The organism is Catenovulum agarivorans YM01 (assembly GCF_000281085.1).
GTDB classification, from domain to species: Bacteria; Pseudomonadota; Gammaproteobacteria; order Enterobacterales; family Alteromonadaceae; genus Catenovulum; species Catenovulum agarivorans.
Genome location: NZ_JH767539.1, coordinates 35,759 through 88,802, shown reverse-complemented (window position 1 = coordinate 88,802; position 53,044 = coordinate 35,759). Strand labels below are relative to the sequence as shown.

Annotated in this window: 42 protein-coding genes; 18 read left to right on the top strand and 24 right to left on the bottom strand. The window is 39.9% G+C overall.

Annotation, left to right across the window (positions count from 1 at the left end; translation table 11 throughout):
- Window positions 1-295 precede the first annotated feature (295 nt).
- From WSC_RS0119580 to WSC_RS0119545, 8 genes are read right to left on the bottom strand one after another with little or no spacing between them, the layout of a single operon-like run.
- Window positions 296-595, bottom strand: a complete 300-nt coding sequence (locus WSC_RS0119580; RefSeq protein ID WP_016957656.1) for a YciI family protein — start codon at window positions 593-595, stop codon at window positions 296-298.
- Window positions 595-1,143 carry a septation protein A gene (locus WSC_RS0119575; RefSeq protein WP_016957655.1) on the bottom strand — a complete coding sequence of 183 codons (549 nt, stop codon included), beginning with the start codon at window positions 1,141-1,143 and terminating at the stop codon, window positions 595-597. Before WSC_RS0119575 ends, WSC_RS0119580 begins: the two co-directional genes overlap by 1 nt.
- Before the next feature lie 32 nt (window positions 1,144-1,175).
- A complete protein-coding gene (gene trpA, locus WSC_RS0119570) occupies window positions 1,176-1,988 on the bottom strand; it encodes a tryptophan synthase subunit alpha (RefSeq protein WP_016957654.1) in 813 nt (270 codons plus the stop codon).
- The gene (gene trpB / locus WSC_RS0119565; protein ID WP_016957653.1) at window positions 1,981-3,174 is read right to left on the bottom strand and encodes a tryptophan synthase subunit beta; all 1,194 of its coding nucleotides are present in this window, start codon (window positions 3,172-3,174) and stop codon (window positions 1,981-1,983) included. The genes trpA and trpB overlap by 8 nt, the downstream gene beginning before the upstream one ends.
- 13 nt (window positions 3,175-3,187) lie before the next feature.
- Window positions 3,188-4,552 carry a bifunctional indole-3-glycerol-phosphate synthase TrpC/phosphoribosylanthranilate isomerase TrpF gene (gene trpCF, locus WSC_RS0119560; RefSeq protein ID WP_016957652.1) on the bottom strand — a complete coding sequence of 455 codons (1,365 nt, stop codon included), beginning with the start codon at window positions 4,550-4,552 and terminating at the stop codon, window positions 3,188-3,190.
- Window positions 4,545-5,552 carry an anthranilate phosphoribosyltransferase gene (gene trpD / locus WSC_RS0119555; RefSeq protein WP_016957651.1) on the bottom strand — a complete coding sequence of 336 codons (1,008 nt, stop codon included), beginning with the start codon at window positions 5,550-5,552 and terminating at the stop codon, window positions 4,545-4,547. Before trpD ends, trpCF begins: the two co-directional genes overlap by 8 nt.
- A gap of 12 nt (window positions 5,553-5,564) precedes the next feature.
- Complete coding sequence (locus WSC_RS0119550; RefSeq protein WP_016957650.1) at window positions 5,565-6,158, bottom strand: aminodeoxychorismate/anthranilate synthase component II; 594 nt, start codon at window positions 6,156-6,158, stop codon at window positions 5,565-5,567.
- Between the two features lies 1 nt (window position 6,159).
- Window positions 6,160-7,695: an anthranilate synthase component 1 gene (locus WSC_RS0119545; protein ID WP_016957649.1), complete on the bottom strand. Its 1,536-nt coding sequence runs from the start codon at window positions 7,693-7,695 to the stop codon at window positions 6,160-6,162.
- Between the two features lie 420 nt (window positions 7,696-8,115).
- Here WSC_RS0119545 and WSC_RS0119540 point away from each other — a divergent pair, with 420 nt between their 5' ends.
- From WSC_RS0119540 to WSC_RS0119525, 4 genes are all read left to right on the top strand, one after another.
- On the top strand, window positions 8,116-8,982 hold the full coding sequence (locus tag WSC_RS0119540) for a PHP domain-containing protein (protein WP_016957648.1): 867 nt from the start codon (window positions 8,116-8,118) through the stop codon (window positions 8,980-8,982).
- Window positions 8,983-8,992: 10 nt separating this feature from the next.
- The gene (locus WSC_RS0119535; protein WP_016957647.1) at window positions 8,993-9,613 is read left to right on the top strand and encodes an L-threonylcarbamoyladenylate synthase; all 621 of its coding nucleotides are present in this window, start codon (window positions 8,993-8,995) and stop codon (window positions 9,611-9,613) included.
- 25 nt (window positions 9,614-9,638) lie between these two features.
- Window positions 9,639-10,445, top strand: coding sequence for a segregation and condensation protein A (locus tag WSC_RS0119530; RefSeq protein WP_016957646.1), 807 nt, complete (start codon window positions 9,639-9,641; stop codon window positions 10,443-10,445).
- Window positions 10,446-10,620: 175 nt separating this feature from the next.
- Window positions 10,621-11,577 carry a sensor domain-containing diguanylate cyclase gene (locus WSC_RS0119525; RefSeq protein WP_016957645.1) on the top strand — a complete coding sequence of 319 codons (957 nt, stop codon included), beginning with the start codon at window positions 10,621-10,623 and terminating at the stop codon, window positions 11,575-11,577.
- Here the strand turns inward: WSC_RS0119525 and WSC_RS0119520 are convergent.
- A complete protein-coding gene (locus WSC_RS0119520) occupies window positions 11,563-12,264 on the bottom strand; it encodes a substrate-binding periplasmic protein (protein WP_157447362.1) in 702 nt (233 codons plus the stop codon). The genes WSC_RS0119525 and WSC_RS0119520 overlap by 15 nt on opposite strands.
- A gap of 132 nt (window positions 12,265-12,396) precedes the next feature.
- On the opposite strand from WSC_RS0119520, the gene ydiJ reads away from it, so the two are divergent.
- A complete protein-coding gene (gene ydiJ, locus WSC_RS0119515; protein WP_026016966.1) occupies window positions 12,397-15,456 on the top strand; it encodes a D-2-hydroxyglutarate dehydrogenase YdiJ in 3,060 nt (1,019 codons plus the stop codon).
- A 168-nt stretch (window positions 15,457-15,624) separates the two neighbouring features.
- Here the strand turns inward: ydiJ and recN are convergent, their stop codons facing one another.
- Both recN and WSC_RS0119505 read right to left on the bottom strand, forming a co-directional pair.
- Window positions 15,625-17,289, bottom strand: coding sequence for a DNA repair protein RecN (gene recN, locus WSC_RS0119510; protein WP_016957642.1), 1,665 nt, complete (start codon window positions 17,287-17,289; stop codon window positions 15,625-15,627).
- Between the two features lie 99 nt (window positions 17,290-17,388).
- Window positions 17,389-17,811, bottom strand: a complete 423-nt coding sequence (locus WSC_RS0119505; protein WP_016957641.1) for a GNAT family N-acetyltransferase — start codon at window positions 17,809-17,811, stop codon at window positions 17,389-17,391.
- A gap of 203 nt (window positions 17,812-18,014) precedes the next feature.
- Here WSC_RS0119505 and WSC_RS0119500 point away from each other — a divergent pair, with 203 nt between their 5' ends.
- The 3 genes from WSC_RS0119500 to WSC_RS0119490 all read left to right on the top strand — a co-directional run bounded on the left by WSC_RS0119500 (window position 18,015) and on the right by WSC_RS0119490 (window position 21,950).
- Window positions 18,015-19,478 (top strand): RimK family protein, encoded by a 1,464-nt coding sequence (locus tag WSC_RS0119500; RefSeq protein WP_016957640.1) that lies wholly within the window; start codon window positions 18,015-18,017, stop codon window positions 19,476-19,478.
- A 4-nt stretch (window positions 19,479-19,482) separates the two neighbouring features.
- Entirely contained in the window at window positions 19,483-20,751 is a 1,269-nt protein-coding gene (locus WSC_RS0119495) for a hemolysin family protein (RefSeq protein WP_016957639.1), read from the top strand.
- A gap of 101 nt (window positions 20,752-20,852) precedes the next feature.
- Window positions 20,853-21,950 carry an SEL1-like repeat protein gene (locus WSC_RS0119490; protein WP_016957638.1) on the top strand — a complete coding sequence of 366 codons (1,098 nt, stop codon included), beginning with the start codon at window positions 20,853-20,855 and terminating at the stop codon, window positions 21,948-21,950.
- 96 nt (window positions 21,951-22,046) lie between these two features.
- Here the strand turns inward: WSC_RS0119490 and WSC_RS0119485 are convergent, their stop codons facing one another.
- On the bottom strand, window positions 22,047-23,225 hold the full coding sequence (locus tag WSC_RS0119485; protein ID WP_016957637.1) for a GNAT family N-acetyltransferase/peptidase C39 family protein: 1,179 nt from the start codon (window positions 23,223-23,225) through the stop codon (window positions 22,047-22,049).
- A 90-nt stretch (window positions 23,226-23,315) separates the two neighbouring features.
- Window positions 23,316-24,683 carry a membrane-bound lytic murein transglycosylase MltF gene (gene mltF, locus WSC_RS23465; RefSeq protein WP_272942554.1) on the bottom strand — a complete coding sequence of 456 codons (1,368 nt, stop codon included), beginning with the start codon at window positions 24,681-24,683 and terminating at the stop codon, window positions 23,316-23,318.
- 167 nt (window positions 24,684-24,850) lie between these two features.
- On the opposite strand from mltF, the gene purL reads away from it, so the two are divergent.
- The 4 genes from purL to WSC_RS24470 all read left to right on the top strand — a co-directional run bounded on the left by purL (window position 24,851) and on the right by WSC_RS24470 (window position 34,680).
- On the top strand, window positions 24,851-28,741 hold the full coding sequence (purL, locus tag WSC_RS0119475; RefSeq protein ID WP_016957635.1) for a phosphoribosylformylglycinamidine synthase: 3,891 nt from the start codon (window positions 24,851-24,853) through the stop codon (window positions 28,739-28,741).
- 281 nt (window positions 28,742-29,022) lie between these two features.
- Window positions 29,023-29,463 carry a xanthine phosphoribosyltransferase gene (gene gpt / locus WSC_RS0119470; protein WP_016957634.1) on the top strand — a complete coding sequence of 147 codons (441 nt, stop codon included), beginning with the start codon at window positions 29,023-29,025 and terminating at the stop codon, window positions 29,461-29,463.
- 170 nt (window positions 29,464-29,633) lie between these two features.
- Window positions 29,634-32,018 carry a TonB-dependent receptor gene (locus tag WSC_RS0119465; protein ID WP_016957633.1) on the top strand — a complete coding sequence of 795 codons (2,385 nt, stop codon included), beginning with the start codon at window positions 29,634-29,636 and terminating at the stop codon, window positions 32,016-32,018.
- Between the two features lie 25 nt (window positions 32,019-32,043).
- Window positions 32,044-34,680, top strand: a complete 2,637-nt coding sequence (locus WSC_RS24470) for a response regulator (protein WP_016957632.1) — start codon at window positions 32,044-32,046, stop codon at window positions 34,678-34,680.
- Between the two features lie 10 nt (window positions 34,681-34,690).
- On the opposite strand, the gene pepB is transcribed toward WSC_RS24470, so the two are convergent.
- Together pepB and WSC_RS0119445 are read right to left on the bottom strand one after the other, a co-directional pair.
- Window positions 34,691-35,971 (bottom strand): aminopeptidase PepB, encoded by a 1,281-nt coding sequence (pepB, locus tag WSC_RS0119455; protein WP_016957631.1) that lies wholly within the window; start codon window positions 35,969-35,971, stop codon window positions 34,691-34,693.
- A gap of 64 nt (window positions 35,972-36,035) precedes the next feature.
- Complete coding sequence (locus WSC_RS0119445) at window positions 36,036-36,905, bottom strand: hypothetical protein (protein WP_016957630.1); 870 nt, start codon at window positions 36,903-36,905, stop codon at window positions 36,036-36,038.
- A gap of 528 nt (window positions 36,906-37,433) precedes the next feature.
- Here WSC_RS0119445 and WSC_RS23460 point away from each other — a divergent pair.
- Window positions 37,434-39,431 carry a carbohydrate-binding module family 20 domain-containing protein gene (locus WSC_RS23460; protein ID WP_016957629.1) on the top strand — a complete coding sequence of 666 codons (1,998 nt, stop codon included), beginning with the start codon at window positions 37,434-37,436 and terminating at the stop codon, window positions 39,429-39,431.
- A gap of 93 nt (window positions 39,432-39,524) precedes the next feature.
- On the opposite strand, the gene WSC_RS0119435 is transcribed toward WSC_RS23460, so the two are convergent.
- From WSC_RS0119435 to WSC_RS0119420, 4 genes are read right to left on the bottom strand one after another with little or no spacing between them, the layout of a single operon-like run.
- Entirely contained in the window at window positions 39,525-40,526 is a 1,002-nt protein-coding gene (locus tag WSC_RS0119435) for a zinc-binding dehydrogenase (protein WP_016957628.1), read from the bottom strand.
- A gap of 2 nt (window positions 40,527-40,528) precedes the next feature.
- Complete coding sequence (locus WSC_RS0119430; RefSeq protein WP_016957627.1) at window positions 40,529-41,938, bottom strand: TolC family protein; 1,410 nt, start codon at window positions 41,936-41,938, stop codon at window positions 40,529-40,531.
- A complete protein-coding gene (locus WSC_RS0119425; protein WP_026016961.1) occupies window positions 41,939-45,109 on the bottom strand; it encodes an efflux RND transporter permease subunit in 3,171 nt (1,056 codons plus the stop codon).
- A gap of 14 nt (window positions 45,110-45,123) precedes the next feature.
- On the bottom strand, window positions 45,124-46,335 hold the full coding sequence (locus tag WSC_RS0119420) for an efflux RND transporter periplasmic adaptor subunit (protein ID WP_016957625.1): 1,212 nt from the start codon (window positions 46,333-46,335) through the stop codon (window positions 45,124-45,126).
- Between the two features lie 130 nt (window positions 46,336-46,465).
- Here WSC_RS0119420 and WSC_RS0119415 point away from each other — a divergent pair, with 130 nt between their 5' ends.
- From WSC_RS0119415 to WSC_RS23455, 3 genes are all read left to right on the top strand, one after another.
- Entirely contained in the window at window positions 46,466-47,449 is a 984-nt protein-coding gene (locus WSC_RS0119415) for a LysR family transcriptional regulator (protein WP_016957624.1), read from the top strand.
- A gap of 4 nt (window positions 47,450-47,453) precedes the next feature.
- Window positions 47,454-47,861: a GNAT family N-acetyltransferase gene (locus WSC_RS0119410; protein ID WP_016957623.1), complete on the top strand. Its 408-nt coding sequence runs from the start codon at window positions 47,454-47,456 to the stop codon at window positions 47,859-47,861.
- Window positions 47,862-48,023: 162 nt separating this feature from the next.
- A complete protein-coding gene (locus WSC_RS23455) occupies window positions 48,024-48,410 on the top strand; it encodes an energy transducer TonB (protein ID WP_016957622.1) in 387 nt (128 codons plus the stop codon).
- Window positions 48,411-48,469: 59 nt separating this feature from the next.
- Here the strand turns inward: WSC_RS23455 and WSC_RS23450 are convergent, their stop codons facing one another.
- From WSC_RS23450 to WSC_RS0119385, 5 genes are all read right to left on the bottom strand, one after another.
- Window positions 48,470-49,159 (bottom strand): LamG domain-containing protein, encoded by a 690-nt coding sequence (locus tag WSC_RS23450; protein ID WP_016957621.1) that lies wholly within the window; start codon window positions 49,157-49,159, stop codon window positions 48,470-48,472.
- Window positions 49,156-49,473, bottom strand: coding sequence for a hypothetical protein (locus WSC_RS25395; RefSeq protein WP_016957620.1), 318 nt, complete (start codon window positions 49,471-49,473; stop codon window positions 49,156-49,158). The genes WSC_RS23450 and WSC_RS25395 overlap by 4 nt, the downstream gene beginning before the upstream one ends.
- An 83-nt stretch (window positions 49,474-49,556) precedes the next feature.
- A complete protein-coding gene (locus tag WSC_RS0119395) occupies window positions 49,557-50,222 on the bottom strand; it encodes a YceI family protein (RefSeq protein ID WP_016957619.1) in 666 nt (221 codons plus the stop codon).
- Window positions 50,223-50,242: 20 nt separating this feature from the next.
- A complete protein-coding gene (locus tag WSC_RS0119390) occupies window positions 50,243-50,752 on the bottom strand; it encodes a DUF2058 domain-containing protein (RefSeq protein ID WP_016957618.1) in 510 nt (169 codons plus the stop codon).
- Between the two features lie 123 nt (window positions 50,753-50,875).
- Window positions 50,876-51,502 (bottom strand): arylesterase, encoded by a 627-nt coding sequence (locus WSC_RS0119385; protein ID WP_016957617.1) that lies wholly within the window; start codon window positions 51,500-51,502, stop codon window positions 50,876-50,878.
- Between WSC_RS0119385 and WSC_RS0119380 the strand changes: the two genes are divergently transcribed.
- Both WSC_RS0119380 and WSC_RS24460 read left to right on the top strand, forming a co-directional pair.
- Window positions 51,503-52,249, top strand: coding sequence for an ABC transporter ATP-binding protein (locus WSC_RS0119380; RefSeq protein WP_016957616.1), 747 nt, complete (start codon window positions 51,503-51,505; stop codon window positions 52,247-52,249). It begins immediately after the preceding gene.
- Between the two features lie 25 nt (window positions 52,250-52,274).
- Window positions 52,275-53,044: ABC transporter permease (locus tag WSC_RS24460; RefSeq protein WP_040395210.1), on the top strand; the 770-nt coding region annotated here is incomplete at its 3' end.

Here is a 53,044-nt window from a genome sequence, read left to right as displayed (position 1 = left end):
TTAGACATAAAAGACCCCCAGTAATTGGATAGTCCAACTATTGGGGGTCACTTCACTCAAATAACTAGCGGCTTTTTCTACTTAACCTGAACTCGGGATAACAAGTTAGCTAATATATTGAATTGACTATGAAATAGAGATAATTTGGTTCTAGAGTGATATTTTTTCTTAGAACAAGGCGAATTTGCGTACGTAATAGCTGGCTATTACTAGCGAATTCAACGTAGTTATGAGGAAAAATAGCCTCTTGAAAGCAAGTTGTTATCCCGAGTTCAGGTTACTTAACTACCAAGCTTTAAGGTAAGGCAACCTTAAATGGTTTGATGGTAACTGATTTGTATACACCCGCTTCTATGTATGGGTCTTTGTCAGCCCATGCTTGTGCATCTGCCAAACTATCAAATTTAGCGATAACAGTTGAGCCTGTGAAACCAGCTTCGCCTGGATCTTCTGCATCAATCGCTGGATTTGGCCCAGCTACTAATAAACGACCTTGGTCTTTTAATTCATTTAAACGAGCAAGGTGAGCTGCACGTGACGTTTTACGTAGAGGTAAGCTGTTTTCTACGTCTTGGCTATAAATTAAATACCACATTATTGGTTATCCTCTTTATTTTCTTTTGGCAGATGAGGGTAGATGCATGCAATTGTTGCGACAGTAAAGGCAAAAGTTAAACCCATTAAACCGAACAATTTAAAATTCACCCAAACTTCTTGAGAGAAGCTGTAAGCTACATAAAGGTTTAGTATTGCTACAACTGCGAAAAATGCCGCCCATGCGTAAGATATTTTTGCCCATAAAGCTTTAGGTAAAGGCAATTCTTTACCTAATAAAGATTCCATAGGGCTAACTTTAAATACAGCTTGGCTAACAAAAATACCGACAGCAAACAGGCCATTAACCACAGTTACTTTCCATTTGATAAATGCATCGTCTTGGAAGTACAAGGTTAAACCGCCCATTACTAACACAATTAAAAACAATGCCATTTGTTTTTTCGGCATGGTTTTTTGCTTTATCCATTCGTAGATTAAATGTAGCCCGGTTGTACCTATTAGGGCTGCAGTCGCCCAATAGATATCAACCATTTTGTAAACTACAAAAAATACACCTATATGTAAAAATTCAAAAATATTAGCCATAAAGCTTTAGTTTCCTATTGGCGATTATTTAGCTAATCAGTTTGAGTTGCAGCTTTCATTACACGCACAAACTCTGTGATTTGTGCAACCATAGCTGCAGGGTTATCTAAATTCTTTTCAATTAGTTTAACCACGGCTGAACCACTGATTGCACCCGCAGCACCACTTTCAATAGCTGCTTTTACATGTTCAGGTTGAGAAATACCAAAACCTAACAATGCAGGTGGCGCGTTGTAGGTATTGAGTGCAGCAATAACAGTTTCAATTGGCATATTTGCAACAGTTTCTGTACCTGTAACACCTGCGCGGCTAAGTAGGTAAGTATAACCTGAGCCTTTTTCGGCAATTTGTTTAAGCGATTTTTCACTGCCGTTTGGTGGCGCAATAAATATGGCATCAATTTCATGCTTTTCAGCCATCTGTTTAAATGGTGCACTTTCACGCGCTGGTACGTCAGCAACTAATACAGAATCGATACCTACATCTGCACATAAGCCATAAAAACTATCTAAACCTTTAGCGAAAATTAGGTTGCTGTATAACAACAATCCGATTGGAATATCAGCATTGTATTCACGCACTTGTTTAATTAATTCAAAACAGTCTTTTGGTGTTACTTTAGCTTCAAGCGCACGAATATTGGCTTTTTGAATAGTAGGGCCATCGGCAATTGGATCTGAATAAGGAATACCTAATTCAAGTGCATCGGCACCACCGTCAATTAAACCTTTAATAATGTCTAAAGACGTTGCTAAGTTTGGATCACCAATAGTTACAAAAGGTACAAACGCACCTTGTTTTTGTTCTTTTAGCTTGGTGAACATTTGGTTGTATCTATTACTCATAGTGACCTCCTTGCTCTAATACACGGTGAACATGCGCAAGGTCTTTGTCGCCACGTCCTGATAAATTAACAACAATAACGGTTTCTTCAGTAGCTGCTTTAGCAATTTCTAAGGCGTGAGCCAAGGCATGTGATGATTCCAGTGCTGGAATAATACCTTCGCAGCGACAAAGTGTTTGGAATGCATCCAATGCTTGTTCATCTGTTGCCGCTACATATTGCGCTCGGCCTGTTGCGTGCAAATAAGCATGTTGAGGGCCAACGGCTGGATAGTCTAAACCAGCTGATACTGAATAAGACTCTTCAATTTGTCCGTCGTCATCCTGCATAATGTAGGTAACTGCACCGTGTAAAATACCTTTGGTACCTTTACAAATAGTTGCGCCATGTTTAAGGGTAGATAAACCGTGACCACCTGGCTCAACACCTACTAATTTAACGTCTTTTTCGTCAATGAAATCAGCAAACATACCAATTGCATTTGAACCACCACCCACACAAGCAACAACATAGTCAGGCAGTTTACCTTCAGCTTGAACAATTTGCTCTTTCGCCTCGATGCCGATCATTTTTTGGAATTCACGAACCAAAGTTGGGAATGGGTGAGGGCCTGCTGCTGTACCCAATAAATAATGACTGTCTTCATAAGTTGCTGACCAGTCGCGTAATGCTTCGTTTACCGCATCTTTTAATGTGCCTGAGCCTGCATCTACTGGGATAACTTCAGCGCCCATTAATTTCATTCTAAATACATTTGGTTGCTGACGTTCACAGTCTTTTGCACCCATGTAAATACGGCATTTTAAGCCTAATAACGCACAAGCTAATGCGGTAGCAACACCGTGTTGGCCTGCACCTGTTTCGGCGATAACGCGTGATTTACCCATACGTTTAGTTAATAACGCTTGGCCTAAAACTTGGTTAGTTTTATGTGCACCACCGTGCAATAAATCTTCACGTTTTAAATAGATTTTTGCTAATGGGTTTGGCGAAAAATTACGGGTTAAGGTTAATGGCGTTGGACGACCAGCATATTCTTTTAATAAGCTTTCGAATTCTTCTTTAAAAGCTGGATCGTTTTGTGCTGCAATAAATTCTTGTTCTAATTGCTCTAAAGCTGGAACTAAAAGCTCTGGAACAAACATGCCACCAAACTCGCCAAAATAGGCGTCTAATTTCTGTGTCATACTTTCCTCGGTATTATCGTAATTCGTTAAAAATAGCGGTTAATTTTGCTGGGTTTTTAATGCCCGGTGCGTCTTCTGCACCTGAATTAATATCTAAACCCAATGCACCTTGTTTCGCGGCTAGTTTGGCGTTTTCTTCACTAATACCGCCCGCTAACATAAATGGAATTTCAAAGTTTATTTGTGACAAAATTTGCCAATCAATGCTTTTGCCTGTGCCACCTGGCTGTGCTTTTGTACCCGAATCAATCAACCAGCGATCAATTTTAGTTAATTGAGGTAACGGCGAAATAGTCGGGTTATGTGCTTTCCAAATTTGCACATCTTCTGGCAATTTAGGGCGTAGCTTGTCGATATATTCTTGCTCTTCTTCACCGTGTAATTGAATGGCTTTTAAGCCCAATTCTTTGCAAGTATCGGCTACTTTTAACACAGGTGCGTTTACAAACACACCGACATAATCTAATTCGGCAGCAGCAATAACTTGTTTGGCTTTTTCAATATCAACACAACGAGGTGATTTTTCTGCGAAGATCAAACCACCATACACAGCGCCTGCTTGTTTAGCAGCAATGGCATCTTCTGCACGCGTTAAACCACATACTTTGTTTTCACCAACCACTAATTTATGCACAGCTTGTTTTAAGTTATCTTGCGCCATTAACGAACTACCGACTAAAAAGCCTTTAGCGTAGTTAGATAATTCAGACACATGGTCGTGGGTATAAATGCCAGACTCTGAGATGATAATTCTGTCTGCTGGAATTTTTGGTGCTAAATCGCGGGTGGTTTGTAAATCAGTTGATAAATCGCGTAAGTTACGATTATTGATACCAACAATTTTAGCGTTCAGTTTAATTGCACGCGCCAACTCTTCTTCATTCGATACTTCAGTTAAAATATCTAACTTGTAGCTGTCAGCTAACGCAGCCAATTTTGTATATTCTTCATCGTTTAATACAGATAACATTAATAAGATGGCATCTGCATCGTAATAACGCGCTAAGTGCACTTGGTATTCATCAACAAAAAAGTCTTTGCATAAACAAGGTTGAGTCACGTTTGCGCGTACGTATTTTAAATACTCGTGATCCCCTTGAAAGTATTTTTTATCGGTTAATACCGAGATGCCACTGGCATATGGTAAATACGCGTCGATAATTTCATCTAAATTGAATTCAGCTCGAATTAATCCTTTAGATGGGCTGGCTTTTTTACACTCTAATATAAAACCTTTTTGTGGTTTTGCTAGTGAGTCAAATAAGCTTCTATCAGAAGGTGTTAAGCCATCAACAAAACTTGCTAACGGTTTTGCTAGTTTTTGCGTCGCAACTTCTTCGCGTTTATCCGCGCAAATTTTTTCTAATACATTAGCCATTCGACAGCTCCACAAATTTGTTTAAAGTTGTTAGCGCTTTACCAGATTGCATAGCATCAAGTGCGATTTGCGTACCTTGTTTTAAATCAGTTGCTAAACCTGCCATATATAAAAGGGCAGATACGTTGATGGCTACTGCATTTAAATGCGCTTGTTCACCTTTGCCAGATAACATGTTGACACAAATCTCTTTGTTTTCAGCTGGCGTGCCACCTTTAATGTCGCTTAAGGCACATTCGTTTACACCAAAGTCAGCAGGACTTAGGCTATATTGACTGATTTGACCGTCTTTAAGTTCACACACTTGTGTTTCACCATGCAGGGCAATTTCGTCTAAGCCTGAACCATGTACCACCATAGCGCGTTTTAAACCTAGCTGTTTTAAGGTTTCAGCAATTGGCTTGAGCAAATCTCCTGAATAAACACCAAGCAGCTGAATATCTGGTGCTGCAGGGTTAGCTAGCGGGCCTAAAATGTTGAATATGGTACGTGTTTTCATGGTTTGACGCACTGGCATTGCGTGTTTTACACCTGAGTGGTATTGCGGTGCAAAGAAGAAACAAATACCTGCTTCATCTAAACATTTGCGCGATTGCTCTGGGCTAGGTGTAAGGTTTATGCCTAAACCTTCTAACAAATCAGACGAGCCTGATTTGCTTGAAACACTGCGGTTACCATGTTTTGTCATTTTTAAACCACAAGCAGCAGCAACTATGGCAGTTGTGGTTGAAATATTGATAGTGTCGGCACCATCACCACCTGTACCACAGCTATCGGCAATTAGATAATCAGGGCGATTAAACTCAAGTGCATTTGCACGCATTGCGCCTGCAGCTCCTGCAATTTCTTCCGGTGTTTCACCTTTTACTTTTAACGCACCTAACACACCTGCTAATAATATTGGCTCAACTTCGCCTAACATTACTTGGTTAAAAAATGCTTGGGTTTGCGCTTTGTCTGAGTTTTCTCCGGCAAACGCGTTATTGATAAAATCTTGCATAATTAATCCTTATTATTCTGCTGGGCGGGTTAGGTAGTTCAAACTCTGCTTCAGTAATTTCGAACCAAAAGTGGTCAAAATGCTTTCAGGGTGAAATTGATAACCTAAAACTCTGTCTTGCTCATTAATTACAGCCATTGGTATGTCGTTGACTTCGGCAATCAATTCGAGTGAATCAGGCACTGTAGTTGCCATTAACGAGTGGTAACGGGCAACAAAGAGTGGGCTGACCATGTCGGTAAACACTGGGTGATGATTATGGGTAATAGCTGAAGCTTTACCATGCATAATTTCACCTGAAGTACCAACCGTGCCACCATAAGCTTCAACAATTGCTTGATGGCCTAAACAAATACCTATGATTGGAAAGTGGCCTTTACATAGTTGGATAAGCTCCGGCATACAACCCGCTTGTGATGGGCTGCCAGGGCCAGGGGACAACATCAATACCACGTTGTTTTCGCAAGCCTGCATTTTTTCAAACATGACCTTGGCGTCAACATTATTGCGGTAAACGACAAGTTCAAAACCCATGGTTTTGAGTTCATCTACGAGGTTGTAAGTAAACGAGTCGAAGTTATCTAATAAAAATACGGTTGTGCTCATGTTACGCCTCCGATGCTGTTGATGCTGAAATTATTGCGTTTAATACCGCTTGTGCTTTATTGCGGGTTTCGTCGGCTTCGGCTTGTGGTTTTGAATCGTAAACAACACCTGCACCAGCTTGTACATGTGCAGTTCCGTCTTTAACAAAAGCTGAACGAATAACGATGCAGGTATCCATATCACCATCGCTGGTTAAATAACCCACGGCACCGCCATAACTGCCACGGCGTTTTTTCTCGGTTAAACGAATTAATTCCGCAGCTTTGACTTTCGGTGCACCTGTCAGCGTGCCCATGTTCAAACAGGCTTGGTATGCATGCAGCGCATCTAAATCACTACGCAATTGGCCTTTAACACGCGAAACTAAATGCATTACAAATGAATATCTATCGACTTTTTGTAAATCACATACATATCGACTGCCAGGCTCTGAAACGCGAGCAACATCGTTACGAGCTAAATCAACTAGCATCATGTGTTCAGATAATTCTTTATGGTCGCTTCTAAGCTCTTGTTCGATGCGTGAATCTAAATCTAAGTCGATTGTACCATCAGGGTTAAAACCACGGCGACGTGTACCAGCAATTGGGTAAATCTCTACTTCATTACTTGCTTTAGTGTACTTTACTGATGATTCTGGTGATGCGCCAAACAACTCAAAGTTTTGGTCGCGCATATAAAACATATATGGGCTAGGGTTTTGTTTTTTCAGTTTGCGATAGGCTGCAACTGCATGTTTACAAGGCAAGCTAAAAGTACGTGAAGGGACAACTTGGAAAATATCACCTAAACGAATATTTTCTTTTAATGCGATAACTGATTGGCAAAAGTCTTCGTCACTCACATCTACTTTTACATCATCTTGACTGATGGGGGCTAACTCTGGATGAAAATCTTCAAGTTTGCTTAGTGCTTGATGATAATTTTCTAAACTACTTTTAGCCTTTGCAGCATGCTCAGGACAAAAACTATAGCTGGTTAATTCAGCTGTTTGTGTTTGATGATCACAAACTAAAATGGTTTCAGCTAAATAAAATGCATAGTCTGGGCAGCTATTTTCGCCATCCGGCACATTTGGTAACTCTTCAACGACACCTACTAAGTCATAACCAAATACACCACCTAAAAACACAGGTTTGTTGTCGGTTGGAATGGTTAACAGTGAGCGTAAAACTTCAAAAGGGTTAGCAGATTTTAATCGTTGGTCTTCTTCTAAATTGTGTAGCGGGCGAGTGAAAACAAATTCGCTGTGATTATTGTTTTGGCTTTTAAGGTGCTGTGCAAGTTTATTGTTTAAAAATTGCAGTGCGGGCAAACCGTTGCTGTTAAGTGCATCTACACTGACAGTTAAGCCGTTGCATTCCACTCGCAAACAGGCATCTAATAACAAAATACTTTTAAGATTGTCTTTGCTATCAATTTCAGCTGATTCTAATAACAATGAGTTGGTATGATCCTTAGCCAGGTTATAGTAGACGGTAAGAGGGTCTGCTATATATTCAGTGGCTAACTGATTGGTAATAAGTTGTGTTGTCATAATTTAATTTCGTCTTGATTAAGTTTAAGAAAAATAATGAGAAAAACCTTAATCAATTTCGCCATCGTATTAGTAATCTAGTGCCTAATGTCATTCTGATACCTATTTTCGGATTAAATCCATACCCTTGTACCCGACGTTTATAGAAGCAAATTTTCCGCGCTCTATTATAATTGGGTGCCTATTGTACCTAAGCTTTAAAAACAAAAAAGCCCGCATTTGCGGGCTTTTTTGTTTTTGTATAAATAATACACAACCGGCCCGCACTTTATGTGAGGCTCCACCACCATACTAATGATTTGTTTGCAGTTAAGTTTTGCATAAGGTTGTATATTCGAATCTGTACTTAAAAATATATGCATAATGAAACGCATATCTGTGGTAAAGTCAACCGTTAATTGAAAAAAGAGCGTGATTTGCATGAAAATTGATTTACATAGCCATACAAAATGTTCAGACGGTGAATTATCGCCAGAAGAACTCGTATTACGAGCATCAAACAAAGGTGTTGATGTGCTGGCTATTACAGATCACGATACAGTATCAGCGCTTGAACCCGCCCGTGACGCAATTATCAAACACAAGTTACCGCTCAAGTTAGTTGCGGGTGTAGAAATTTCCACACGTTGGCATGGTTTTGAAATTCATGTGGTTGGGTTAAATATTGACGATAAACAACCAGAGTTAGTCGCTTTATTAACTCAGCAACAAAATACCCGTGATAAACGTGCTGAAAAAATAGCAGCTAAACTTGCGCGGGTATTGCCTGAATCTTACGGTTTTACTGCAGAAACAATTATGCAAAAGGTGTTAGAAAAAGCACAAGGGCAGAGTATTTCGCGTGTCCATTTTGCCAAAACACTGTTGGAAGCAGGTATAGTTGATCGCATGCAACAAGCATTTGATAAATATTTAGGGCGAAAAGGCAAAGCTTATGCTGCACCTGAATGGATAAGTGTTGAACAAGCTATTGCTGCAATAAAAGCAGCGGGTGGCCATGCAGTACTGGCCCATCCAACGCGTTATGATCTTAAAAACAAATGGGTACGCAAATTAGTTGATTATTTTGCAGATCACCAAGGGGATGCAATTGAAGTTGGATTACCAAGGCAAAACAATAACGAATTGATTCAACTAGCCACATACGCGCAGCAAGCTAAATTAAAATCTTCACAAGGTTCTGACTTTCATCGAGTTTCTTCCTATACTGAATTAGGTAACCTATTACCATTGCCCGAATTTTGTGAACCAATATGGACTGACTGGCAATTGGTCAATCCAGCTTAAGGAGTATTTCATGAGCCAATTTTTTTATGTTCACCCAGACAACCCACAAAAAAGACTATTAAACCAAGCATGCGAAATTATTCGAAATGGTGGTGTGGTTATTTATCCAACTGACTCAGGTTATGCCATTGGTTGCCAAGTAGGGGATAAAGCTGCATTAGAGCGTATATGCCAAATTCGAAGAATAGACATGGATCACGATTTTACTTTAATGTGTAAAGACGTCTCTGAATTATCAACTTATGCCAAAGTCAGTAACACTGCGTTTCGTATGTTAAAAAACAATACGCCAGGCGCTTATACCTTTATTTTTAAAGCAACCCGTGAAGTACCAAGACGCCTACAAAACCCTAAGCGTAAAACTATCGGTATTCGTATTCCGGATAATATTATTGCGCAAGAGTTATTGGAAACTTTGGGTGAACCATTAATGAGTTCAAGCTTGTTGTTGCCTGGACAAACTTTTGCCGAGTCTGATCCTGAATCGATTCGTGATAGTTTAGAGCACGCGGTTGATTTAATTATCCATGGTGGTTATTTAGCCGAAAGCCAAACAACAGTTATCGATTTATCAGAAGATCAAGCTGAAGTTATTCGTGTTGGCCAAGGTAATCCAGAGCCTTTCGAATAAACCCCAAGAGCAGTCGTTAGTAACAATGAATACAGCCGTAGCATCTGTGCCTATTCAACAAGAGCTGCCCCTTGCTTATGTGCGAGGCGAAGCTGTTATAGAAAAGCCAGAAGATTTATTTATTCCACCAGAAGCTTTGGAGGTAATACTTGAATCTTTTGAAGGACCGTTAGATTTATTGCTGTATTTAATACGCAAACAGAAGTTTGAAGTAGCCGATATTCCAATTTTTCAAATAACTTCGCAGTACATGGAATACGTAGAAGTGATGAAAGACGTAAACTTAGAATTGGCAGCGGAATATTTAGTCATGGCTGCAGTTTTGGCCGAAATTAAATCACGTGTATTGCTGCCAAAATTGAAGCAAGATGAAGACGAAGAGGAAGATCCCCGTGCAGAGCTTATTCGTCGTCTGCAAGAGTATGAAATTATTAAAAAAGCGGCGGAAGAAATTGATAATTTACCGCGCGAAGAACGTGATTTTTTTGCTGGCACTGTGATGGTGGCGGAAAATTGCAAACCTGTGGTAATTCAGCCAGATGTGGATTTAAAAGAGCTCGTGTTGGCGTTTTCATCTATTTTAAAACGTGCCGCTAATTTTCAACATCACCAGATTAAACCCGAGTTGCTGTCGACACGCGCTAGAATGACGGCTATTCTCGAAAAGCTGTCTAGCGAGACTTATCAACCTTTTGCCGATTTTTTTGAAATAAAAGAAGGAAAAAGTGGTGTAGTTGTCACCTTCTTGGCTATCCTTGAATTAGTCAAAGAAAAGTTGGTTGTATTGATTCAGAACCAAGTGTTTACAGACATTCATATTAAAGCTGTATAGAAAGTAGCTTGGGTTTATTTGTAATAAATTAGACTGAAATATTTTAGCTAAAGAATTTGAAAAGCCACAAAAGTTGGTTAATCTTTAAGCAAATGGTAACGGAACAAAGTTGAGATCTAAATTCAACTCTTATCAAAGTAGTACAGGAGATGGTTAGATTCTAACCTATACAATTATGCAACAGTTACTGCAAAACATTATAGATTCCATTGATGATCTGGTTTTCGTTAAAGATAAAAACTTTAAATATATTGCCTGTAATCAAGCATTTTGCGATTTTGTTGGTAAAGAGTATAACCAAGTTGTAGGCTCGTTCGATGAAGACCTTTTTCCAGATCCCAAAGTTGTAGAGTGGTTTCGAGAATGGGACGCTAAATTATTCGAACAAGATGCCGCTCAGCAAACAGAAGAATGGTGTACCTTACCTGATGGTAGCAAAGTATTGTTCGACACTGTGAAGTACCCTTTCAAAGACGAAGATGGACAAACAATTGCGTTAGTCGGTATTAGCCGAGATATTACTGAGAAAAAACGCTGTCTCGAAAAAATCGAATTGTTAAACCAAAAACTACTATATACCTCAAATCATGACGTTGTAACCAAAATCCATAACCGTAGATATTTTAATGAAACGTTTGAAGTTACATTTATGGATGCAATGATTTCACAGGTTCAAGTGGGGGTTTTATTAATAGATATTGATTATTTTAAGCAATATAACGATAGATATGGACATTTATCAGGGGATGATTGTTTATTGCGGATCGCGCAAACTTTAGATGAAGTGTTTTGTGAACACGAAAGTATTGTAGCAAGGTTTGGCGGTGATGAATTTATTGTGGCGCTAAGTAGAATAACCGAAGCGGATATTGAAAAGCTGACGAAAAAATGCCACCAAGCGGTGGCCGAATTGAATTTGTCGAATTCAGCTTCATTGATCGATGACTTTATCACGCTTACTATTGGTGCTTACACAGCCGTTCCAGATTCTTGTGATACGGTATTTAGTTTTATTGAAAGTGCAGATAAAGCTTTATATCAAGCGAAGAAGCTCGGTCGCAACCAATCTGTGGTGTATGCTGGTGCACGTCAAAAATCTGGAGAAAAGTTAGTTAAACTACTCTCTAACTAATAAAATTGCGCTGTTTAGTGTGAGCAGTAGCCTCGGATGTTTTTTGATGACACGCTTACTGACATAAAAACCAAAATCGCGACTACTGTGTAAATACACCCTAAACTTATCTTTCGACACTCCAGCTTTGTCTGCTGCATCTTCAAATACCCATTGAGCTAGCATAACGGCGTCAATTCGGCCTTTATCCAGCATAATTGGGATGTTAGCAAGTTCAATAACAGGTTCAACCTGATAATTGTGCTTTACAAGCCATTGGTGTGTATTGGTTTTGAAATGGCTGGCAATTCGGTATTTTTGTATAAAAGTTTCAGACAAGGGCGATTCAATAATGTGCGGTGACACATACCAATTCCATTTGTTGATCATTACCGGTGCAGAAAATACAGCTATTTTGTCTCTTGCATCGTTTTTTGAAGCTAAAAAGAAACCATCGACTAAATTGCGGTTTAGTTGTTCAAAAGCTTGCGCGTAGTTGGCAACAGGCCTAATTTGATATTTGATTCCAGCCTTTTCCAGCGCAGCAATTGCGAGTTTATAACCTTTTCCATGCCACTGGCCATTTTCTTCATATGTGTAAGGGGGAAACTGAGGTACTGCAAAAGTAAGCACGTCAGGATTTTTTGCCCAAGCCGAACTCGGAAGTAGAGCTGCTAAAAACAATATCCACATGGTGATTGAATGCATAAAAACCATCTCAAAGTTAGCTTTATATTAGCCTAGACCTAAGCCAATACTTTTGCCAAACAAAGCTTAGCTTCCATGGCCAATTTTCTATATAATCCGCACTCACTAAGCTTTAGAGAATTTGATAGACAGATGATCCCACGTTTAACCCAAGTTGATGCCATAGAAAAAATTTATCTAGATTTCTTAGAAGAACTACAACAAAACGGATTTAAAGGTGAAATAGAAACCAGTTATGCCAGCCGTTTTTCGGTTTCAACGGATAACAGTGTTTATCAAAGCCTACCGCAAGCTGTAGTGTTGCCTAAAGATGTTGCTGACTTACAACTAGTGACTAAAGTTGCAGGCAAAACTGAATTTGCTGCTGTTAAATTCTCGCCGCGCGGTGGTGGTACAGGTACGAATGGTCAGTCATTAACCCAAGGCATAGTGGTTGACATGAGTCGCCACATGAATCAAATTCTTGAATTTAATGCCGAAGAAAAGTGGGTGCGCGTTCAATCCGGTGTGGTTAAAGACCAACTGAATGCTTTTTTAAAACCACATGGTTTTTTCTTTGCGCCAGATTTAAGTACCAGTAACCGTGCAACTATTGGTGGCATGATTAACACTGACGCATCAGGTCAAGGCTCTTTGGTGTATGGTAAAACCAGTGATCATGTATTAGCGCTAAAAAACATCTTATTAGGTGGAGATGTTTTAGAAACTGCAAAAATGCCAATAGCTGAAGCAGAAGAGCTTGCGAAACAAGACACCAATATTGGCAAAATCTACCAGCAAGTATTAACTAGCTGTCGTGATAAACGCCAGCAGATATTAGAAAAATTCCCTCGTTTAAACCGTTTCTTAACTGGTTACGATTTAGAACACGTTTTTAATGAAGATTTAACCGAATTCGATTTAGGCCGAGTGATTACAGGCTCAGAAGGTTCACTAGCTTTTGTTGCTGAAGCTAAATTAAACGTCACGCCGATTGCGCCATTCAAAACACTCATAAATGTTAAGTATGATAGCTTTGAATCAGCCTTGCGCAATGCGCCTTTCCTTGTTCAAGCAAACGCGACATCTGTTGAAACCATAGACAGCAAAGTTTTAAACCTAGCGCGTGAAGATATTATTTGGGAGTCGGTAAAACATTTAATTACTGATGTACCCGGTAAAACCATGGAAGGCATTAATATTGTTGAATTTAACGCAGTAGAAGCGGCTGACAGTCAAGCCAAAATAACTGCGTTAACCGACAAATTAGACGCATTAGTTGCTAACAATGAAGCTGGTATTATTGGCTACCAAGTTACTTCTGATTTAGCCAGTATTCAAACCATTTATGAGATGCGCAAAAAAGCTGTGGGTTTATTGGGCAATACTAAAGGCACTAAAAAACCGCTCGCTTTTGCTGAAGACACTGCTGTACCACCAGAAAACCTAGCTGACTTCATTATGGAGTTCAGAGACTTATTAGATGGCTATGGTTTAAATTACGGTATGTTTGGCCATGTTGATGCAGGTGTTTTACATGTGCGCCCAGCTTTAGATATGTGCGATCCTGAACAAGAAGTGACTTTGCGCAAAATATCCGACCAAGTAGTCGCGTTAACCGCAAAATATGGCGGCTTAATGTGGGGTGAACATGGTAAAGGGTATCGCAGTGAATATGGTCCAGAGTTTTTCGGTGATGAGTTATTTTTAGAGTTACGTAAAATTAAAGCGGCATTTGACCCGTTAAATAGGGTTAACCCAGGTAAAATTTGTACACCAGTTGACTCGAATGAAAAGCTTGTATCAGTTGACGATACTAAACGCGGTTTTTACGACAGACAAATTCCGGTCAAAGTTAAAGAAAGTGTTGAAACAGCGATGAACTGTAATGGCAATGGCCTGTGCTTTAACTGGGATGCTAACAGCCCAATGTGTCCATCGTATAAAGTGACTCGTGATCGCCGCCATAGCCCAAAAGGCCGAGCAGGATTAATGCGTGAATGGTTGCGCCAGTTAAGTAACCAAGGCATAGACTTTAATAACGAAGAAAAAGCTTTATTAAAAGGTGAAGATGATTCTTCTTGGTTCGCTCGTTGGCAAAACACTAAAAATAAAAACGCTGGCGAATACGATTATTCGCACGAAGTGATGGAAGCTATGGACGAGTGTTTAGCTTGTAAAGCCTGCTCTAGCCAATGTCCAATAAAAGTCGATGTACCTGGTTTTAGAGCGCGTTTTTTACAGCTATATTATTCGCGTTATAGCCGTCCATTAAAGGATTATTTAGTTGCGGGTATCGAAAATAGTGCGCCATTAATGGCAAAAGCTCCGCGATTTTTTAACTTCTTTTTAAATACTAAGTTAGTGCAAGGCTTAATTAAAAGCACCTTAGGGTATGTGGATACACCAACGCTAAGTTATCCAACACTTGAGCAGCAGGTGGCTAAAGTAGGTGAATTAAATGTATTAGATTGGGATATTAATCGCATTCGCAATCTAACAGAAGCTCAGCGCTTAAAAGTGGTTGCTATAGTACAAGACCCATTTACATCGTTTTATGATGCGGATGTTGTAGCAGATTGGGTAAAACTTATTAGCAAACTGGGTTACACGCCAATTTTGTTGCCATTTGTACCAAATGGTAAACCGCAGCACGTAAAAGGTTTCTTAAAACGTTTTGCAAATACAGCTAAAACAGCCGCAGAGTTTTTAAACCAACTTGCCGAATTAAACATTACTATGGTGGGAACCGACCCTAGTTTAGTTTTATGTTATCGGGATGAATACACCAAAGCATTAGGTGAAGACCGCGGCGATTTTGAAGTTTTACTGCCGCATGAGTGGTTAAAAGATGTTGCCTTCCCTGAAGCTAAACAATACAACATAGAGTTTAAACTATTTGGCCATTGCTCAGAAAAAACAGCAGTGCCAGCAAGTCAAAAAGATTGGCAAAACATATTTGCAAAAGTGGGGGCTAAATTAACCCCTGTTGCTGTTGGTTGTTGTGGTATGGCTGGTACTTATGGGCATGAAGCGTCACACCTTGAAAATTCTCAGCAAATTTATCAAATGAGCTGGGGAGACAAAGTGTCTAAGTTGCCACAAGAAGTTGTATTGGCAACTGGTTATTCTTGTCGCTCACAAGTTAAACGTGAAGATGGTTTTAAACCTAAACATCCTGTACAGGCTTTGTTGAAGTTGTTGAATAGTTAAATATTATTTATTGATTTGATTGTTAAAAACGGGCGTATCGATACGCCCGTTTTTATTTGAGTGGTAGTATTTTCTGTCCTTAGATTAATGCTGTACTTAGCAGAATCTATGACACTTAGCCTAGAGATATTTATGCTTTAGTGCCTCTAGGCGTGGTTATTGCCGTACTCAACCAACCAACAACTCACGTGCATTTTCTAACGTATTATTGGTAATGGTATCACCACCTAATAAACGTGCTAGTTCGTAAATGCGCTCTTCAGTAGAAAGTTTACGCATAGTTGTTTGGGTGCTGGTTTCGTCGTTAGATTTACTCACTAACATTTGTTGATGACCACAAGCTGCAACTTGCGGTAAATGGGTTACACAAATAACTTGAGTAGATTCACCAATTTTACGCAGCATTTGTCCGACTACCGCTGCAGTTGGGCCGCTAATACCTACATCAACTTCATCAAAAATGAGCGTAGGTGTATCAGATTTTTCCGCGGTTAAAACCTGCATTGCGAGGCTGATACGTGATAATTCACCACCAGATGCAACTTTATGCATGGCTTGTAAAGGTTGACCTGGGTTAGCACTGACCAAAAACTCAATTGCATCAGAGCCTAACTTTGATGGTTTTTCAATTGAGTTAACCGTTACTTTAAATTGGCCTTGTTTCATATTGAGTTTTTGCATACTTTGGGTAACTAGCTCAGATAATTGTTCTGCTACAACTAAACGGCTTTCACGCAGTTGCTCAGCAGTTTGCCAATAATGGGCTTCAGCTTCTGCTACTTGGTGAACTAAAGCTTCGTTTTGTTCGTCGCAACGTTTTATTTCTGCAAGTTCAGCCGATAATTTTTCATGTTCAATATGCAACTCTTCTGGTGTTACTTTATGTTTACGCGCTAACTCTAATGCGGTTGACATACGTTCTTCAATTTGCAGTAAACGTTCAGGATCTGGCTCTTGGCTGTCAATGTAGTCACGCAATTCATAACTGGCTTCTTTCACTTGAATTTCGGCTTCATCTAACATTCCAGCTATGTTGGATAGCGATTCATCGTAGCGGGATAAATCAGCTAGTTTATGTTGAACCAATTGCAACATGCTGACTATGGTTTGTTCATCATTTTCGTATAACAAGCTATAACATTGTTGGCTGTCAGCGAGCAAAGTTACTGCATTAGATAGTCTTTTATGCTCAGCCTCAATTTGGCTAAATTCGCCTTCAGCGAGTGCGAATTCATCTAATTCAGCAACTTGGTATTCTAATAACTGTAAACGTGCATCGCGTTGCGATTGCATTTCTTCTAATTGTTTTAATTCAGTTTTAAGCTTATTCCAGCCTTTATAAGCCAGTTCAGTTTGTGCTAATAGATGTTTATGGTCGGCATATTGGTCAAGTAAACTCAGTTGGTAATCGGCCTTCATCAATAACTGATGAGCATGCTGTCCATGAATATTCACTAAATGAGGAGCAAAACTACGTAATTGTTGCGCAGGAACTGGTGCACCATTGATATATGCGCGCGAACGTCCTTCGGCGGTAACAACACGGCGAATAATGCACTCTTCTTGCTCTGGTTGTAGAAAGTCTTGCTCGGCCAACCAATTTTTTGCAGATGGAATATGTTGAATGTTAAAGGTTGCGCTTATCTCTGTTTTATCCGCACCAGGCCTAACCATAGCAGCTTCAGCTCTGCTGCCTAAACATAATCCTAAAGCATCAATTGAAATAGATTTACCAGCACCTGTTTCGCCGGTAATTGTGCTCATACCTGCATCTATTTCAATATCTAAACTATCAACAATGGCAAAGTCTTTAACATATAAGTGAGTCAACATAATCCAATTTTCCAATTATCGAATTGCACTGTTCGTATAACCAGTATTAAAGGTGACTTTTACTGTATAGTCAAACAGTATTTTCGAGAAAGAGTGGTTTTACACAGTCGAAAGGCTATAAGTGACTTGGCCATTATTTAACAAGCTACCTTTTTGCCAGCCTTGTTTTTGATAAAAGTGCTCGGCTTGGCTATTTTGCCCAGTTGATAGGTAAACTTTATTTATACCATTTTGGTTAAGCCAGTTAATTGCTTGGGTGAGTAGGGCAGAGCCAATGCCTTGTCTATGATGATGTTGGTCAACAAACAGCGCCCATATACTGCTTTCTTTTTTAGAGCAAATAACATAACCCGTTACTCTGTTACTTTGCATTGCAACCCAACCTTTGCCATATTTAGTCAGGTAGTTTAGATAGCAGTTTTGAGAGATGGAAATGTCATCTGGTAGGGTGTTGTCACTTAGCTGGTTACGTATGCGATTAAAATCAACAATATCAAATGCTTGGGCTTCTCGTATTAGCATTGCGCCGCTCTGTTTTTAGGCGATAAAGTTAGTCTAATCTGTGTTCAAAAAAATTTAAACAAATTAATTAAAATTAATATTGTGATTTGAAAAATTTGCCTTAAACTTCGCGAAATTATGGATTTAGGCAAGAGTGTTAAGTGTCGTTTCTCCCATCTAGATCATCAGTAAATTTAGTTTAATTTTTATTTGTAGGAGCGACCATGATTAGCAGCTTTGTAGTTGCCGACCAACCAATTTCATTCGATGCACAAGCTCACGAAGATTTTGTCTTAACTTTCGAGCAGTATCTTGCCGAACATCCGCGCAAAGACTTACGCAAAGTTAAAATTATTAACTTGTGTGATATCGAACAATATTTAAGTAAAGGCTATTACTGCTCGTTATTAGCTGAAGCGCGTGGTCACAAGGTATTGCCGTCAGTTAATACCATTAATGACTTACGCAACGAAGCTTTATACAAACCTCAATTATCCGATACTGTGTTGCCAAGTGTTGCGAAAAAAGTGCGATCGTTGCACCCAGTGCAATTTACTCTATACATTTATTTTGGCATTCCTGATTTTGAAGGGTTTGACGCATTAGCGAAAAAGTTATTTAGCCAATTTCCAGCGCCTATTTTGGCCTTAGATATAGATACAGTTAACTGGAAAATTAACTCAATTTCTTGCCAAAGCTACAACAAGTTAAATGAACAACAATACGCAAAATTTGCCGATGCATTGTTAAGTTTTAACCACAGGTTATGGCAACCGAAAAAGCCGAAAAAACAACACCGTTGGGAAATGGCGATATTGGTGGATGAAAGCGAACAATTGCCACCAAGTGACAAAGTTGCGTTAAACAAAATGGTAAAAGCAGCGGCCAAAGTAGGGATTAAAGCCGAGTTTATTGGTGAGCAAGATTATGCGCGTTTAAACGAATATGACGCACTATTTATTCGGGTAACCACAGCGATAGACCATTACACCTACAAATTTGCGCGCAAGGCAGAATTAGAAGGTTTGGTGGTAATAGACGATCCAACTTCAATTTTGCGCTGTTGTAACAAGGTTTTTTTACAAGACGCCTTTACTTACAACAAAGTACCAGCGTTAAAAACTTGGTCTGTTAGCAGCTCGAATGATGATGATTTAGACAATATTGAAAGTAACTTTGATTACCCAATCGTATTAAAAGTACCAGAAAGCGCCTTTTCACGTGGCGTATACAAGGTTAAAAATCGCGACGAGCTTAAGCTTCGTTTAGATGAGCTATTGCAACAAAGCGCTTTGGTGTTAGTTCAAACTTACTTATATACCGACTTTGACTGGCGCATTGGTATTTTAAACAACAAACCTTTGTATGCCTGTAAGTACTATATGGTGGGCGGCCATTGGCAAATTTACAAACACGAAAACGCCACAGCAGATTCCGGCGGTTTTGAAACTTTACCAACCTTTGAAGTGCCAAGAGTTGTGTTAGATGCAGCCATTAAAGCCTCTAAAGTAATAGGTAATGGTTTGTATGGTGTTGATGTAAAACAGCATGGCAACCAAGCTTATGTCATTGAAATTAACGACAACCCAAGTTTAGATTGGGAAGTAGAAGATTTGTACCTAGGTGACGAGTTATACATGATGATAATGTCAGAAATGGCACGTCGTTTAGAAAACAGAGGTCGTTAATTATATGGAACTCGTGTGGATAGTGGGTTTAATTGTATTAAGTGCGCTATTCGCACTGTGCGAAATTTCATTGGCGGCAGTGCGCAAAGTAAAATTACAACCTTTGTTAGATCAGCAAGACCCAAGAGCGCTTGCTGTGATAACCCTGCAAAATAATTCGAAAGACTTTATCGCCGCAGTACAAATAATGCTGAATGCGCTGGCGATTATTGCCGGTATCATAGGTGAGTCTGCTTTTACCCCGATATTTCAAAGCCTATTACAAAATTGGGTAGGCGAAGCTTGGTTAAACAAAACCGCTTTTACCTTATCTTTTTTAACCGTAACTGGATTATTTATTTTATTTGGTGATTTACTGCCAAAACGCATCGGCTTTGTACTGCCAGAAGCCGCGGCGCTTAGGTTGATTTATTTAATGCGTTTTAGTGTCTGGTTATTTAAACCGATAATTTGGTTATTTAATAAATTAGCTGATGTACTGCTTAAATTGTTTAGAGTACCACTGCACAGAGATGACCAAATAACTTTTGAAGATCTAGTGGCAGTAGTTGACCAAAGCATAGAACACGGCAGTATTGAGCAGCAGCAATATCACATGATAGGTAATGTATTAGAGCTACCGAGTACTAATATAACCCAAGCTATGACTTTGCCTGTGGATATTCATTGGCTTGATATAAACGCGGATCAAACTGAACTTAAACGGCAAATTGAACAAAGCTCGCAGCGTTATTATTTAGTTTGTGACGGTGGTTTATACAAGGTTTTGGGTTTGGTTGAATCAAGTGTAATTTTGAGCCAACTGCTACAAAACAAACCATTATTAGCAGACAAATCCGCGCTTATTCAACCCGTATATTTACTTGATACGCTAACTTTAGCCGATGCCATTACCAACTTTAAACAACAAGAAGTTGAAGTTGCGTTAGTCATTAACGAATTTACCACAGTTGTTGGTATGGTAACTTTATGGCAAGTATTGCAGTTAGTTGCACTTAATGATGTTGAAGCGATTCAAAACCAAATAGAACAAAATTCTGATGGCGGTTGGACTGTGCCCGGCGATCTTGCTGTGCGCGATTTTCAACAAATAGCTGCCGACTTTGCGCCTGATTGTTATGAAAGCATAGAAACCTTGTCCGGCTTGTTTATCCATGAATTTAAGCGCATACCAAAAGCAACTGATACGGTTGAGATTGATGGATATGTATTGGTTGCACTTGAGGTAACTGATTTGACCGTGGAGTTGATTGAGATACGTCGAACAATCTAAAGTATTTTCACACTATTAGTTACTGCTTAATTTTAAAGCTGACCTTGCATAAAGATTGACGAGTTTGTTTTTATTTATTTGGCTTTTTAATTCAGAGCCTTATGGTTAAAATTTCTGGTATTCGCTTAGGTATCCTCGCATTACGTCAATTAGCCAAGCAACAGAGCATTATGACTATGAATACAAACTCTTCTATTTGGGTAACTTCGTCTGCCTTATTTTTCTTGTTGTTGTGTTCTTTTCCCCTTGAAGCATTCAAGTCTAGTGATTCAAATTTACGCGATAGTTGTAAAAACTTGTACAAACTGGAAATTGAATTACTAGAAACCACAGATCGGCAGAGATTATTATCTTTAACGGACGAGTACTTAAATTACTCAGCCAGTTGTATAGAGCAACTACCACGTATATTGCAAAGCGTTGTCAATATCATAATTTCGCATAGCCTTGAGGATGAAAAATTAAAAAAACGAGTAGAAGACTTACTTATCGAGTTTGGTAAATTAAATGGTGATCGGCTAAATGAATTTCTAGGACGTTTGTATGTATTTTCTCAATATTCCGCAGAGAAGAAAGAAATCGGTGTTTCTCTGTTAGAAAAAAGCGCCAGAAATGGCGAAATAAATTCACACTATTTGTTAGCGACTTATTACCATCGTATAGCCAACTATGAGTTGGCTGGAAAACATTATAAGTTTGCAGCAAATGCGAATCATCTAGAAGCTAGATTAATGTTGAATCAGATGAAAATGTATTCGCTAATTACAAGTGGAGCTTGGGAAAGTATCTACCATGAGTTTTCAAGCTTAGCTGTTATTGAAAAGTACCCGAAAGCTTCTTATTTTCTGTATAAGCTGTACAGTGAATTTAGCGAAGGACGTGAGTTTATGTCCGAAGAGCAAGCTATTGCCCATTTAAAAGCAGCGGCACAAGCTAATATTGAAGACGCTTTATTCAGTCTCGGCTCTTATTATTTTTCGCTTTTTGCGGAAACCGATGACGTCCGGTATATTGAACTCGCTTATCAAAATATTTATAAATCGCATAAACTGGGACTAACGAAAGCTGCTCATTCTTTGGGATTAATCAGTTTGGTGGCCGGGGATAAAGATTCAGCATGTGGCTATTTCGAAGTATCCATCATTCAAGGTTATGGCAAGAGTAAGCCAAAATACGACGAGTTTTGTGAAGACAGGTGAAGTACCCGCTAGCTCTGGGAAGAACTAGCATGCGCTGTCGGACATATGATTGATATTCAAGAGTAGCAAACTCGTTGGGGGTGTTTACACAATATTCTAACTTTCACGCTCAACCACAATCGCACAGCTTAACTTATTTTTACCATATCTATTCATACGGCTAAATACGTCACGCGCTATTGGCATATATTGGCAGTTGAGTTGGTTGTCGTCTTCGTCTGTTGGGTCTGGGTCGTGAATGTATACACACTCATTATCAATACCAGATACACAAACCCAATGCGGTGCTTTAGTACCGTCTAGTTGATAGGTTGATATTAGCAATATAATCATAGCGCCTTGGTTGAACCAAGTTTCTAAATCTTGTAATTGGTATCCATAATATTCAACGGCAATCTGCTGTTCTACAGCTCTTTGTTTAAAATCTTTTTCGACTAATTCGATAATGGTGCGTTTTTCATCACTGCGTACGCCATCTAAAAACAAAGTATCACTTTGGTTCAAAAATACTTTAACGTTAAATTGGCGTTTTTGCAGGGCTAACGCTAATCCCACTGGATGGCAGCCGCCATGGCCTGATGTCATAAAAATTGTGGTTGCTTCACGCCATAAATGCAGCTCGTCATTTTGGTTAGGGGTGTAGTTGTTATCTAATGTTGCCATAGCCATCATGGCAGCAGCTGGCCCACAGGTAAAAGGTGTGGTTTGTTGGTACCAAGGTACAGCTATCGACTGTTGTGAATTATCTTGTTCAACAATAGTGTCGTGGGCGAAATATAAACGCTTTTGCATACGTAATGCCGCCTGATGATCATGATAATAGTCTTGGTAAAAACCAAATTCTTCAAAACCAAGTTTGCGGTACAGGGAAATTGCCGCTTGGTTGTTTTCGGCAACTTCTAAACGTAAATATAACCGGCCTTGTTTAAACGCCGATTTCTCGCATTTTTGAATCAGTTTTGCCGCTATACCTAAACCACGAGCGAGAGGCGAAACTGCTAACGAATATAGTCGAGCGAGCGCGCTACCTTTATGCAAAATAGTTAGGGCGTAACCCAAAATATCTTGTTGATGTTTGGCCACAATAAAAATCGCATTTTGCGCTGTTATCCAGTGTTTTAAACGACGTTTAGTCAGTTTGTCACCTTCAAACGCTTGGTTTTCTAGTGCGACTAGCGCTTTTAAATCGTCTAAATTTGCACGTTCAATACGGATGTTTTGTCCATCAATTGGAGCATCAGTAGGGGATAGTTGGCTGGTGGATTCTGTGGTCAAATCTCTACACTCACAGCAGCAATTTGCTGCAAAATAACAATGGTTTATTCTACAGCGAAATTGCAAATTCCAATAGTGTTGGACTAAAAATTATTGCTGGTTTTGACTACCAAAAAACCAGATTAATGAGTCGTGATAACGGCGAATATTTTCTACATAAGTCACGGCTTCTTGACCACGGGCATAACCGTAGCGTGTCCATTTATAGTATTTTTTCTTTTGTAGCAGTGGTAGGTATTTTTTAACTTCATGCCATTTGTCTGGATCGCCGCCTAAACTTTGACAAATGCGTCTAGCGTCTTCCATATGTCCCATGCCTTGGTTATATGCAGCAAGGGCAAACCAAGTTCTGTCGGGCTCTTGAATGCGCTCAGGTATGCGTTTTATCAGCGATGATAAATAACGTGCGCCACCACGAATATTCGCTTCAGCATCTAATCGGCTTTTAACCCCCATCTGTTTGGCTGTTGGCAGGGTTAACATCATAATACCGCGCACACCAGTAGGGGATTTAGCTCTGGGGTTCCAGTGGCTTTCTTGATAACTTTGCGCCGCGAGTAATTTCCAATCGAGTTTGTATTCTTCGGCATATTGTTCAAACCAAGCACGGTATTTTGGCAGAGTTTTATCTATTTCTTGGATGAATACACGCGTATCAACGTAATCAAAATCACGTACATGGCCAAAATATTTATCTTCTAAATGGGCAAAATGACCGCTTGCATGCACACTGCCGAAAAAGTCGATTAATAAAGCGTATAAACTATCATCTTGTTCACGTGCTAAGGCCCATGAAATGCGTTGGTCGTCTGATACGGTAAAACCTATGCTCAGTTCAGGGTAAATACGGCGATTGACTGCAAGTAAATTAGAATCGACTATGGTGTAGTCTATTTCTTCGTTGAGTACAGCTTGAATCAGCTCTTCGACGTCTTGCTCTTTGGTAACATGCCATTCAAAGCCTTCTAAAGCGAGCGCTTCTAAGGTTTCTTGGTGGCTACTTTGTTCTGTGATAACTAGCTTGCCGGCTAAATCAGTCCAATCACGCGGGCGCTCTTTGCCTTGTTTAAACACCAGTTTTTCACTGATATCTTGGTAAGCTGGGGCAAAACGATATTTTTGCTCGCGTGTTTGGGTTGCAGTTAAACCTGCGGCTAAAAAATCAACTTTGTTGTTGTCTAGCAGTGGAAATAAATCAGATAAATCGTAAACAGGCACAACTTCTAATTCGACGTCTAAATAGTCTGCAAAAGATTTAGCCAGCTCGTATTCAAAACCAGCCGCGCCATCCGAGGTTAGGTAATAGGTTGACGAGCCATACAAAGTACCGACACGCACTTTGCCTGCTTCAACAATTTGTTCAGCTTTACTTTGATAGCTATCTTGCTCGCATCCAACAAGCATAAAAGTAAGTATCAAGGTGGCTATTTTTATTAGGTTAACTGCTTTGTTTTGCAAAATTTATTTTTATAAAATTATGAGTTGAGTGTTAAGAGTAGCTGAATCTAGTTTAGCTGGTCAATCAAAGCTTGATTTGCAGCTATGGTTTACGTGCATTTTTGTGGATCTTGAGTATAATGTGCGCCTTTACATCCCATCGACATATTTTTCAGGTGAAACTGCTTATGGAAATCTTGCGTGGCGCTCCCGCATTGTCCGATTTTCGCGTTAAAAAACTGCTTGCCAGTTGCGAACAAAACAACTTAGCTATTACCAATATTTATGCAGAATACATGCACTTTGCTGATGTAACTGCACAGCTAACTGAAGATGAATATCAAAAGTTATCGCGCTTATTAAAGTACGGCCCAACTATTGAAGAACATGAGCCAGCTGGCACTTTGTTATTGGTAACGCCACGTCCAGGTACTATTTCGCCTTGGGCTTCTAAAGCAACTGATATTGCCAACAATTGTGGTTTAGACAAAGTTAAACGCATTGAACGTGGTATTGCTTATTATGTTGAAGGTGTTGATGCATTATCTGCAGAGCAACTTGATGTATTAAAAGATTTATTACACGACCGCATGATGGAAACTGTATTTGCTGAATTTGACCAAGCAAATGCATTATTTGAAAAAGCGCAACCAGCGCCACATCGTTCGGTTGATATTTTAGCTGGTGGCCGCGAAGCGTTGGCAACTGCAAACGTTGCAATGGGTTTAGCATTAGCGGAAGATGAAATTGACTATTTAGTTGAAAACTTCCAAAAACTAGGCCGTAACCCGAACGACATCGAATTATACATGTTTGCACAAGCAAACTCTGAGCATTGTCGTCATAAAATATTCAACGCTGATTGGACAATTGATGGGGTAGCACAACCTAAATCATTGTTCAAAATGATCAAAAATACGTTCGAAACTACACCTGATTATGTTCAGTCTGCTTATAAAGATAACGCAGCGGTAATGGACGGTTCTTTTGGTGGTCGTTTCTTCGCCGATGCGGATACTGGCATTTATAACTATCATCAAGAAAATATTGAAATTTTGATGAAAGTTGAAACGCACAATCACCCAACTGCAATTTCTCCATACCCAGGTGCAGCAACAGGTTCTGGTGGTGAAATTCGTGACGAAGGTGCAACGGGTCGTGGCTCTAAACCAAAAGCTGGCTTAGTTGGTTTCACAGTTTCTAACTTAAATATTCCTGATTTCACTCAGCCTTGGGAAATCAACTACGGTAAACCAGAGCGCATTGTTAACGCATTAGAAATTATGCTTGAAGGCCCACTTGGTGGCGCAGCATTTAACAATGAGTTTGGGCGTCCTGCATTATTAGGTTATTTCCGTACTTACGAAGCTGAAGTATCTAGCTTTAACGGTAAAGAAGTTCGTGGTTACCACAAACCAATTATGTTGGCGGGTGGTTTAGGTAATATCCGTACTGATCACGTACAAAAAGGTATTATTCCTGTTGGCGCTAAGTTAGTTGTACTTGGTGGCCCAGCAATGAACATAGGTTTAGGTGGCGGTGCTGCTTCATCTATGGCTTCTGGTCAATCAAGTGCTGATTTAGATTTTGCTTCTGTGCAACGTGAAAACCCAGAAATGGAACGTCGTTGTCAGGAAGTTATCGACAAATGTTGGCAAATGGGCGATGACAACCCAATCGCGTTTATCCACGATGTGGGCGCGGGTGGTTTATCTAATGCTATGCCTGAGCTAGTAAACGACGGTGAGCGTGGTGGTAATTTCCAATTACGTGACGTTTTAAACGACGAACCTGGCATGTCACCATTAGAAATTTGGTGTAACGAGTCACAAGAGCGTTATGTATTAGCAATTCCTGCTGAAAAAATTGATATCTTCGCCGCAATTTGTAAGCGTGAGCGCGCCTTATATGCTGTGATTGGTGAAGCGACTGAAGAGCGTCATTTAACCCTTAACGATAGCCATTTTGATAACAAACCTATCGACTTACCATTAGAAGTATTATTAGGTAAAGCGCCGAAAATGCATCGTGATGTTCAGTCAGCTAAATTAGCTGCTGAAGATTTATCCTTAGATGTTGATGTAAAAGAAGCGGCTTATCGCTTATTGCGTTTACCAACTATCGCAGAAAAAACTTTCTTAATCACAATCGGTGACCGTTCTGTAACTGGTATGGTTGCACGTGACCAAATGGTTGGTCCTTGGCAGGTGCCAGTGTCTAACGTTGCGGTAACCACTGCATCTCTAGATAGCTACCACGGTGAAGCTATGGCAATGGGTGAGCGTACACCTCTTGCACTTCTTAACTTTGGTGCTTCAGCGCGTATGGCGGTTGCTGAAAGTATTACCAATATTGCTGCGGCTAACATTGGTGAATTAAAACGTATTAAACTATCTGCTAACTGGATGTCTGCTGCCGGTCACCCAGGTGAAGATGCTGGTTTATACGAAGCGGTTAAAGCCGTTGGTGAAGAGTTATGTCCTGCATTAGGCTTAACCATTCCAGTAGGTAAAGATTCAATGTCGATGAAAACGGCTTGGAATGAAAGTGGTGAAGACAAATCTGTTACTGCGCCAATGTCGTTAATTATTACTTCGTTTGCACGTACTGAAGATGTACGTAAAACCGTAACACCTCAATTACGCACTGACCAAGGTGAAACTCGTTTAATCGCAATCGATTTAGGTAACAAACAAAACCGTTTAGGTGCATCTTGTGTAGCGCAAGTTTACCAACAACTTGGTTCTGTAGGTCCAGATTTAGATAAACCTGAACTATTGGCTAACTTCTACAATGCAATTCAAGCATTAATTGCAGATGGCAAATTATTGGCTTATCACGACCGTTCAGACGGTGGTTTATTCACAACTGTTACTGAAATGGCATTCGCAGGTAAGACTGGTGTAACTGTTGATGTTTCTAACTTAGGTGCTGATGCGTTATCTACCTTATTCGCAGAAGAGTTAGGTGCTGTTATTCAAGTTAAAGCAACAGATGTAGCTGCAGTTGAAGCTGTATTAGCAGCACACAACTTAGCTGAGTTAAGCACAGATATTGGTACACTAAACGACACTGATCAAGTTGAGTTTAACTTTAACGGTGAAACTGTATTAGCAGATAGCCGTGTAAATTTCCGTTTAGCTTGGGCTGAAACAACTTATCAGATGCAGGCGTTACGTGATAACCCTGAGTGTGCTAAACAAGAATTTGATGCTAAAGCTGACGCGAAAGACCCTGGTTTACAACCTTCACTAACTTTTGATTTAAATGAAGATGTTGCTGCACCTTATATTGCTAAAGGTGTTAATCCTAAGATGGCTATTTTACGTGAGCAAGGTGTTAACTCTCATGTTGAAATGGCAGCAGCATTTGATCGTGCAGGTTTTGAAGCGATTGACGTACATATGAGTGACGTTTTATCTGGCCGCATATCATTAGACCAATTTGCTGGTTTAGTGGCTTGTGGTGGTTTCTCATACGGTGACGTTTTAGGTGCAGGTGAAGGTTGGGCTAAATCAATCTTATTTAACGACCGCGCGCGTGAGCAATTCCAACAATTCTTTGAGCGCGATAATACATTCGCATTAGGTGTGTGTAATGGTTGTCAGATGTTAAGTACCTTAAAAGAGTTAATTCCTGGTACTGATCATTGGCCTCGTTTTGTTCGCAATATTTCTGAGCGTTTTGAAGCACGTTTCAGCTTGGTTGAAGTACAAAAGTCTAACTCTGTATTCTTCCAAGGCATGGAAGGTTCACGTATGGCAATTGCTGTTTCTCACGGTGAAGGTCGTGCAGAATTTGCTAACGATGCAGCATTACAAGCAGCTGAAGCTAGTGGTACAGTTGCATTACGTTTTGTAGACAACTATGGTCAACCAACTACTCAATACCCAGCTAACCCGAATGGTTCGCCTGCTGGTATTACTTCACTTGCAAGTAAAGACGGCCGTGTGACAGTTATGATGCCACACCCTGAGCGTGTATTTAGAACTGTAAGTAACTCTTGGCATCCAGATGACTGGAAAGAAGATAGCCCATGGGTTCGTATGTTCCGTAATGCGCGAGTATTTGCGGGTTAATAGTCGAATTCTTTCGACAATTTGACTATGGTTAAAAGGCGGGATCTTGAAGATCACGCCTTTTTTGTTTGTGTTTTGGCGTTTGTGTTTGGAATAGATAGTGCAAATGAAGTGATGAGGTAGTTATTTTCGCAAAAACGCTGTGAATACGTCCTTGTACGCTCTGCTTTTTCATCCATGAAAAAGAAGTTTTGCTCTAAATAACTACCCCATCACTTCCACTAACATCGGTTTTTTATATCAAATTCATACTGAAATAAAGGTGTTCAAAAGAGCATAAAATGACAGAAAAATTAGTATTAGATTGGCAAACTTTGCATGGAGCTTGTAAACGGCTTGCACAATTAATTCCGCTAGAAAAATATGACGGTATAGTTGCCGTTACCCGTGGTGGTTTAGTTCCGGCGGCTATTTTATCGAGTGAGTTAGATATTCGTATGGTCGAAACTATAGGTGTGCAAAGTTATCGAGGTAGGCAGCAAGGTAAATTAGAGTTAGTTAAACCTGCTTATTTGTTAGAAAGTGAGCAAATACAGCCACAACGCTGGTTATTTGTTGAAGATTTAGTGGATACCGGCAGTACTGTGAAGTTTTTAAAACAATACTATCCTCGTGCTGATTTCGCCTGCGTGTATGTAAAACCTCAAGGCGCTGAGTTAGTTAAGTACAGTGTGGAACAAGTGGCCCAAGAGATTTGGATAGATTTTCCTTGGGAGAACTAATCTAGTTTATGAGTGGTAAACAGCTGCGAACATACAGAAATAAAAGCTATAGTTAGAGCTATTTAAAAGTCTACCGCCAAAAAAATAGCAGGACAGGCTATAAAAACAGACTATCATTAATTTAGTTAGCAGATTCTTTCTGTCGTTAGGACACTCTAAATAGCGCTATTATGGATAAACTAAAAGTACTTACGATATCTTTGTTATCAACTGCACTAGTGCGGCCTATTTTTGCTGAAGAAGCCCATAAAATTGAGGTTATAGAAATAACCGCGCAAAAGCGTATTCAATCTATCCAAACCGTACCTATTGCGGTTACTTCTATTGATAAAGGTACACTGGATAAGTATAACATTGCACAAGTTGACCAATTAAGTATGGTTTCGCCAAGTTTGCATGCAACACGTTCTATTGGTGGACGCAGCAATTATTTTATTCGCGGCATAGGTATGGACGATTTTAATTTATCGTCTGTACCTGCGATTGGTTTGTATTTGGATGATGTCGCTGTGCACAACCCTATGTTAGCTAATTTCGCATTATTTGATATCGAAAGAGTCGAAATTTTACGTGGGCCACAAAACACCTTATTTGGTAAAAACACTACGGGTGGTGCAATTAATTTCATTTCAACCAAAGCTAAATTAAACGGTGACTTAGAAGGCCGCACCAAACTAACACTTGGCAGTTTTAACCAACGAAATATAGATTTTGCAACCTCTTTAGCTGTCTCGGACACTGCAGCAATACGATTGTCAGGTTTTAGCCATACTCGAGATGGTCAAGTAACCAGTACAGTTGAAGGCAATGACTCTGAGTATAACAATATCAATCGCTATGGGTTGCGCGGTCAATTTTACAGCCAAATCAGCGATAACGTGTCGTTAACTGCGAGTGTTTATGGTGGAAAACAAGATCAAATTGCTGAAGTTAAAACCTTTATGCAAGCAGGTGATGGCGAAACTCGTATCAAGCTTGATGATATTGATTTATCTAAAAACGATTCTGCATTAATCAAGCCGCCGAATGATATTGACTCGATTGGTGGGTATGTAAAATTAGAATGGTCAGCTGAGTTCGCCAAGTTGGTGTCTATTAGCGCGTTTGAAAATGTTGAATCTCGTAGAGCAGACGATTGGAGTAGCCAATCAGCCCCGTCCAATGTTGTTACATTAGTAACCTATAACACGTCAGATACTGAATATTGGTCTCAGGAGTTGCAATTGGTCTCGACTAGTTCTGGGTCAGTAAACTGGATTGCAGGTCTTTTATATAATGAAGAGCAAGGAGATATTGTTCAAACTGCGTTTATTGATCCTGTTGGCCCAGGACGTCCTGACGATGCGATAGATGATGCGGGTGTGGGCCCTTTATTTGATAGAGGTGCTTGGGTTGAGTTAAATAACAAAACTTGGTCAGTATACGGGCAGCTTGATTATTCAATTACCGAAAAGGTATCACTTTCAGCTGGATATCGCTGGACCGAACAACAATTGTCGCCCGTTGTTAATTCAGTTGGCATGATGATGGATTTGCCTGAAAAGCCATTCCCGCTCGGCACTTTTGGTTGGTATAGCTTGGGTAACCCAGGGTTTAATCCTTTAACTGACTACGCTGGTTTTGAGGTGGTTAATAATTTTATTAATGCCAATGGCGGTGTTCCTGCATCGGCCAAAATAGATGAAACATTTGATGAGTGGGGCGGCAAGCTGGCACTTAGTTATCAAAGTAATCAAGACTTATTGTTTTATGTATCTATTGCGCGTGGCTTTAAAATGGGTGCGGTTAACTCTAACCCAACAACAACTGCGTATGCCGCTTTAATGGATAGAGTTGTTAAACCTGAAATATTGGTTACCACAGAAATAGGGTGGAAAGCTGATTTATTTGACGATAGCTTAAGAGTTAATGGTGCTTTATTTAAAAATAGTTGGGACAATTATCAGTTTTATCAAGTTTACAACCCAGGTAATCCGGCAGATTTATTTGCAACTTTAATCAATATGCCTAAAGCAGAAGCGAATGGGGCTGAAATCGACGTTAACTGGTTAGCCACTCATACTACTCGTTTTAACTTTTCAGCAACCTGGTTAGATGCAAAGGTTGTAGACGGTAGCTTGGATGTAACAGGCATACCAGTAGCTCAGCAAGAGAACTTTCAAAATACTGTGGTTACTGGCAATAAATTAACAAACTCACCTGAGTGGCGAATTAACGCATCTATTCAACAAACATTTTTTATCGGTGACGCAGAGTTAGACTTAACCTTGTTCTACAATTATATCGATGAACATATTCACCAGTTGGCTGGAACATCTTCAGCTGATTGGCAATATAATTTTTCTGAGCAAGCGGTGAGTTTATTTGGGTTTAACGCCAACTGGCTGTTTGGCGAGCAACAACAATATCAGCTAAGCTTTTGGGGACAAAATATCACAGACCAAGCATATTGTTCTGAGCGGGCAACTATTCCTGGTTTACATGCTGACACGGCAAAATTGTGTGTGCAGGGGCAACCTAAAACTTTGGGTGCTGCTATCAAGGTTTTGTTTTAATTTATTAGCAAGCGGAGAGTGATTGGTGTATCGGTGGAATGGTCGTTCGAGTATTTACGCACTTATCGCATTTGCGTTTGGTATGCTGGCTACGTATTGGCTGTATCAGAACAAACTCACTGAAGTTCAACAAGCTTCTCTCGCTGTGTTTGAGAAAGAAGCCGAACTTAGGGCTAAAGACATAGAATCTGAATTTAAGCGCTCTTTTTTTCAAGTCGCATCCGTTGGTAATCTATTTTCATCATCGTCCTGGGTTGATCATCAAGAATTTATCCATTTTGTTGAGCGGGTGTATCCTGAATTCCCACAAGGCAGAAGATTGTCGATTATTAGCTATCTTGATACACAAAAGTTACCTCAGTTTATTGATAGGATGCGTGGCAACACCGAGGTTTATTTTAAAAACTTTCACTTATTTGACTTTCGCCAACAGAGTAGGCTTTCGCCAACAATAGAGGGGCAAAAAACAATTGTGTTGACCTATAGTTATCCGATTGCTGACAAACTCAATTTTTATGGACGAGTGATTAATAATTGGTCGCCAATCTACTCTAAGCTGCTGCCAGTAATAACAGATAAAAAAGCATTAATTACCGACTTAGCTGAGCCAATTGTACCAATTACTTTAAAACCATTTTTTCTATATTTATATCCAATAATAAAACTTGATGAGCAGGGTCAGCAGGCATTAGCTGGCATAGTTACTTCTAGTCAATATATAGTTGATGTATTCAAGAGTAATTTGGTTGCAGAGCAACAAGGTAAATATGACTATGTGGTTGAAGATAGCAATGGCAACCAATACCTGTACCCAGAGCAAGTGTATGTTCCAGCAGAGAGGGCGCAAATCTATAACAATGCTACAACCGTGTTTAGCCATCCGATAGATATAGTCGGAAACCAATGGCAATTATTTATTCTGCCAAAACGACCTTTATCTGAGCATTCTAACGAATTATTATCAAATATTTGGTTATTCGGTTGCATAATCTCTGTAACTTTGGCCATGCTTGCTAAAGTGATTTTTGTCCAGCAAGAAGTACTAGCTCGTCAGGTATCAATAAAAACTAAACAACTTAAAAAACAAAATTTAGAGTTAGAAAATGCAGTTGAGCGAGCCAATCAAGCGGCAAAAGTTAAGTCTGAATTTTTGGCGAATATGAGCCATGAAATCAGGACGCCTTTGAATGGGGTTGTTGGTTTTACCGAAATATTAAAAGACACAGAGCTAAATAAAGAGCAATCTGAGTATCTCAATAAAATGGAGTATTCGGCTAAACATTTAATGACTGTAATAAATGATATTTTAGATTTTTCTAAAATAGAATCGGGCCAAATCGAATTAGAACAAGCACCTATGTCTATCTACAGCATCATAGACTATGTGCAAATGTCTTTCGAAGATTTAGCATTACAGAAGGAATTATATTTCATTATAAATATTGCGGATAATTTCCATCCAGACTTGATGGGAGATTTAGTCAGGGTTAATCAAGTACTGCTTAACTTATGCTCAAATGCATTTAAATTTACCAGTAGTGGAGGCGTAACTCTAGATATTTGGATGAACAAAATTGTTGAAGAGCCAGAATGTTATCAAGTCAGTTTTAAGGTCACAGATACTGGTGTTGGCATGAAACCAGAAGTAGTTGCTAAACTTTTTCAAGCTTTTACTCAAGCTGATACTTCAACTACTAGGCGTTTTGGTGGCACAGGTTTAGGTCTGACCATTAGCCAAAAGCTATGCCAGTTAATGGGCGGTGAGATTGAGGTTGAAAGTGAAGAGGGGGTGGGCAGTACCTTTACTGCTAGGATGAAACTCAGACAAAATAATAAAGTTTTAATCTATGATGGTGAAAAACAATCCTTGGCTAGGCCTATTGAAGTCTTGATCATTGATGATAATCAAATGTCTTTAAGTGTGTTATCTCAATTTGTCGAGAATATGAATGCGCGAGCAACGCCTGTGTTAAATGCGACACAAGGGCTCAAATTAGTTGTTGATGACCCACAACGCTTCGATTTAATTTTACTCGATTGGGCTATGCCGGAAGTAGATGGACTGCAATTTATGTTAGAGCTGGTTAAGCTGGATTTAAAGAAAAAACCTCAGGTTATTGTGATCACAGCTTACAATATTGCAAAAATTGAACATGCCGCAAAAAACTTACCCATTTTAGCTATTATGCAAAAGCCATGCAGCGAAAAGCAGTTATTTTCTTGTATTGAAAAAGGTGTTATTGAAAAAAGCAATGAGTTGGCACTAGCGCAGAATGAAAAACAGTCACTTGAAGGCATTCATATTTTGGTTGTTGAAGATAACGAAATTAATCAAATAATTATTCAGCAAATATTAGAATCGGAGGGCGTGAGTACCCAAGTGGCGAACAATGGTAAGGAGTGCTTGAGCTTTTTGTTTAACGAGTCAACTTTTGACTTAATATTAATGGATATTCATATGCCGGAAATGGACGGTATAGAGGCGACCAAGCAGATTAGACAGAGCGCTAATATAAAGATTTCGACGCTCCCTATTATCGCACTTACAGCCAATGTGATGCCCAAAGATGTGAAACATTATCTATCTTCGGGCATGAATGCTCATATATCTAAACCTATAGATAAAGAGCAGTTAAAGCGAACGATTTTACAATTGGTCTAAGGTTTAGTGTTTAAACTATCAAGTTTGCGATTGTCCTAATGCCGACACCTGTTGCGCCAGCAGCATATAACTGTGTATCTGCCTGATTAAACGCCGCAGCTAAGTCAATATGTAGCCAACCAGTGCCTTCTTCATTAACAAAACGGGATAAAAAACCGGCAGCGTTCGATGCGCCACCTGTACCACCACCTTTTACCGCACGACTATTGGCTGTTTCTGCGTATGGAGAAGGGCACCTGTCACGATGAAACTTTTCTAATGGGAGTGGCCAAACACCTTCGTTGCATTCTTCGGCTACATCTATTGCACGTTTAAGCATTTGTTTATCCAGCGCAAATAAGGCATTGTAATCTCGGCCCAAAGCAACACTTGCTGCACCGGTTAAAGTAGCAGCATCGATTATATGTTTAGCGCCAAGTTCAGTCGCTAAAATAAGTCCATCGGCCAATACTAATCTTCCTTCAGCGTCAGTATTAACGACTTCAACAGTTGTGCCATTTTTATAGGTAATTATATCGCCTAGCTTAACTGCATTGCCCGCCACTAGGTTTTCTGCACAACATAAAATAAGCTTGATGCGCTTACTACTGCCTTGCAAAATTGCTAATGCCAGCGCACCTGCTACTGTTGCCGCTCCACCCATATCGCATTTCATACTGAGCATACCTTCTGACGATTTAAGTGAATAACCGCCGCTGTCAAAGGTGATGCCTTTGCCGACCAAAGCATAATCAATTGGCGCATTGTCATTGCCAGTTGGGTTGTAATCTAAAATTAGCATAACTGGTGGTTTAACGCTGGCACGGCCAACAGTGTGGGTGCCAACCCAGCCGTGCTCTAACAATTCGTCACCAACTAATATCTCGCTAGACACATAATCAGGTGCCAACAAAGATATAAAGCTTTGTACTTGCTCTGCTAAACTTAGTGGATAAATGTCTTGTGGTGGTAGGTTAATAAGTAATTTTGCCCAATCATATACTGTTTTATAATCTTGCAAAATTGGTGCGCCAACCGCGGTCCATTCAACATCTTGCTTAAGTTTTGCTGTTGTAAAACCTTGATAAAAAGCCCATTGTTGCTCAACACTCCAAGGACCGGCTAATTTAATGTTATTTACGCCAAAGCTTTGAATTTTTCGTGCGCATGTTTGAATTAATTCTAACTGTTCGGATTTTTTAAATGCACCATGGATCACAAAACCGAGTTCAGTGGTGGAAAGAATAGCTTCGTCACCCCAAAGTGCTGTTGGGGTGTCGTTTGAAAGAGATGCCTGTAGTTTGTCCGTCATTGTTATTAACCAAAGTGATTTTTCACTTGGGTAATATACGCTTTTTTTTGCGACTCAGCAGCCGCTAATTGCTGGTTAAATTTAACCATAACTCCTTACGGTGCAAAGGGGTCGCTTTTGGTAAGTATGGGTTTTCCAGGCGAATAGCGCGGCGTTGACTTAGCTTGACGCCCTCAAGCGTTGCTTGTATTTCAGGACTACCATAAAAATATTCATCAAATTTACCGTCTGCTAAGATAGCTTCCATTCCAAATTCAAGATCTTTAGCTAATGCTGGATAATGTTTGGACACAAAAAAGTAGGTAGGCAAGGGATAAATAATCACTAGATCTTGTTCGATTGCCAGTGGTAATTCCGGGTGGCTGTTTACCTCTACTATCGCTTCGCTTGCACCTCGAGGAAAAGCGTCAAAACGGTCGCCATCCAACATAAAATACAAATTATTTTTTTTATTCGATTTAATAACTTTTAATCCTGCCGCTTCAAGAATTTTTGTATCTTGCCAACGATGCCCTTGGCCGAACTTAATTTTTTGTAAGTCTGCGGCTGTCTTTATTTGACTGAATCTTGCTTGATCGCCGCTACGGATTAACAATATTCTGTGACTCATAAGGCCACGATATGTATCTATTCGAACAGGGATGTAATCCGACTCCATTTTTTCAGACGTACCACCCCAAGTCACATGAATACTTCCATTTTTCATGGACTCTAATGCGCGAGATTTTGATAACAATTCGTCGGTGTCGGTTAGTCTGTAAGTTTTATCTGAATATGACAGTGCGAGTTCAAGTAAGCCTGTCATATAATTGCTTTTTGCGTTTGATTTTTTGTTGGTTACAACATCAGTTGCAGCAACGAGGTTACAACTCCAACTTGAAATGACAATTAGCAGTAACGAACGAATTGTTTTTAACTTGTTTATTTGCACCATAATACACAAAACCTTAAAGAGTTATTAACACTCTAGACCAAATATACTGATTTTGCCTAACGTTGTCTATCGGTGGCATCGTTATTTTTATTAGCGTTTGCTTCCATCAGGTGCTGGAGTTGGCGTGTCAACGCATTCGTATAAAAAATTAATGTATATTTTATGTAAACTCTATCTCGCGGTTAAACTTGCGTTAAATTTAATTATGCAAGTGATTATTTATTCGAACTTTAGTTTTATATAAAAAATATTTAAGGTTGAATGGACACTAGATTCATTAGGTTCTGTTTAACCATTTAATTAATATTTATATTAATCATGATGTTAAGTCGTTAATTCAGATTTAGCAATGTTTAAGCCAGCTCTAAATTTCGATGGAAATGATATTTTACTTACAAAAATGCATACGTATTCAAATTGCCAGACCTAGGTTTAGTTAGGTATTAATGTATGTGATTTAAATGTTACTTAAATGTTTCTTTGAATCTAACAAGCATACATACACATGACAAAAACCGAGGGATTAAAATGAACAAAAAACTCACACAAGCGGTGAAGGGCGCACTTGCGGCCGCCGTATTATCAACCACTTTTTCCAATACAGCGTCGGCAGACGTAATGTTACATGCATTTAACTGGCAATATGACTCAGTTACTGAGCGTGCTGATGAAATTGCAGCATTAGGCTACAAATCAGTTTTAGTGTCACCACCTTATCTTTCAAATCCAAGTAGCTCTTGGTGGGCACGTTATCAGCCATTAGATTACCGAATTTTGTTAGGCCCTTTAGGTAACAAACAAGACTTTATCGATATGGTAAACGCTCTAGAAGCACGTGGCGTTAATTTATATGTTGATGTTATTTTTAACCATATGGCTAATATGGGCATGACCAAAGGGCAAGAGCAATATCCAGGATTTGATGTTAATACGCCTGAATACAATGCGAACAAACTATATGGCGATTTGTCAGGTGGTTTATTTGGCCCGGGTGATTTTCATGATGGTGCAAATGCAAATTGTATTTCTGATTGGGGCAACTGGTGGGATTCAACTTGGAACCGTTTATGTGGAGCGGCTCCAGATGTTGGTTTACCAGATTTACGTGGCGAAGCGACTGATGGCTCCGGCGAATGGATACGTACTAATCAAATCGCTTACTTAGAAGCGTTAAAAGCTTTGGGCGTTGATGGTTTCCGTATTGATGCGGTTAAGCACATGAAGTGGGAACATTTAAATTGGGTATTTAACTCAGATGTATTAGATGGTATTCACGTATTTTCTGAAATTATTTCGCACAGCAGTGCGGACGACAGTACTTATTTACAGCCATATCTAGATAATACTGATGTGCGCATGGGCGCGTACGATTTCCGTTTATTTAACGATATTGACCACGCTATGGATGTGAGTGGTAGTTTGTCTGCGTTAGCTCAACCGAACACCTTACCAAACGATAGAGCTGTTACCTTTGTAATCACTCATGATATGCCACAAAACGATGGTTTTAATGGCTTCTTATTTTCGGAAGAAGACGAAAAGCTAGCCTATGCCTATATTTTAGGTCGTGATGGTGGTGTGCCATTGGTTTACACCGATAACAATGAAACAACTAAATTTAACGGCCGTTGGGTTGATGCATATAAAGATGTTGATCTAACTAGCATGATTAATTTCCATAACACAGTGCAAGGCACTACTATGGAAGTCTTGTCTTCTGATGGCTGTGTTATCTACTTCCGTCGTGGTGATTCTGGTTTAGTTGGTATAAACAAATGTGGTAATGCGGTTACTCATACACTTAATACCACAGGCTTAAATGTAGGTACTTACACAGATCAAATTTCTGGTTCAACTTTAGACATTTCTGGTGCTAGCCAAGGCGTAACAATTCCGGCTCGTTCGGCTCGTATGTGGTTAGGCGGCGGAAACCCACCTCCACCACCTCCGGCTGCTTGGTATTTCAGTGGCACTGAAAACCAATGGGGCGCTGATGTTATGACCCAAGAAGGCAGTGTTTATACTATCACTAAAACTTTTGGTACGGGTGATGCGAACGGCGGACCTCGCTTTAAAGTACGTGACTCAAATACTAACTGGAACAATAGCTGCCCAACTGCTGATTTTACCGTAAATGCTAATACGACTTACAAAATCACTTTTGATCCTGCTGTAGCAAACTGCGCTGGGTTATCAGTAGAAGTTGAGCAGCCAATCACGGGTGGTTCATGCCCAATTACTTTCAGTTGTGCAAATGGTAATACCAATATGGGTGACAGTGTGTATGTTGTTGGTAGTGCTACTGAGTTAGGAAGTTGGGACGCGGCGAGCGCGGTTAAGTTAAATCCAACTAACTACCCAACTTGGGAAGGCACAGTCAACTTGCCTAAAAACACTCAAGTTTCATGGAAATGTATTATTCGTCAAGAAGATTCACCATTTACTGTGCGTCAATGGGAGCAAGATCCGAACAATAACTTTAACACAGGTAATTGTGACGTGACTCAAGCTCAAGGTAGTTTCTAACTTTGAAATGATTTAACAAGTTCCGATAAACTTGCTTAAAACAAAGTCCGCGGTTTGGATTAACGCGGGCTTTTATTTTTGCTTATCCCGAGTTCAGCTTACCTTTACCACTCGCTTACCAACTTGCTTAAACGCTAATTGATCATGCAGAGCTTGGGTGATAGCAGAGGCGTTAAAATCAACAGGGATCACTTCAAGTGTTTGCAACTCTCCTTGTTGCACTTCTTCAATTAAACTTTTGCCACACATACTCATACATTGTTGTGCACATAAACTTTTGGTTAACCATGCACCGCCTAAAGCAACAATACTGATATTCGGTGCTTTCCTAAATAACATATTATTGTCTAGTGGTGGTAAACCATTTAAGCAGGCAATGCGGCCACAAAAGCGCATCATTTCAATATTACGTGCAGTGTTTTCACCACCTATGGTATCTAACACAGCATCAAACTGGGTTTGGCCAATTTGCTGTTGTATGTGTTTAGCAAAGTCTTTCTCTTTATAGTCAAACACCATTTCTGCACCGAGCTTTTGTAATAATGCATGATTCTTTTTCGAAGCACTTGCATATACGATTGCACCACGTTTTGTTGCAAGTTGGATTGCATATTGACCAACAGCACCGGCACCACCATCAACAAAAAATAAATCACCTTGTTTAATTTGCATTTTATCTAATGCAAATATCGCAGTTAATCCAGCACAAGGTAATGTTGCTGCATCTTGTGGTTCAATATTGTTTGCAACCGCGGTTGCTGCGTAATTGGCAATTGTGGTGTATTCACTTAACACACCTTGACCAGACAAATCAGCATGCCACATGATACGCTCACCGACACCAGGGGATGCGCCAACAGGCGCTTCAACTACAGTGCCAACCGCGTCTAACCCAAGAATATGTGGATATTGCCAATCTGGAAATCCTTTTTTAGCCAATTTAGCATCTACTGGATTCAAACCTACATACTCAACTTTAACCAATAATTCGTTATCAGCTGGAGTAGGGACAGGCAATTCAACTTCAACTAATTTAAAGTTTTCATTAGCTGATTCAAGCGCTATGGCTTGCATAAACTTGGGTAAATTTTGCATGATTAACGACTCCACATACCGCTAAAAGCTTTGTACGTTGTAACTTTAGCTAACATTAGGTTAATTTTAGCATCTACTGCAGACTGTTTGGCAAGTAAAGCATCTTGCCGAGCCGACAATAAATCTAAATATGGAACTTGTCCTTCTTCATACATAGCTTGTGCTTGGTTTAACGCATTGTCTGCAAAACCCAATCTGGCATCTGCATATTCGGTATGCTTTTGCGATTGTGCCAAACTATTTAATGCGACTTGAGACTCGGCAATTACTTCAACAATGCTCTGTTGGTAATTGTCGTAAGCCGCTTTTGCTAAGGTCTGTTGCGCATCCGCTTGCTGCTTAAGCGCAGGCCAACTCAAAATAGACCAGCTAATACTTGGGGTAACCGACCAAGCATCATCACTTGTCGATAAACTCACATTCGTTGGGTTTAATAAGCCAGCAAAACCACCAATCGAAATATCCGGCCACAGCGCGGCTTTAGCTGAATCAGACAAAGCCGTTTGTTGCATAAGTTGATAATATGCTTGGCCAATTTCTGGGCGCAGTAATAAAGCTTGTTTGCTGTCGGCTATGTCTAACTGAGTGGATAATCCATCAGCGAATAGCTCAGGTTCAAAGTTAAGCTTAATTTGCTCTGGTGTGGTTGCTAAAAACACAGCAATGCTTGCTTGCAAGTTAAACCTTTGATTGTCTAACTGTGGCAATATTGCGAGTTGTTGATTTAACTGAGCATAGGTTCTGTCTAAATCTAAATTAGACGCAAAACCTTCTTCCACACGTGCTTGCAATACTTCAACACTTTCTTCTAACGCTTTAATTTGCGCTTGAACAATTTGTTGTTTGAGTGACAAACCTTGCCACTCAATAAAGCTGCGGATAACACCAGAGGTGACTTGTGTATTGATTGCCACTTGAGTTTCATATGCACTCGCTTTTGCCGCATGCGCCGCATCTACAAGGGCGGAAATGCGGCCAAATAAATCAAGCTGCCAAGATAAACCAACGCCAAAGCTGGCTTCTTCACTAATTTGATTGGCAACAGATGCGCGGGTCGCTTCAGCATTTAATCCACCTTGCGGTAAATATTGCGCTTCGCTGGCACCTAATCTCTGTTGCGCCGCCAAATAACGTTTTGCCGCGCTTTGCAAATTAAGATTATTTTGCTGTGCTTTTACCACCAAGGCGTTTAACTGTTCACTTTGATAGTTAAACCACCATTGTTTGTTTTGGCTCATTTCGCCTGTTGCTTTGTTTTGTTGCAACAGAGGGTGGCTACTAAAATAACTATGTTTAGCTGTTTCTGTTGCCACTTGTTGCTGGTAATCGGCCGTACTGCTACAAGCTGCCAATAATAAACTGGTTGCAACTGCAGCAAATATCGCTTTTGGCTTAGTGTACAAGTTGTTCATTTATTTCGACTCGCTTGATAAACTTTCTTTCGATTCAATGGTTTTGTCTGTTTCTTTTGCAACTAATGCATAGAACACAGGAGTGAATAATAAACCAAACACAGTAACCCCAATCATGCCTGAGAATACAGCGACACCCATGGCTTGACGCATTTCTGAGCCCGCACCAGATGCTAATACAAGTGGCACTACACCAGCAGTAAAGGCAATTGACGTCATTAAAATAGGGCGTAAACGTAAACGACCTGCTTCAATAATGGCTTGCAGTTTTGAGATTCCTGCATCTTGTTGGTCTTTGGCAAATTCAACCATTAATATCGCGTTTTTACAGGCAAGGGCTACCAATACAATTAAACCTATTTGGGTGAAGATATTATTGTCGCCACCAACTAACCAAACACCGGCAAGCGCTGAGAATATCGTCATAGGTACAATTAAAATAATCGCCAATGGTAAACGCAAACTTTCATACTGAGCCGCTAACACCATAAATACCAGCAACACAACTAACGGAAAGATATATATCATGGTATTGCCCGCTAATATTTGTTGATAAGTTACTTCTGTCCACTCGTAAGCCATTCCTTCAGGTAAGTTTTCAGCCAATACTTGTTCAATCGCTTGTTTAGCTTGGTCACTACTATAGCCAAAAGCAGGGCTACCATTTAATTCAGCACTCGGATAACCATTGTAATGCATTACGCGATCTGGCCCCGTTGTTGGCGTTACTTTAATAACTGCGCCCAGCGGTACCATTTCACCTCGGTTATTGCGCACCTTTAAGCTCAAAATTTGTTTGGCATCCAACCTATATTCAGCATCAGCTTGCGCTGTTACCTGATAAGTACGGCCAAACATATTAAAGTCGTTTACATAAACTGAGCCTAAATAAACTTGCAAGGCGTTAAATACTTCAGTTAGCGGAATGCCTTGTAATAAAGCTTGTTCACGGTCGATATCAATGTCCATTTGTGGCACTTGAATACGGAAGCTCGAAAACAAGCCCATTAATTCAGGTCTTTGATTACCCTCAGCCATCACTGTTTGTAAGCTATTAAATAAAGTTTCAAAACCTAAATTTCCTCTATCTTCTAGCTGCAGTTTAAAACCACCTGTTGTGCCTAAACCCAATACCGGTGGTGGTGGGAATACAGCGACAAAAGCTTCATCAATAACGGCGTAACGTTTGTTTAATTCAGCGGCAATAGCTGCGGCAGACATACTCGGGTCTTGGCGTTTATCAAAATCTTCAAGTGGGGTGAAAATTACTGCACTGTTTGGACTATTGGTAAAGCCGTTAATATTTAAACCCGGGAAGGCAACTGTATTCGCCACACCTGGAACTTGTTGAGCAATTTCTGACATTTGCATAACTACAGCTTCGGTTCTGTCTAAGCTAGATGCGTCAGGCAATTGTGCAATCGAAACCAAATATTGTTTATCTTGTGCTGGGATAAAGCCACCCGGAACTGCATTAAACAGACCGCCAGTTGAGGCCAATAAACCAACATAAACCACACCAACAACAGCTGCAAAGCGGATTAATTTTTTAATGGTAAATTGGTACGCATTGGCACTGCGATCAAATAAACGGTTAAAGGGTTTAAATAACCAATTAGCGAACAATTTATCTAACACACGGGTTAATAAGTCAGGTTTAGCCCCATGCGGTTTTAACAATATTGCAGACAATGCCGGTGATAAAGTTAACGAGTTAACCGCAGATATTATGGTTGAAATGGTAATGGTTAATGCAAACTGTTTGTAGAACTGTCCTGTTAAGCCGGTAATAAATGCGGTTGGAATAAATACCGCACACAATACCAGTGCAATCGCAATAATTGGCCCTGTTACTTCTGTCATCGCAACTTTAGTCGCTTCAAAAGGCGACAAACCATTGGCGATATTACGCTCAACGTTTTCAACAACTACTATGGCATCATCAACAACAATACCTATGGCTAATACCAAACCAAACAAAGATAGGGTATTAATACTCACACCTAACCATTGCATTACCGCAAAAGTACCAACTAAAGATACAGGTACAGCAATTAGCGGTATGATGGATGCGCGCCAAGTTTGTAAAAACACCACAACCACAATAACAACTAAGATAATGGCTTCAATTAGGGTTTTAATTACCGCTTCAATTGAACCACGCACGAATACAGTTGGATCGTATACTATGTCGTAGGTCATGCCAGCCGGAAATTCTTTGGCCAATTCAGCCATAGTTGCACGAACTTGATCGGATAATTCTATTGCATTTGAACCCGGGCGTTGGAAAACCGGCATAGCAACAGCTTGTTGGCCGTTTAATAACGAGCGCAGGGCATAACTGTCTTGACCAACTTCTACCCGTGCAACGTCTTGTAAACGCGTAATTGCGCCATTTTCACCAACTTTAATGATAACTTGTTCAAATTCTTCAACACTCTCTAAACGACCTTTTACGTTTAGCAATAATTGAAATTGTGCATCACTCGGCACAGGTTGCGAGCCTAAACTACCAGCAGCAACTTGACGGTTTTGTGTACGCAAAGCAGATACGACATCTGATGCGGTTAACTGTTGTGCGGCTAGTGCGTCAGGGTCTAACCACACACGCATAGCATATTTACCTCCACCAAATACACGTACTTGACCAACACCACCAATGCGTGCAATTTGGTCTTTTACATATAAATCAGCGTAGTTAGATAAATAGTCAGAAGTGCGCGTTTCATCTGGCGAATATAAATGCACCACCATAGTTAAGTTAGGTGAAGATTTTTGCGCAATAACACCTAAACGCTGAACTTCTTCAGGTAAACGCGGTAATGCAGCATTTACCCGGTTTTGAATACGTTGCTGTGCTTTATCTAAATCTGTGCCTAAGGCAAAGGTAACAGTTAGAGACATACGACCATCACCAGTTGCTTGAGATGACATGTATAACATGCTCTCTACACCGTTAATTTCTTGCTCTAACGGCGTTGCAACTGTTTCAGCAATTACTTTTGGATTAGCACCAGGGTAAGACGCACTCACCACAACTGTTGGAGGCACAACTTCAGGGTATTCACTAATAGGTAATTGGAACAAAGAGATTGCGCCGCCAATGAAAATTATCATTGAAAGCACGGCCGCGAATATCGGCCGCTTAATAAAAAAATGTGAAAAGTTCATGAAGTAGCAGACCCTTATTGCGCTTGAGCCGTTAATAATGTTGTCGCGCCGTCTTTATTCGGCAGAAAATGTTCAAGTGTTAAAGCAATTTGTGACGTATCTAAATGGGTAACTTGTGGCGCAATTGGCATACCTGGACCAACACGTGCAGGTCCGTTAACCGCTATAGTATCTTGCGGTTGTAAACCAGAGGTAATGGCTCTAAATTCACCATATCTATCGCCCAAAGTAACAGGTCGGTATTGCAAAATGTTTTGTTCATCAACAATTAATACAAAACGATTTTTTAAATCTGTACCTAAGGCTTTTTCCGGTATCAACACTTGTTCAGTGGCTTTTTGCCCAGCAATTTTTATCCGTGCAAAGGCACCTGAGCGTAAATCACCATCTGTTTGGCTAAATACAGCACGTACTCGCAAAGTGCCGGTTGAAGTATTAATTTGGTTATCGATAAAGTCGACTTCACCTTGGTGTGGGAAGCTGTCATTACCTAACAACTGCATAACCACAGATAAACCTGCTTGATAGGCTTGTTGACCAAAGTGTTGATTCCAAGTGCGTTCATCAATATCAAAGTACGCATACATTTTTTCATCTGAAACTATGCTAGTTAATACACTTTGATTGGCGTTTACCGTATTACCTTTAGTAATTTCAGCGCGTGATATAATGCCATCAATTGGTGAGCGTACTTGGCTAAACTCTAAATCAAGTGCAGCTGTGTTTAACTGAGCTTGAACTGCAGCAATATGGGCTTCACTTTGTTTAACGGCTGTAGTGCGCGCTTCCGCTTCTTCGGCTGAAATTGCATTGCGACTACGTAATCTTTGTGCTCGCTCAGCTTCATTCTGTGCTTGCTCAAAAGCTGCTTGTGCGCTGGCTAATTCAGCTGTTAAACGTGCAACTTGTGCTTGGAATGGGCGAGGGTCTAAGGTAAATAATAATTGACCTTTTTTAACCAACTGGCCTTCAGTAAACTCAACTGAATCTATTACCCCTGAAACACGTGGGCGTAAGGCAATTCTTTCTGGCGCTTCTAAGCGAGTTGAATAGGTAAACCAACTTTGTAATGGTTTATATACCACTTGCGCAACTTCTATTGGTAAAGCCATTTGCTGGCCCGCTTGTGCTTGCTGGCTCTGCTCCGGTTGGCTACAAGCTACCACTGAAATAGCAAAACCAGTTGCGATAACCAGCTGGGTGATAGTCTTATTTAATACGAACATATTTTTTCTCCTAATATCAATGACACCATATTAAAAACTGACCAAGCAAAGAAAAAGCATTCATTTTTCCATTTATTAGTGCCACAATGGCAACAATAGATTTTGTGTTTACGCTTTCATAGGCAATGATATGGATACAACCAGTCGAATTTTAATGTTTCTTGAAGTGGTCGAGCAGGGCTCGTTTGCTAAAGTTGCCGAACTGAGAAATATAGATAGATCCGTCGTTTCAAAACAAATGAATAAGCTCGAAGACGACTTAGGCGTGCGTTTGTTAAATCGTTCAACTCGCTCATTCTCGCTAACGGCTGCGGGCTCTGAAATGTTAAAAAAAGCCAAAGAGTTAAGGGATTTACTCGGTGAAACGCTAACGATTGCGCAAAACTACCACACAGAACCTAAAGGCTTATTAAAAATTACCAGCTCAACCATTATCGGCAAACGTTATATTTTACCTGTACTGATTGAGTTTCAGCAGCGCTTTCCACAGGTGCAAGTTGAAATGCGCCTTGAAGATAGATTGGTAGATGTAGTGGGAGAAGGCTACGATTTGGCATTTAGAGTAGGGCCTCCACGCGATTCAAGTTTAATTTCACGCGCAATTGCGCGTAACCGTATGCTGATAGTTGCCGCGCCAAAATTTTTGCAAACATACGGTGAACCCAAAACTATGCAAGAGCTAGCGAAATTACCAGCTGCGACTTATGCTAGTGATGGTTTGCGAATATCCGAATTACCTTACTTTGACGATAAAGGCAATGACACGACAATTGACATAAACAGTGTGTTTAGAGCTAACGACGGTGATGTACTGATTGCCAAAGCTGTCTCTGGCACAGCCTATTGTGCAGTACCTGCATTTGCCATTAACGATGAAGTTAAAAGTGGCGCACTCAAACCCATTCTAACCCATATTAAATTACCAGATTATCATACAGTGCAAGCCGTATACCCGCACAGGGGATTACCAGTGCGCACCCAGTTGTTTTTGGAAGCGGTGCGAGATTATATTGGCAAAGGTATTCCTTGTTGGGAAAAGAATATTCCAGGTTTTGAAAATATGTATGGCTTTGAAGTTAAAGAAGCGAGCCCTATAGGTCGGTGGACGGCATAAAGATATGGAAATTATTTACCAACTAAACACACATCAAATTAGTCAGCTGCATGTTTTATATCAATCTGAATGGTGGACTAAGGGTAGGACGCTTGAACAAACTAAACAATGTGTTGCGGGTTCTCAAATAATAGTTGGATTGGTTGATTCTAGTGGAAATTTACAAGGGTTTACCCGAGTTTTAACTGACTATATTTTTAAAGCGCTTATTTTTGATGTAATAGTTGCACAGCCGCATCGTGGTAAAGGGGTAGGTGAGCTATTAATGAATGCTATTAAGCAGCATCCCGCTTTGTCTCACGTGAATAGTTTTGAATTGTACTGCCTGCCTGAAATGTTTGAGTTTTACCAGAAACATGGTTTTTCAGCTGATGTTGGTGATATACAGTTGATGCGATTACCGGTTAGCTAAAGGAGTTTACTCTGATATCAATTTTGTCTGAAGTGCATCACTGAGCCAATCACCTAGTTTGAAATTTTGTGGTATTTTATGATTCCATTTGATTTTATTTGATCTTTTTTTGGTTGGTTGTTACATTTTCAGAAAATCATACAAACGTTAAGGATTGATAAATTGAACAGAATACTCAGTAAAGTTTTCCCATTGGTGGTGTTATTTACATTATTTTCTGGCTGTGCTGCTACATCACAACAAGGGCATAAAGTTGACCTAACCGACCGAACAAAACCTCAACTTGTTAAAAGAGTACCACCTAAATATCCGAAAAGTGCCGCTAGATCTGGTGTGCAAGGGTGGGTGAAAATGTCTTTTGATATTAGTAAAGAGGGTAAGCCAGTCAACATTTTGGTAATCGACTCTTTGCCTAAGCAAGTATTTGATGACGCAGCAAAAGAAGCGTTATCGCAATGGTTTTATCAACCAAAGGTGGTCAATGGACAGCCACTAGATACAAAAAATTACACGATGAGATTAGATTTCAGTTTAGGTAAATCTAACTAACAAGCTTTTCAATGAAGATATAAGCTAACCACAGCTTTACTGTGGTTAGCTATCAATGGTTATTCGTCAACTAATTGCCAAGTTCGAACCCAATCTACTTTCATAGTATTGCGCGTCTCATCTAACAGATCTGTTTTAGCTGGCAATCCACCCACCCAAGATGAGTCTTGAGTCCATAAATCCCAAATAATATGCTGTTCCAACGTAAATTCTTGGGTTGAAGTCACTGAGTTTACCGGCTCACCGTTTAGGTAAAACTGCACTGTATGTTCATCTTTCCACCAAGCGCCATATACATGGTAATCTTCATTCCATGGAACGCCACGTAAAGTATTACCCTCTGATAGCTGGTTGCTATGCGAGGGTTTTTTATCACCCGCACGCTCTACAACCCCGTTTTTAACAATAAAATACTGGGAGTGCATTTCCAATGGGTATCTGTCGTATTTAGCACCTTTCATTGAAGGGTTTGAATTATTTTCAATGATATCTATTTCGTCGTGGTTGTTAGAATCGCCATTGTTCAACCAGTAGGTGTTGTAAGCCGAAATGTGTGCAGTTTTAATGCGGCTTTCTGTGTACATTGGAAATTTTATTTTAGCCTTAGAGCGTACTCTGGCAGTTTCAAACCATTGGTCGGCACTGCCTTCATCTAGGGTGGCTTTGATCCACAAATAACCATCACTGACACCTGCATTTTTAGCCATCATATTGACTGGTGTACCACCATAATTCCAAAAAGTTTTCATCCATTTAGAGTCGTCCCAAATATCAAACTCGTCAGACAGGTTTTCAACTTTTTGCCACTTTTTCCATCAGGAGTGTTGTCTTCAAAAGATACAAATGAAGGGTAAGCAGGGTTTGCCGTGTTTACATGAATTACTTTAGCTTGCGGTTGCTCTGGTGCCTCTGGCTCTTTTGGTGTTTCAGGCTCTTCAGGTTGAGAGATGACGGGGTCTTTTCTCTCTTCAACTTCGGCTTGACTAGTTGAGGCACATGCTGTTTGCAAGGCGATAGTGATTATAGATAAGCAGCTAGGTAATAATTGTTTAACGTTTGTCATTATTAGAAACACCCTAATTTAAGTAATGCAAATAGATTGTTAGAGTATTTGTGTTGATTGTGAACAATTGTCAATAATTGGTGCTAATCTCTTTGAAACTCAGCTTCTACCTCAATTAAAATTTCATCACCAACAGTTGGTATATATTTATCCAACCCAAAGTCAGAGCGGTTAAATTTCATTTCGGCTGAAAAGCCGATTGTATAACTGTAGGTTAGCAAGTTAGTGCCTGCACCGTGAAATTTAACAGCTACATCAACAGGTTTGGTTACGCCTAAAAAGGTCAGGTTGCCGTTAAATATTAGGGTTTCAGAGTCAATTTGTTTGGCTGAGCTTGTTTCAAAATAAGCTTTGGGAAATTTTTCAGTATCTAACCATTCGTCACTTTTAATGGTTTCTTCAAAGTCATCATCTACAACATCAAGTGATGTCATATCAACCACTGCGCCTAGTTTTGCTTGTTCTGGCTTAGTCGCATCAAAAGCTAGGTTGGCGTCAAACTGGTTAAAGCGACCCACAAAATACGATAAGCCCATATGTTTTACTTTAAAAACAAGTGAGCTATGTGCTGTGTCTAATTGAAAGTCGCCAGATTTAAACACTGCCATATCCGTGGCTAATTTAGGTTGAACCAACTCCAACAGGCTAGAGCAGCTATTGAGCAATAACAGCGAACCGGCGCATACTAAAACTCGGCTAATTCGGCCTAGCTTGCTTGCTTTATTTAAGCTTTGCTGGTGGTTGGTCATAAGCACTAATCCTTAATGTTTTACCACATTAAATCATCCGGAATTGGGTAATCTTTGTACGGGTCGTCTTCGTCTTCTTCAATTTTGTCATTAAGTAACACAATATAACCTTCACCACGTTGTTCAATTTTTTCTGCAACTGCGGCTGGTAACATATAAAACTTGTCGCCTAAGTGGGCTATCGCAACAAAACCATTGGCCAGTTGTTGTTTTTGTTGGTTAGAAACGCGTAAGGTTTTTACTTTGCCGTCAAAACTAAAGTTATGCTCAACATCACCTTTGCTTTCAATAGCGTTCACTTCAATCAATTGTTTTATTTGTGCAGCTATGGCTTTTTGTTGTGCTTCAAGACGAATCTTTTCGTTTTGTTCATCAGATTTTTGCACATTTTGTTGCTGAGTTTGTTGCACAGCTGCTTGCACTTCACGTTTAAGTTCGCGGTTCTTTTTGCTTTTTTTCGAAGCTTTTTTAGCTTGTTTTTGGTTTACAACACCAGCTTGCATAAGCTGTTCTGCGAGTGATTTAGCCATTGTTTGTTCTCGTAATTCAGTTTTTGATTATTCTCGATGAATCTTTACCTAAGCTACTAGAAGATGCATCTTCAAGTAGCTGGGTATATTTGTCGCGTATTGTGCTTAAAGGCTTAACAGTATTCAACCCTCAATCACTTTGCTAAATTGTTTTTTCATATGTTCGGCGATAATCGCTTGTGCATCTAAATTAGGGTGAATGCCATCTTTTAGCATCAAGTCAGGATTAAGCGCCACTTGTTCAATAAAAAATGGGATCAGTGGAATTTGAAATTGTTCAGCAATTTGTTGGTACTGAGCAATAAAGCTGGTTAGGTATCTTTGGCCATAATTCGGTGGAATTTTAATTTCGGCTAAGATAGGTTTTGCACCATTTTCTTGAGTTAATTGAACTAATTTAATTAAATTTTGTTTAATAACAGGGAGCTGAAATCCACGTAAACCGTCATTACCGCCGAGTTCAATAAAAACATAGTCGGGTTGATATTGTTGTAATAGTTTAGGTAAGCGGTTTAAACCACCTTGGGTGGTGTCGCCGCTGATACTGGCGTTAATAATTTGCCAATTGGGTGTGGCTTGGTCGAGTTGACTTGCCCAAGCGTCTTTTAGCTCTAAACCATAACCTGCTGACAAGCTGTCACCTAAAATTAATATTTTGACTTGTGATTGGGCAGAATGAACCAATAAAGGTACACTGAACGTAATGAATAAAATAAACCGAAACCACTTAGCAGATACAGGATTGTACATATGACCACATTATTAAAAGTTGAGCAGATTACTAAAACAGTAAGGTCAAATGGAGAAGATCTCAAGATATTACACCCGATTAGTTTTCAAATAGCTGCTGGCGAGAGTGTTGCTATTATTGGTCGTTCAGGCTCAGGTAAGTCTACTTTGTTAAGTTTGTTGGCTGGATTAGATGTGGTTTCATCGGGCGAAATTAGTTTAGGTGAACACGCGCTGCACAAGCTAAATGAAGAACAAAGAGCCGCGCTGCGCAAACAATATGTTGGCTTTGTTTTTCAATCATTTATGTTGGTGCAAAGCTTAACAGCGCTGGAAAATGTGATGTTGCCATTAGAACTCGCAGGCAAAACGGATGCAAAACAACATGCGCTTGAGCTACTAGAAAAAGTCGGTTTAAAAGAGCGAGGCCATCATTACCCGAATCAGTTATCTGGTGGTGAACAACAAAGAGTTGCGGTTGCCCGAGCATTTGCTAGCCAACCTAAAATTTTATTTGCCGATGAACCTACAGGTAATTTAGATGCTGAAAACGGCAAAATAGTTGAAAACCTATTATTTGAATTGAATCAACAAGCAGGTACAACTTTGGTATTAGTCACACACGACACTCAACTTGCGAAACGTTGTCAGCGCCAATTAACTATGCAAGCAGGGCATTTAACCGAAAGCACAGTAGTAGATGAAAGTGACCAAGTTGCTAGTGATGCAGATGAGCAAGCTACAGATAAAAATGTGCAAGTCGCATAAGATTAAAAGGATTTAGGAGTTTTTAATGAATCAACTAGCTGTGTCGTTTTCACTTTCATGGCGTTTACTCAAACAAGAGTTTAAACGTGGTGAATTAACTATTATGTTGTTGGCGCTAGTGCTGTCTGTCTCCAGTGTATTTGCATTAGCTATGTTTAGTGAACGGTTACAAATGGCTTTGCAGGTTAAAAGCGCGGAATTTCTAGCCGCCGACCGAGTTTTAGAATCATCGCGGGAAATAGACCCAAGTTGGCAGGTTCAAGCGCAGCAATTAGAACTGAATACCTCTGAGCAAATTCGCTTTTCTTCCATGTTATTTGCCAATGATTATATGCAGCTTACAGCAATTCGGGCGGTTGATGAATATTATCCGTTGCGCGGCAAAGTGATGTTAACTGACGCTGCTTGGACATCAGGTCAAGAAACTGAATTAAATGTAAAATCAGGTGAGATTTGGCTCGATAGCAAATCAGTTGCCCAGCTCAAGGTAAAATTGGGTGACTGGATAGAAATTGGCGCAACTAAACTTAAATTCAGTCAAATTATAGATACAGTGCCAGATGCTGATTTAAACGTATTTAACGCCAGCGCCATGGCGATAATGCATATTGACGATGTTGCCGCGACCCAAGTAATTCAGCCAGCTTCGCGTATAGGATATTTATTAAGTTTTTCCGGCGAGTTTGAGCAGTTAACTGAATACGAAGACTACTTAATGCCTTTGTTAAATCGAGATATTCACCGTTGGCGTTCAACTGAATCTGACGAGTCGGCTATGTTAAGGGCAGTCGAGCG

Bases quoted from the DNA above. Each gene is read 5' to 3' on its own strand.
- WSC_RS0119580 (WP_016957656.1), bottom strand. From the start codon at position 595: ATGTGGTATTTAATTTATAGCCAAGACGTAGAAAACAGCTTACCTCTA.
- WSC_RS0119575 (WP_016957655.1), bottom strand. From the start codon at position 1,143: ATGGCTAATATTTTTGAATTTTTACATATAGGTGTATTTTTTGTAGTT.
- trpA (WP_016957654.1), bottom strand. From the start codon at position 1,988: ATGAGTAATAGATACAACCAAATGTTCACCAAGCTAAAAGAACAAAAA.
- trpB (WP_016957653.1), bottom strand. From the start codon at position 3,174: ATGACACAGAAATTAGACGCCTATTTTGGCGAGTTTGGTGGCATGTTT.
- trpCF (WP_016957652.1), bottom strand. From the start codon at position 4,552: ATGGCTAATGTATTAGAAAAAATTTGCGCGGATAAACGCGAAGAAGTT.
- trpD (WP_016957651.1), bottom strand. From the start codon at position 5,552: ATGCAAGATTTTATCAATAACGCGTTTGCCGGAGAAAACTCAGACAAA.
- WSC_RS0119550 (WP_016957650.1), bottom strand. From the start codon at position 6,158: ATGAGCACAACCGTATTTTTATTAGATAACTTCGACTCGTTTACTTAC.
- WSC_RS0119545 (WP_016957649.1), bottom strand. From the start codon at position 7,695: ATGACAACACAACTTATTACCAATCAGTTAGCCACTGAATATATAGCA.
- WSC_RS0119540 (WP_016957648.1), top strand. From the start codon at position 8,116: ATGAAAATTGATTTACATAGCCATACAAAATGTTCAGACGGTGAATTA.
- WSC_RS0119535 (WP_016957647.1), top strand. From the start codon at position 8,993: ATGAGCCAATTTTTTTATGTTCACCCAGACAACCCACAAAAAAGACTA.
- WSC_RS0119530 (WP_016957646.1), top strand. From the start codon at position 9,639: ATGAATACAGCCGTAGCATCTGTGCCTATTCAACAAGAGCTGCCCCTT.
- WSC_RS0119525 (WP_016957645.1), top strand. From the start codon at position 10,621: ATGCAACAGTTACTGCAAAACATTATAGATTCCATTGATGATCTGGTT.
- WSC_RS0119520 (WP_157447362.1), bottom strand. From the start codon at position 12,264: ATGCATTCAATCACCATGTGGATATTGTTTTTAGCAGCTCTACTTCCG.
- ydiJ (WP_026016966.1), top strand. From the start codon at position 12,397: ATGATCCCACGTTTAACCCAAGTTGATGCCATAGAAAAAATTTATCTA.
- recN (WP_016957642.1), bottom strand. From the start codon at position 17,289: ATGTTGACTCACTTATATGTTAAAGACTTTGCCATTGTTGATAGTTTA.
- WSC_RS0119505 (WP_016957641.1), bottom strand. From the start codon at position 17,811: ATGCTAATACGAGAAGCCCAAGCATTTGATATTGTTGATTTTAATCGC.
- WSC_RS0119500 (WP_016957640.1), top strand. From the start codon at position 18,015: ATGATTAGCAGCTTTGTAGTTGCCGACCAACCAATTTCATTCGATGCA.
- WSC_RS0119495 (WP_016957639.1), top strand. From the start codon at position 19,483: ATGGAACTCGTGTGGATAGTGGGTTTAATTGTATTAAGTGCGCTATTC.
- WSC_RS0119490 (WP_016957638.1), top strand. From the start codon at position 20,853: ATGGTTAAAATTTCTGGTATTCGCTTAGGTATCCTCGCATTACGTCAA.
- purL (WP_016957635.1), top strand. From the start codon at position 24,851: ATGGAAATCTTGCGTGGCGCTCCCGCATTGTCCGATTTTCGCGTTAAA.
- gpt (WP_016957634.1), top strand. From the start codon at position 29,023: ATGACAGAAAAATTAGTATTAGATTGGCAAACTTTGCATGGAGCTTGT.
- WSC_RS0119465 (WP_016957633.1), top strand. From the start codon at position 29,634: ATGGATAAACTAAAAGTACTTACGATATCTTTGTTATCAACTGCACTA.
- pepB (WP_016957631.1), bottom strand. From the start codon at position 35,971: ATGACGGACAAACTACAGGCATCTCTTTCAAACGACACCCCAACAGCA.
- WSC_RS0119445 (WP_016957630.1), bottom strand. From the start codon at position 36,905: ATGGTGCAAATAAACAAGTTAAAAACAATTCGTTCGTTACTGCTAATT.
- WSC_RS23460 (WP_016957629.1), top strand. From the start codon at position 37,434: ATGAACAAAAAACTCACACAAGCGGTGAAGGGCGCACTTGCGGCCGCC.
- WSC_RS0119435 (WP_016957628.1), bottom strand. From the start codon at position 40,526: ATGCAAAATTTACCCAAGTTTATGCAAGCCATAGCGCTTGAATCAGCT.
- WSC_RS0119430 (WP_016957627.1), bottom strand. From the start codon at position 41,938: ATGAACAACTTGTACACTAAGCCAAAAGCGATATTTGCTGCAGTTGCA.
- WSC_RS0119425 (WP_026016961.1), bottom strand. From the start codon at position 45,109: ATGAACTTTTCACATTTTTTTATTAAGCGGCCGATATTCGCGGCCGTG.
- WSC_RS0119420 (WP_016957625.1), bottom strand. From the start codon at position 46,335: ATGTTCGTATTAAATAAGACTATCACCCAGCTGGTTATCGCAACTGGT.
- WSC_RS0119415 (WP_016957624.1), top strand. From the start codon at position 46,466: ATGGATACAACCAGTCGAATTTTAATGTTTCTTGAAGTGGTCGAGCAG.
- WSC_RS0119410 (WP_016957623.1), top strand. From the start codon at position 47,454: ATGGAAATTATTTACCAACTAAACACACATCAAATTAGTCAGCTGCAT.
- WSC_RS23450 (WP_016957621.1), bottom strand. From the start codon at position 49,159: ATGAAAACTTTTTGGAATTATGGTGGTACACCAGTCAATATGATGGCT.
- WSC_RS25395 (WP_016957620.1), bottom strand. From the start codon at position 49,473: ATGACAAACGTTAAACAATTATTACCTAGCTGCTTATCTATAATCACT.
- WSC_RS0119395 (WP_016957619.1), bottom strand. From the start codon at position 50,222: ATGACCAACCACCAGCAAAGCTTAAATAAAGCAAGCAAGCTAGGCCGA.
- WSC_RS0119390 (WP_016957618.1), bottom strand. From the start codon at position 50,752: ATGGCTAAATCACTCGCAGAACAGCTTATGCAAGCTGGTGTTGTAAAC.
- WSC_RS0119385 (WP_016957617.1), bottom strand. From the start codon at position 51,502: ATGTACAATCCTGTATCTGCTAAGTGGTTTCGGTTTATTTTATTCATT.
- WSC_RS0119380 (WP_016957616.1), top strand. From the start codon at position 51,503: ATGACCACATTATTAAAAGTTGAGCAGATTACTAAAACAGTAAGGTCA.